This window comes from Streptomyces sp. NPDC049879, assembly GCF_044461265.1.
Taxonomy (GTDB): Bacteria; Actinomycetota; Actinomycetes; order Streptomycetales; family Streptomycetaceae; genus Streptomyces.
Window position 1 is genome coordinate 847,049 of record NZ_JBITKT010000001.1, and the last position, 54,514, is coordinate 901,562.

The 54,514-nt window shown below is 73.7% G+C and carries 58 protein-coding genes, 1 tRNA gene, 1 pseudogene and 1 CRISPR repeat array (1 of these 61 only partly in view); of the genes and pseudogenes, 31 read left to right on the plus strand and 29 right to left on the minus strand.

All coding sequences use genetic code 11. The features are described from left to right. Nucleotides 1-272, minus strand: the 5' portion of a protein-coding gene (locus tag ACIBPC_RS03925; protein ID WP_398841065.1) for a hypothetical protein. The gene continues 721 nt to the left of window position 1, outside the view; 272 of the gene's 993 nt are visible here — the first part of the coding sequence; the start codon lies at nt 270-272; its stop codon lies off the left edge, out of view. A gap of 277 nt (nt 273-549) precedes the next feature. Here ACIBPC_RS03925 and ACIBPC_RS03930 point away from each other — a divergent pair, with 277 nt between their 5' ends. Beyond that, nucleotides 550-762: a hypothetical protein gene (locus ACIBPC_RS03930; RefSeq protein ID WP_398841067.1), complete on the plus strand. Its 213-nt coding sequence runs from the start codon at nt 550-552 to the stop codon at nt 760-762. 439 nt (nt 763-1,201) lie between these two features. Here ACIBPC_RS03930 and ACIBPC_RS03935 read toward each other — a convergent pair whose 3' ends face one another. Then, nucleotides 1,202-1,762: a dihydrofolate reductase family protein gene (locus tag ACIBPC_RS03935; protein ID WP_398841069.1), complete on the minus strand. Its 561-nt coding sequence runs from the start codon at nt 1,760-1,762 to the stop codon at nt 1,202-1,204. A gap of 326 nt (nt 1,763-2,088) precedes the next feature. Then, nucleotides 2,089-2,544: direct repeats of the CRISPR family, unit length 29 nt; unit sequence CTCCTCCCCGCACGCGCGGGGCTGTTCCC. Nucleotides 2,545-2,845: 301 nt separating this feature from the next. On the opposite strand from ACIBPC_RS03935, the gene ACIBPC_RS03940 reads away from it, so the two are divergent. Both ACIBPC_RS03940 and ACIBPC_RS03945 read left to right on the plus strand, forming a co-directional pair. Next, a complete protein-coding gene (locus ACIBPC_RS03940) occupies nt 2,846-3,439 on the plus strand; it encodes a choice-of-anchor C family protein (RefSeq protein WP_398841071.1) in 594 nt (197 codons plus the stop codon). 135 nt (nt 3,440-3,574) lie between these two features. Next, entirely contained in the window at nt 3,575-6,694 is a 3,120-nt protein-coding gene (locus ACIBPC_RS03945; protein WP_398841073.1) for a tetratricopeptide repeat protein, read from the plus strand. Nucleotides 6,695-6,700: 6 nt separating this feature from the next. On the opposite strand, the gene ACIBPC_RS03950 is transcribed toward ACIBPC_RS03945, so the two are convergent. Next, nucleotides 6,701-7,513, minus strand: coding sequence for a serine hydrolase domain-containing protein (locus tag ACIBPC_RS03950; protein ID WP_398841075.1), 813 nt, complete (start codon nt 7,511-7,513; stop codon nt 6,701-6,703). 70 nt (nt 7,514-7,583) lie between these two features. Here ACIBPC_RS03950 and ACIBPC_RS03955 point away from each other — a divergent pair, with 70 nt between their 5' ends. Beyond that, a complete protein-coding gene (locus ACIBPC_RS03955) occupies nt 7,584-8,060 on the plus strand; it encodes a MerR family transcriptional regulator (protein ID WP_398841077.1) in 477 nt (158 codons plus the stop codon). Nucleotides 8,061-8,068: 8 nt separating this feature from the next. After that, nucleotides 8,069-9,088 (plus strand): aldo/keto reductase, encoded by a 1,020-nt coding sequence (locus ACIBPC_RS03960; RefSeq protein ID WP_398841078.1) that lies wholly within the window; start codon nt 8,069-8,071, stop codon nt 9,086-9,088. Between the two features lie 57 nt (nt 9,089-9,145). On the opposite strand, the gene ACIBPC_RS03965 is transcribed toward ACIBPC_RS03960, so the two are convergent. From ACIBPC_RS03965 to aceE, 3 genes are all read right to left on the minus strand, one after another. Next, nucleotides 9,146-10,087, minus strand: coding sequence for a DUF4429 domain-containing protein (locus ACIBPC_RS03965; RefSeq protein ID WP_398841080.1), 942 nt, complete (start codon nt 10,085-10,087; stop codon nt 9,146-9,148). A 60-nt stretch (nt 10,088-10,147) separates the two neighbouring features. After that, nucleotides 10,148-11,395, minus strand: a complete 1,248-nt coding sequence (locus ACIBPC_RS03970) for an alpha/beta hydrolase (protein WP_398841082.1) — start codon at nt 11,393-11,395, stop codon at nt 10,148-10,150. A 186-nt stretch (nt 11,396-11,581) separates the two neighbouring features. Beyond that, a complete protein-coding gene (gene aceE / locus ACIBPC_RS03975) occupies nt 11,582-14,320 on the minus strand; it encodes a pyruvate dehydrogenase (acetyl-transferring), homodimeric type (RefSeq protein WP_398841083.1) in 2,739 nt (912 codons plus the stop codon). Between the two features lie 553 nt (nt 14,321-14,873). On the opposite strand from aceE, the gene ACIBPC_RS03980 reads away from it, so the two are divergent. The 5 genes from ACIBPC_RS03980 (at nt 14,874) to ACIBPC_RS04000 (ending at nt 19,394) form a co-directional block, all read left to right on the plus strand. Continuing rightward, nucleotides 14,874-15,308 carry a DUF3052 domain-containing protein gene (locus ACIBPC_RS03980; protein WP_362956403.1) on the plus strand — a complete coding sequence of 145 codons (435 nt, stop codon included), beginning with the start codon at nt 14,874-14,876 and terminating at the stop codon, nt 15,306-15,308. A 147-nt stretch (nt 15,309-15,455) separates the two neighbouring features. Continuing rightward, nucleotides 15,456-15,914, plus strand: coding sequence for a peroxiredoxin (locus ACIBPC_RS03985; protein WP_362956406.1), 459 nt, complete (start codon nt 15,456-15,458; stop codon nt 15,912-15,914). A gap of 128 nt (nt 15,915-16,042) precedes the next feature. Continuing rightward, nucleotides 16,043-17,164, plus strand: coding sequence for a DUF475 domain-containing protein (locus ACIBPC_RS03990; RefSeq protein ID WP_398841085.1), 1,122 nt, complete (start codon nt 16,043-16,045; stop codon nt 17,162-17,164). A gap of 171 nt (nt 17,165-17,335) precedes the next feature. After that, nucleotides 17,336-18,088, plus strand: a complete 753-nt coding sequence (locus ACIBPC_RS03995) for a Tellurium resistance (RefSeq protein ID WP_362956502.1) — start codon at nt 17,336-17,338, stop codon at nt 18,086-18,088. 184 nt (nt 18,089-18,272) lie between these two features. After that, nucleotides 18,273-19,394 carry an NAD(P)-dependent alcohol dehydrogenase gene (locus ACIBPC_RS04000; protein ID WP_398841087.1) on the plus strand — a complete coding sequence of 374 codons (1,122 nt, stop codon included), beginning with the start codon at nt 18,273-18,275 and terminating at the stop codon, nt 19,392-19,394. A gap of 21 nt (nt 19,395-19,415) precedes the next feature. Here ACIBPC_RS04000 and ACIBPC_RS04005 read toward each other — a convergent pair whose 3' ends face one another. Next, a complete protein-coding gene (locus ACIBPC_RS04005) occupies nt 19,416-20,165 on the minus strand; it encodes a TerD family protein (protein WP_398841089.1) in 750 nt (249 codons plus the stop codon). 117 nt (nt 20,166-20,282) lie between these two features. On the opposite strand from ACIBPC_RS04005, the gene ACIBPC_RS04010 reads away from it, so the two are divergent. Genes ACIBPC_RS04010 through ACIBPC_RS04020 form a run of 3 tightly spaced genes read left to right on the plus strand, consistent with a single transcriptional unit; the run spans nt 20,283 to nt 24,756 of the window. Continuing rightward, nucleotides 20,283-21,458 (plus strand): HpcH/HpaI aldolase/citrate lyase family protein, encoded by a 1,176-nt coding sequence (locus tag ACIBPC_RS04010; RefSeq protein ID WP_398841090.1) that lies wholly within the window; start codon nt 20,283-20,285, stop codon nt 21,456-21,458. After that, on the plus strand, nt 21,455-23,863 hold the full coding sequence (locus tag ACIBPC_RS04015) for a phosphoribosyltransferase (protein WP_398841091.1): 2,409 nt from the start codon (nt 21,455-21,457) through the stop codon (nt 23,861-23,863). The genes ACIBPC_RS04010 and ACIBPC_RS04015 overlap by 4 nt, the downstream gene beginning before the upstream one ends. After that, the gene (locus ACIBPC_RS04020; RefSeq protein WP_398841092.1) at nt 23,860-24,756 is read left to right on the plus strand and encodes an HAD family hydrolase; all 897 of its coding nucleotides are present in this window, start codon (nt 23,860-23,862) and stop codon (nt 24,754-24,756) included. Before ACIBPC_RS04015 ends, ACIBPC_RS04020 begins: the two co-directional genes overlap by 4 nt. A 178-nt stretch (nt 24,757-24,934) precedes the next feature. Here the strand turns inward: ACIBPC_RS04020 and ACIBPC_RS04025 are convergent. Both ACIBPC_RS04025 and ACIBPC_RS04030 read right to left on the minus strand, forming a co-directional pair. Next, nucleotides 24,935-25,345 (minus strand): annotated as a pseudogene (locus ACIBPC_RS04025) (DUF4383 domain-containing protein); the annotation flags it as partial. 55 nt (nt 25,346-25,400) lie between these two features. Further along, a complete protein-coding gene (locus tag ACIBPC_RS04030) occupies nt 25,401-26,753 on the minus strand; it encodes a hypothetical protein (RefSeq protein WP_398841093.1) in 1,353 nt (450 codons plus the stop codon). Nucleotides 26,754-26,863: 110 nt separating this feature from the next. On the opposite strand from ACIBPC_RS04030, the gene ACIBPC_RS04035 reads away from it, so the two are divergent. Then, a tRNA-Val gene (locus ACIBPC_RS04035) sits at nt 26,864-26,935 on the plus strand. Between the two features lie 145 nt (nt 26,936-27,080). Next, entirely contained in the window at nt 27,081-27,239 is a 159-nt protein-coding gene (locus ACIBPC_RS04040; protein ID WP_362956426.1) for a hypothetical protein, read from the plus strand. Between the two features lie 127 nt (nt 27,240-27,366). On the opposite strand, the gene ACIBPC_RS04045 is transcribed toward ACIBPC_RS04040, so the two are convergent. Together ACIBPC_RS04045 and ACIBPC_RS04050 are read right to left on the minus strand one after the other, a co-directional pair. Then, nucleotides 27,367-27,624: a hypothetical protein gene (locus ACIBPC_RS04045; protein ID WP_398841095.1), complete on the minus strand. Its 258-nt coding sequence runs from the start codon at nt 27,622-27,624 to the stop codon at nt 27,367-27,369. A 134-nt stretch (nt 27,625-27,758) separates the two neighbouring features. Continuing rightward, entirely contained in the window at nt 27,759-27,908 is a 150-nt protein-coding gene (locus ACIBPC_RS04050) for a hypothetical protein (protein ID WP_398841096.1), read from the minus strand. Nucleotides 27,909-28,048: 140 nt separating this feature from the next. Here ACIBPC_RS04050 and ACIBPC_RS04055 point away from each other — a divergent pair, with 140 nt between their 5' ends. Beyond that, nucleotides 28,049-29,365 carry a hypothetical protein gene (locus ACIBPC_RS04055; RefSeq protein WP_398841098.1) on the plus strand — a complete coding sequence of 439 codons (1,317 nt, stop codon included), beginning with the start codon at nt 28,049-28,051 and terminating at the stop codon, nt 29,363-29,365. A gap of 254 nt (nt 29,366-29,619) precedes the next feature. Here ACIBPC_RS04055 and ACIBPC_RS04060 read toward each other — a convergent pair whose 3' ends face one another. From ACIBPC_RS04060 to ACIBPC_RS04070, 3 genes are all read right to left on the minus strand, one after another. Then, nucleotides 29,620-30,165, minus strand: a complete 546-nt coding sequence (locus ACIBPC_RS04060) for a DUF6879 family protein (protein ID WP_398841100.1) — start codon at nt 30,163-30,165, stop codon at nt 29,620-29,622. Nucleotides 30,166-30,249: 84 nt separating this feature from the next. After that, nucleotides 30,250-31,050, minus strand: coding sequence for a hypothetical protein (locus ACIBPC_RS04065; RefSeq protein WP_398841101.1), 801 nt, complete (start codon nt 31,048-31,050; stop codon nt 30,250-30,252). A gap of 83 nt (nt 31,051-31,133) precedes the next feature. Continuing rightward, a complete protein-coding gene (locus ACIBPC_RS04070; RefSeq protein WP_398841102.1) occupies nt 31,134-31,739 on the minus strand; it encodes a hypothetical protein in 606 nt (201 codons plus the stop codon). 123 nt (nt 31,740-31,862) lie between these two features. Between ACIBPC_RS04070 and ACIBPC_RS04075 the strand changes: the two genes are divergently transcribed. From ACIBPC_RS04075 to ACIBPC_RS04085, 3 genes are all read left to right on the plus strand, one after another. Continuing rightward, complete coding sequence (locus tag ACIBPC_RS04075; protein WP_398841104.1) at nt 31,863-32,738, plus strand: NAD(P)H-binding protein; 876 nt, start codon at nt 31,863-31,865, stop codon at nt 32,736-32,738. A gap of 177 nt (nt 32,739-32,915) precedes the next feature. After that, on the plus strand, nt 32,916-34,151 hold the full coding sequence (locus ACIBPC_RS04080; protein ID WP_398841106.1) for a PP2C family protein-serine/threonine phosphatase: 1,236 nt from the start codon (nt 32,916-32,918) through the stop codon (nt 34,149-34,151). A gap of 113 nt (nt 34,152-34,264) precedes the next feature. Further along, nucleotides 34,265-34,669 carry a hypothetical protein gene (locus ACIBPC_RS04085; protein WP_398841107.1) on the plus strand — a complete coding sequence of 135 codons (405 nt, stop codon included), beginning with the start codon at nt 34,265-34,267 and terminating at the stop codon, nt 34,667-34,669. 68 nt (nt 34,670-34,737) lie between these two features. On the opposite strand, the gene ACIBPC_RS04090 is transcribed toward ACIBPC_RS04085, so the two are convergent. The 4 genes from ACIBPC_RS04090 to ACIBPC_RS04105 form a co-directional block, all read right to left on the minus strand. Then, nucleotides 34,738-34,902, minus strand: a complete 165-nt coding sequence (locus tag ACIBPC_RS04090) for a hypothetical protein (RefSeq protein ID WP_362962536.1) — start codon at nt 34,900-34,902, stop codon at nt 34,738-34,740. A gap of 221 nt (nt 34,903-35,123) precedes the next feature. Next, nucleotides 35,124-35,999 (minus strand): helix-turn-helix transcriptional regulator, encoded by an 876-nt coding sequence (locus tag ACIBPC_RS04095; RefSeq protein ID WP_362962538.1) that lies wholly within the window; start codon nt 35,997-35,999, stop codon nt 35,124-35,126. Between the two features lie 21 nt (nt 36,000-36,020). Beyond that, nucleotides 36,021-36,545, minus strand: a complete 525-nt coding sequence (locus tag ACIBPC_RS04100; protein WP_362962540.1) for a DUF6879 family protein — start codon at nt 36,543-36,545, stop codon at nt 36,021-36,023. Continuing rightward, a complete protein-coding gene (locus ACIBPC_RS04105; RefSeq protein ID WP_398841109.1) occupies nt 36,505-36,759 on the minus strand; it encodes a hypothetical protein in 255 nt (84 codons plus the stop codon). Before ACIBPC_RS04105 ends, ACIBPC_RS04100 begins: the two co-directional genes overlap by 41 nt. Before the next feature lie 270 nt (nt 36,760-37,029). Here ACIBPC_RS04105 and ACIBPC_RS04110 point away from each other — a divergent pair, with 270 nt between their 5' ends. From ACIBPC_RS04110 to ACIBPC_RS04130, 5 genes are read left to right on the plus strand one after another with little or no spacing between them, the layout of a single operon-like run. Continuing rightward, nucleotides 37,030-37,554, plus strand: a complete 525-nt coding sequence (locus ACIBPC_RS04110; protein ID WP_398841110.1) for a DUF2243 domain-containing protein — start codon at nt 37,030-37,032, stop codon at nt 37,552-37,554. Then, the gene (locus ACIBPC_RS04115) at nt 37,554-38,393 is read left to right on the plus strand and encodes a cytochrome c oxidase assembly protein (RefSeq protein WP_398841111.1); all 840 of its coding nucleotides are present in this window, start codon (nt 37,554-37,556) and stop codon (nt 38,391-38,393) included. The genes ACIBPC_RS04110 and ACIBPC_RS04115 overlap by 1 nt, the downstream gene beginning before the upstream one ends. Nucleotides 38,394-38,446: 53 nt before the next feature. After that, nucleotides 38,447-39,613, plus strand: coding sequence for a pyridoxal-phosphate dependent enzyme (locus tag ACIBPC_RS04120; RefSeq protein ID WP_398841112.1), 1,167 nt, complete (start codon nt 38,447-38,449; stop codon nt 39,611-39,613). After that, nucleotides 39,610-40,260, plus strand: a complete 651-nt coding sequence (locus ACIBPC_RS04125; RefSeq protein ID WP_398841114.1) for a transcriptional regulator — start codon at nt 39,610-39,612, stop codon at nt 40,258-40,260. The genes ACIBPC_RS04120 and ACIBPC_RS04125 overlap by 4 nt, the downstream gene beginning before the upstream one ends. Before the next feature lie 18 nt (nt 40,261-40,278). Next, complete coding sequence (locus ACIBPC_RS04130) at nt 40,279-40,668, plus strand: RidA family protein (RefSeq protein ID WP_398841115.1); 390 nt, start codon at nt 40,279-40,281, stop codon at nt 40,666-40,668. Between the two features lie 27 nt (nt 40,669-40,695). Here ACIBPC_RS04130 and ACIBPC_RS04135 read toward each other — a convergent pair whose 3' ends face one another. Next, the gene (locus tag ACIBPC_RS04135; RefSeq protein ID WP_398841117.1) at nt 40,696-41,694 is read right to left on the minus strand and encodes a DUF5937 family protein; all 999 of its coding nucleotides are present in this window, start codon (nt 41,692-41,694) and stop codon (nt 40,696-40,698) included. Between the two features lie 88 nt (nt 41,695-41,782). On the opposite strand from ACIBPC_RS04135, the gene ACIBPC_RS04140 reads away from it, so the two are divergent. Further along, nucleotides 41,783-42,691, plus strand: coding sequence for an oxidoreductase (locus ACIBPC_RS04140; RefSeq protein WP_362962556.1), 909 nt, complete (start codon nt 41,783-41,785; stop codon nt 42,689-42,691). Here ACIBPC_RS04140 and ACIBPC_RS04145 read toward each other — a convergent pair. Then, a complete protein-coding gene (locus tag ACIBPC_RS04145; protein ID WP_398841118.1) occupies nt 42,639-43,250 on the minus strand; it encodes a TetR/AcrR family transcriptional regulator in 612 nt (203 codons plus the stop codon). The genes ACIBPC_RS04140 and ACIBPC_RS04145 overlap by 53 nt on opposite strands. Further along, nucleotides 43,247-44,446 carry an MFS transporter gene (locus ACIBPC_RS04150; RefSeq protein ID WP_398841120.1) on the minus strand — a complete coding sequence of 400 codons (1,200 nt, stop codon included), beginning with the start codon at nt 44,444-44,446 and terminating at the stop codon, nt 43,247-43,249. Before ACIBPC_RS04150 ends, ACIBPC_RS04145 begins: the two co-directional genes overlap by 4 nt. Nucleotides 44,447-44,559: 113 nt before the next feature. Here ACIBPC_RS04150 and ACIBPC_RS04155 point away from each other — a divergent pair, with 113 nt between their 5' ends. Beyond that, nucleotides 44,560-45,342, plus strand: a complete 783-nt coding sequence (locus ACIBPC_RS04155; protein WP_398841122.1) for an aminotransferase class IV family protein — start codon at nt 44,560-44,562, stop codon at nt 45,340-45,342. Between the two features lies 1 nt (nt 45,343). Here the strand turns inward: ACIBPC_RS04155 and ACIBPC_RS04160 are convergent, their stop codons facing one another. The 5 genes from ACIBPC_RS04160 to ACIBPC_RS04180 form a co-directional block, all read right to left on the minus strand. Continuing rightward, entirely contained in the window at nt 45,344-46,099 is a 756-nt protein-coding gene (locus ACIBPC_RS04160) for a phosphotransferase (protein WP_398841124.1), read from the minus strand. A gap of 63 nt (nt 46,100-46,162) precedes the next feature. Then, nucleotides 46,163-47,668, minus strand: a complete 1,506-nt coding sequence (locus ACIBPC_RS04165; protein ID WP_398841125.1) for a PH domain-containing protein — start codon at nt 47,666-47,668, stop codon at nt 46,163-46,165. A 94-nt stretch (nt 47,669-47,762) separates the two neighbouring features. Next, nucleotides 47,763-48,095 (minus strand): glyoxalase superfamily protein, encoded by a 333-nt coding sequence (locus tag ACIBPC_RS04170; RefSeq protein WP_398841127.1) that lies wholly within the window; start codon nt 48,093-48,095, stop codon nt 47,763-47,765. Beyond that, nucleotides 48,088-48,507 carry a hypothetical protein gene (locus tag ACIBPC_RS04175; protein ID WP_398841129.1) on the minus strand — a complete coding sequence of 140 codons (420 nt, stop codon included), beginning with the start codon at nt 48,505-48,507 and terminating at the stop codon, nt 48,088-48,090. The genes ACIBPC_RS04170 and ACIBPC_RS04175 overlap by 8 nt, the downstream gene beginning before the upstream one ends. A gap of 89 nt (nt 48,508-48,596) precedes the next feature. Then, a complete protein-coding gene (locus tag ACIBPC_RS04180; RefSeq protein WP_398841130.1) occupies nt 48,597-49,211 on the minus strand; it encodes an HD domain-containing protein in 615 nt (204 codons plus the stop codon). A 246-nt stretch (nt 49,212-49,457) separates the two neighbouring features. Here ACIBPC_RS04180 and ACIBPC_RS04185 point away from each other — a divergent pair, with 246 nt between their 5' ends. Both ACIBPC_RS04185 and ACIBPC_RS04190 read left to right on the plus strand, forming a co-directional pair. Next, on the plus strand, nt 49,458-49,772 hold the full coding sequence (locus ACIBPC_RS04185) for an STAS domain-containing protein (RefSeq protein WP_362962575.1): 315 nt from the start codon (nt 49,458-49,460) through the stop codon (nt 49,770-49,772). 59 nt (nt 49,773-49,831) lie between these two features. Beyond that, nucleotides 49,832-50,266 carry a hypothetical protein gene (locus tag ACIBPC_RS04190; protein ID WP_398841131.1) on the plus strand — a complete coding sequence of 145 codons (435 nt, stop codon included), beginning with the start codon at nt 49,832-49,834 and terminating at the stop codon, nt 50,264-50,266. On the opposite strand, the gene ACIBPC_RS04195 is transcribed toward ACIBPC_RS04190, so the two are convergent. Further along, the gene (locus tag ACIBPC_RS04195) at nt 50,223-50,486 is read right to left on the minus strand and encodes a hypothetical protein (protein ID WP_362962579.1); all 264 of its coding nucleotides are present in this window, start codon (nt 50,484-50,486) and stop codon (nt 50,223-50,225) included. The genes ACIBPC_RS04190 and ACIBPC_RS04195 overlap by 44 nt on opposite strands. A gap of 169 nt (nt 50,487-50,655) precedes the next feature. Here ACIBPC_RS04195 and ACIBPC_RS04200 point away from each other — a divergent pair, with 169 nt between their 5' ends. Next, complete coding sequence (locus ACIBPC_RS04200) at nt 50,656-51,561, plus strand: pyridoxal-phosphate dependent enzyme (protein WP_362962581.1); 906 nt, start codon at nt 50,656-50,658, stop codon at nt 51,559-51,561. Here ACIBPC_RS04200 and ACIBPC_RS04205 read toward each other — a convergent pair. After that, nucleotides 51,542-51,946: a hypothetical protein gene (locus ACIBPC_RS04205; RefSeq protein ID WP_362962583.1), complete on the minus strand. Its 405-nt coding sequence runs from the start codon at nt 51,944-51,946 to the stop codon at nt 51,542-51,544. The two genes, ACIBPC_RS04200 and ACIBPC_RS04205, sit on opposite strands and share 20 nt — an antisense overlap. Before the next feature lie 167 nt (nt 51,947-52,113). On the opposite strand from ACIBPC_RS04205, the gene ACIBPC_RS04210 reads away from it, so the two are divergent. After that, nucleotides 52,114-52,941: an SAM-dependent methyltransferase gene (locus ACIBPC_RS04210; RefSeq protein WP_398841134.1), complete on the plus strand. Its 828-nt coding sequence runs from the start codon at nt 52,114-52,116 to the stop codon at nt 52,939-52,941. A 12-nt stretch (nt 52,942-52,953) separates the two neighbouring features. Here the strand turns inward: ACIBPC_RS04210 and ACIBPC_RS04215 are convergent, their stop codons facing one another. Next, nucleotides 52,954-53,616, minus strand: coding sequence for a VTT domain-containing protein (locus ACIBPC_RS04215; RefSeq protein WP_362962587.1), 663 nt, complete (start codon nt 53,614-53,616; stop codon nt 52,954-52,956). A gap of 217 nt (nt 53,617-53,833) precedes the next feature. On the opposite strand from ACIBPC_RS04215, the gene ACIBPC_RS04220 reads away from it, so the two are divergent. Further along, nucleotides 53,834-54,403 carry a superoxide dismutase family protein gene (locus ACIBPC_RS04220; RefSeq protein ID WP_398841136.1) on the plus strand — a complete coding sequence of 190 codons (570 nt, stop codon included), beginning with the start codon at nt 53,834-53,836 and terminating at the stop codon, nt 54,401-54,403. Nucleotides 54,404-54,514: the final 111 nt, after the last annotated feature.

Below are 54,514 nucleotides of genomic sequence, written 5' to 3' on the forward strand. Positions count from 1 at the left end.
AGGTCGGGCGAGTGGATGAAGTGTCCGTGGTCGATGTCGGGCAGTTGCAACTCGGCGATTGAGGAGTAGAAGGTGACCAAGGCAGCGGGGACGGCAGCGTCTTCCATCCGCGCGGCCGCCGCTCGGCTTTGGTCGTCGGCCACGAGGACGTCGTTGTCGCCCGGTGGGTAGCTGTGGGCGGTCTTGAAGTGGGTGAGGGTCTGCTCAACCATGGCGGTGATCTCGTGTCGCCAGGTGGTGAGCCAGTCGGCCGAGAGGTCCGAGGCGGTCATCGGGTGCCCTGTTGTGTGTCGTGAGCGAAGGGGTTGGTGAGCGGGGCTGAGCGGCGGCTGACCTCGGCGGCGTAGGCGCCTCAGTCTCCGGTGGCGGCTCGCTGCCACTTGACGGCGACGCTGATGTGGATGCCGAGAGCGCGGTTGAGGATCGTGGAGGGAAGGGCCGACGGCGACGAGGACGCTGCGGACATGTTCGACGACCTTGCTGTCGGGGAGTTCGTCGAGGGCTTCGTGAATCAAGGGACGCCGGCCGGAGGCCAAGTCGGGCAGGCCAGTGGAGACGACCTCTTTCGACAGCCAGCTCATGGACGTCGCCGTCCGCTGGGTCCCGGCCAAGGCGTCGTGGAGGGCCTGCAGCTTCGGCGGGACGGCGGCGGTGTCGAGCAGCCGGTACGGCGGCGATGGATCGCCGGTCTCCTCGACCCGGCCGACCCTCGGCACCGTGAGCGCCGTGAAGTCCCCCAACCGCATGCCCTCTTACACCTGACCCTCCACGAGCTGCTGTGGTCTCCAACAGCTTGTGATGACAGCACATCAGGACGGTGGTGTGGCACGGCTTCCGAGGCAAGCTGATCGGCCCGGTGCTTGGTCCCGTCACCGTGGGTCGATCTCCGGGGGCTCGTCGGCTCACGCCCCGGTAGTTCGGTCAACAGGTCCTTCTGGCCCTCGCGGTAGGCCTGGCGGATCTGGCCCCGGCCGCCGTGGCGGATGTTGTGCGAGCCAGGCGGTGGCGGCACTCGCGCACGGTGAGCTGCCGGTTCATCAGCCGCCAGCAGGTACCGTCGACCGGATCGACAGGGGCGATCAGGCAAAGAACCGCTGTCCTGATCGCCGTCGATCGTGTCGGCCGCGCCCACTGGTCCGCCCAAGCCCTTGTCCACCGGTGCGTCTTGCCCGGCGACGGAAGCCGAGGTCCCGGACGTGGGCTAACGCGCTACGCGGTAGCAGAGGTAGATGACCCCCGAGTCGAAGGTGCGGGTCTCGACGAGTCCGAGATTCACGTGGCGTTCTGCCTGGGGCAGGAACGGGATACCGCCGCCGACCAGCACGGGGTAGACCCGGGCCCGGTACTCGTCGATCAGGTCCAGGGCGGCCGCCTGGGCGGCCAGGTTCGCGCCGCCGATCGCGATGTTGCCCTCGCCCGGCTCGGCCCGCAGCCGCTCGATCTCCTCGGCCAGGCCGCCGGACGCCAGGCGGGCGTGGCCCTGGACCTCGGACAGCGTGGTGGAGAACACCACCTTCGGAAGCGGGTTCCACAGCTCGGTCCACTCGCGCTCGGCGTCGTCGAGCGAGTCCTGGTCGACGGTCTCCCAGTACAGCATCGCCTCGTACAGCCGCCTCCCCAACAGGTGGACGCCGACTTCCCGGGTCTCCTCGATCCAGGAGCGGAAGACATTGCCGTCGGGCGCCGTCCAGTCAATGCCACCGTCCGGCCCGACGATGTAACCGTCGAGCGAGACGTTCATCGAATAGGTCACCTTGCGCATCAGACGTCCTCCTAGAGAGCGGGCTCGACCGTATGACCACGCGAGTCCGCAGAACTCATCGCTGAGCGCGCTGCTTTCTGCACCGGGCCCCTGGAGAACGAGCCACCGGGCGGCCCTTTCACGGAAAGGTGGGCACAGGCTTCGGCTTCCCCCGCCGAGGAACACGAGCCGGAGCTAAGGTGCGGACGAGGAGAGGAGCAATCACTGTGCGACGACAACCGGGGCACATGCGCGGCACTACAGCTCCACCGGGGCCGCCGGAGGGGACAAAGGTAAAGTTAAGCAAAATCACCCGCACCCTCCGATAAACCCGCAGGTCATTCACTCTCCTCCCCGCACGCGCGGGGCTGTTCCCTTACGTCAATGCCCGCTGACGGGAGAGCAGTCCTCCTCCCCGCACGCGCGGGGCTGTTCCCTGGGTCGGCGGCGGGCCGGGCCAGAACACGAGCTCCTCCCCGCACGCGCGGGGCTGTTCCCGCGGCGGGCGCGACGGGCCGGGTGACGGCGGCCTCCTCCCCGCACGCGCGGGGCTGTTCCCGGCCAGGGGAACGTCGGCCGCGACCTCGGCTACTCCTCCCCGCACGCGCGGGGCTGTTCCCGGCCAGGGGAACGTCGGCCGCGACCTCGGCTACTCCTCCCCGCACGCGCGGGGCTGTTCCCGCCTCACCGATCCGGCGGGCCTGCTCCCGGGCCTCCTCCCCGCACGCGCGGGGCTGTTCCCACCTCGACCTCCGCATCAAGCAGCTGTACTCGCTCCTCCCCGCACGCGCGGGGCTGTTCGTTGCTGGCCTCGTCGTCTGCCCGGCTGGCGTCCTTTTCCTGGCGTTCGCCGGGCTCTTTTTGTTGGCAGTGATTGCGTGAGTGATGGGTTTTCGGGGCTTTGGATGTGGTTGTGGTCAGGGGGCTTGGATTGTGTTTTGGGGCGCGTGAGGGGGAGTGTGCGCTGGTGTGTGGGTCTGCACCACCGGTGAGTGACTCCGTGCTCTGGCTGGGTGTCATGGTCAACCCAGTGGCCTGCCGGGAGAGTGGAGGAGCCCTGGCCTGTGGGTCACTGGCTGGGGATCGTTCATCGAGGAGGTAGATGTGGCAGTCAAGCGTGTCCTGATCACCGCAGTGGCTCTTGTCGGGATATGCGCCGTCGGGGCCGGTACGGCGCTGGCGGAGAATGGTGTGCTCGTCAGCCGGTTCGACGACGGCAGTTTCGAGTATCCGGTCGCCCGTGCGAACGCGTTCGACACGTATCAGGCGGGTCAGTCCATCGGGCCCTGGAGGGTGACCAGCGGGGCCGTGGATCTCGTGGACGACGGGCTCTGGCAGGCCGCCGAGGGCAACCAGTCGCTCGACCTCAACGCCACCGTCCCCGGCGCCGTGGCGCAGACGTTCACCACCACCCCGGGGCAGACGTACACCGTCACCTACTCGCTGGCCGCCAACACCGCGGGCGGCCCGACCGTGAAGACCGGCCGCGTCCTCGTGGACGGCCAGAACGTCCAGGACTTCTCCTTCGACATCACCGGCAAGTCGCACGGCAACATGGGCTACGTCAGGCGGCAGGTCACCTTCGTCGCCACCGCCGCGACCACGACCCTCGGCTTCGCCAGCACCACGGCCAACAGCGCGTACGGTCCGGTCGTGGACGACGTGCTGGTGACCGCCTGTCCCCCCTGCCCCTGCTGATCCCGGCATCGAGAAGGCCCGGTCCCGAGCCGCTGACGCCCGGGGCCGGGCCGCCGTCGCGCTTGCCCGGAGAGTCGGTGATGCAGCACGCTGGGCCGGGAGTCCGGCACGGCGGGGAGCTGCGAGGGGGCGGGGTTGGCTGAGCGGCGGCTGACGCGGCAGGAGTTGAACCGGCTGAAGAAGCGCGGCGGCTTCATCGGGCGGCAGGGGGAGCTGGACGCGTTCCGCGCCAACCTCCGGCGGGACCCGCAGTCCACCGACTTCCAGTTCCAGTACCTCTTCCACGTCCACGGCAACGGCGGTGTCGGGAAGACATCGCTGATCCGGCAGTGGGAGCAGCAGGCCAGGGAACGCGGCGCGCTCACCGTGACGGTCGGCGACGAGGTCCACGGCCCCGTCGAGGCGATGGAGACGATCGCCGAGCGGCTTCGGCGCGAGGGCACGCCGCTGAAGGCGTTCGAGAACAAGCTGAAGGACTATCGCAAGGGCCTTGAGGAGGCGGAACGCGCCCGCGCCGCCGGGGTCGCCGAGGCCGGGGGAGGGGCGTCCGTGTCGCCCGCGGGGATGGCCGTGGCGCAGGTCGCGCTGGCCGGCGCGACCGCCGTCCCGCTGCTGGGCGCCGTCGCCGGGGCGATGGACCCGGCGGCGCTGGGGGCCGGGGTGGACCGCTGGCGGACCCGTGTCGCGGGACGGTCCAGGATGCAGGAGACCGTCCCGTTCCTGTCGCCCGTGAAGCTGCTGACGCCCGTGTTCCTGGACGATCTGGCGGCTGTCGCGCGGCAACGCGTGCTGCTCGTGCTGTTCTTCGACGTCTACGAGCGGACCGGCCCGGTCCTCGACGCGTGGCTGCGCGACATGATCTGCACGGACGCCCACGGGTCGCTGGAGGCGAACGTCGTGGTCGTCCTGTCCGGGCAGGGGCGCCTGGACGATCGGTACTGGGCCGACTGGCACGCGGACATCGCCGACGTGCCGCTCGACGTGTTCACCGAGCAGGAGGCCCGCGACCTGCTGCGGGCCCGTGGGGTGACGGACCCGGACGTGACCGAGGTGATCCTGCGGCTGTCGGGACGGCTGCCGGTGCTCGTGGACATGCTCGCGCACCCCCGGCCCGCCTCGCCCGGCGAGGTCATCGATCCCGCCGAGACGGCCGTCGAACGGTTCCTGAAGTGGGAGAACGATCCCGACCGGCGCGCCGCCACCCTCGCCTGCGCCCTGCCGCTGCACCTGGACGAGGACGTCTACCGGGCGCTCGCCCCGCGCACGGCGGCCGACCGGTACGACTGGCTGCGGGGCCTGCCGTTCGTCGGCCGCCACGACGGGCGCGCCCACTACCACGACACGGTCCGCGCACTCATGGTCCGCCACCAGCGCGACCACTTCCCCACCACCTGGACCTCCCAACACGCCACGCTCGCCCACCTCCACCGGACCCGCCGCGAAGCCATCGAGGCCACGCTCACCCCGCACCGCGACCACTCCTACTGGTATGACGCGGCGTGGCGCGAGATCTGTTGCAACGAGACCTACCACCTCCTCTGCGCCAATCCCGGGGCCGCACTTCCCGCGGCGCTCGCCGACACCGTGCACGCCTGCTACCGCGACACGGCCGCGTTCCGGCAGTGGGCCCACCTCCTGGGCCAGGCCGCCACCGACACCGGCGACCCCGACCTGGCCCGGTGGGCGGACCAGTTGGCCGCCGCCGACGAGGCAGGGGACGGGGACGCGGGAGCCGTCATCCAGGCCGTGACCGTCCTGCTGACCGCCCCCACCCTCCCGCCCGCCACCCGCGCCGTCGCCCACATCGCCCGCGGCTACGCCCGCGAACGCCGCGAGGAGTGGGAGCAGGCCCTCACCGACTACGACGGAGCGGTCCTGCTGACCCCGGACAACCCCACGGCCCGCCTGCGGCGCGGCGAGGTCCGCAGGTTCACCGGCCGGTTCGACGACGCCCTCGCCGACCTGGACCGCGCCGTCGAACTGGACCCCGACCGCGCCCGGGCGCACATCAGCCGGGGCCGCGTCCACCGCTCCCTGGAGCGGTACGACGAGGCGACCGCCGACTTCGACCAGGCCATACGCCTGTGCCCCGACAGCGCCGGCGCGTACGCGCACCGCGGCGAGACCCACCGGCGCGTGGGCCGGTACGAGGACGCGCTCGCCGACCTCGGCCGCGCGATTCAACTGGAACCCGACCACCCCTGGGCACACGCCGTCCGCGGAGGCACCCACTCCTCCCTGCACCGGTACGAGGAAGCGCTCGCCGACCTGGACCGCGCGATCCAGCTGGACCCCGACCAGGCGTGGATCTACATCACCCGGGGAAGCTCCTACCGTCTGCTGGAGCGATACGACGAGGCCGTCGCGGATCTCGACCGCGCCATCCGGCTGAGCCCCGACAGCGCGTGGGCGTACGCGCAGCGCGGCGACACGTACCGGCGCGCACGCCGGTACGAGGACGCCCTCGCCGACCTCGACCACGCCGTCCAACTCGGCCCCGAGGACGTCTGGGCCCGGCTCAACCGGGCCGCCGTCCGCTACTACGTGGGCCGGTACAGGGACGCGATCGCCGATCTCGACCATGCCGTCCGGCTGGAACCCGACTACATCTGGGCGTACTTGAGCCGGGGAATCGTCCACCAATCCATGGGCCGGTACGAGGAGGCGGCCGCCGACCTCGAACGCGCCCTTACGATCGGCGTCGATGACGCCGGGACCCACACCAGCCACGGGGACGCCTGCCTCGGGGCGGGCAGGTACGAGGACGCCATCGCCGCGTACGACCAAGCCCTGCGGCCGGAGACGTCCGGGCCGGAGACCACCGGGGCGCTGATCCAGCGCGGGGAGGCCCGCCTGCTCTCGGGTGACACGAAAGCCGCACGCGAGGACCTCACGCTCGCGCTGGAGCGGTCACCCGGCGACGACGGCTGGGCCCATCTGCTGCTCGCGCTCGCGGCACGGCAGTCGGGGCAGGACGAGAACGGGCACTGGGCGCGCGCCGTGGACGCCTTCACCGTGGCGGAGGACGACGTGCCGCCGCACGAACTCTTCCTCCTCCACTGCCTCCGCCCCGATCCGGCCGCCCCGCAGGCGCTCGACGGCCTCCTCGCCCGCAACCCGGCGCAGTGGGTGTACGAGCGAGTGCTCAACATCCTCGACCGGTTCACCCGCGCCGGGTTCGCCGACGGCGCGTTCGCCGGGCCGCTCCGGCAGCGGCTCGAAGCGGCGTACGAGGCGGCCAGAGCGCGGGTGTGAGGAAGCTCAGCCGCGCAGTTCGGACAGCACCGCGTCCGTGAACCGCGGCCACGCCTCCGCCGCCCACGGGCCGAAGAGGCGGTCGGTCAGCGCCACGCACGCCGCCCCCGCGTCCGGGTCCACCCACAGGAACGTCCCCGACTGCCCGAAGTGCCCGAACGTACGCGGCGACGACGTCGCGCCCGTCCAGTGCGGCGACTTGTGGTCGCGCAGCGAGAAGCCAAGACCCCAGTCGTTCGGCCGCTGGTGCCCGAAGCCGGGCAGCACGCCGTCCAGCCCGGGGAAGACCACGGACGTCGCCTCGTCGAGCGTCTCGCGGGCCAGCAGGCGCGGCGCGAGCAGTTCGGCGGCGAAGCGCAGCAGGTCGTCCAGCGTGGACGTGCCGTCCTTGGCGGGGGAGCCGGCGAGTTCGGTGCCGGTCATGCCCAGCGGCTCCAGCACGGCCTGCCGCAGGTACTCGGGGAACGGTATGCCGGTCGCCTCGGCCAGGTGCGCGCCCAGGACCTCGAAGCCCGCGTTCGAGTACAGGCGGCGGGTGCCGGGCGGCGCGGCGACGCGGTCCTCCTCGAAGGCGAGCCCGGACGCGTGCGCCAGCAGGTGCCGTACCGTCGAGCCCTCGGGCCCGGCCGGTCCGTCCAGCTCGACCGCGCCCTCCTCGACGCCGATCAGCACGGCGTACGCCGCCAGCGGCTTGGTCACCGACGCCAGCGCGAACGGCCGGTCCCCGGGCCCCCTGGCGGCGCGCCGCCCGTCCGCCGTGACCACTCCCGCCGCGGCCGTCGTCACCGGCCAGCCGTCGATCAACTCCAGGCTCTGCATACGTGCGAGCCTAACGCGCCACGACAGGGGGGCTTGCCTGGAGTGCACTCCAGCTCTTTAGCGTTCTCACATGACCCTGGCGCAACTGCGGGAACCAGAGCTCGAACGAGTCGACCTGTGCGCGTCCGCCGACCTGCCGCATCCCCGGCCGGACGGCCAGGACCGCTACACCATCAGCGAAGTCGCCGCCCACACCGGCCTGAGCGTCCACACCCTGCGCTGGTACGAACGCATCGGGCTCATGCCGGACGTCGACCGCTCGCACACCGGCCAGCGCCGCTACACCAACGCGGACCTCGGCTGGCTCTCCTTCGTGAACAAGCTGCGGCTCACCGGCATGGCCGTCGCCGACATGGTCCGCTACGCCGACCTCGTCCGGCAGGGCGACCACACCACCGCCGAGCGCCGCGCGCTGCTGAGCACCACCAGGGACGACGTGCTGCGCCGCATCGCCGAACTCACCAGCACCCTCGCCGTCCTCGATTTCAAGATCGACCTGTACACCGAAGCAGAAGACGACACCGCCCGGGTGTCCGAAGGGACGTGACCCCTCACATGACCACCACCACCCCGATCGCCACCGCCCCCCTCGGCACGGGCGGCCCCCTCGTCGGCGTCCAGGGCCTGGGCTGCATGGGCATGAGCTTCGCCTACGGCCCCACCGACGCCACCGAGGCCCGCGCCACCCTGGAACGCGCCCTCGACCTGGGCGTCACCCTCTTCGACACCGCCGACCTGTACGGCATGGGGGAGAACGAGAAGTTCCTCGCGCCGTTCCTCGCGGCCCACCGGGACGAGGTGACGATCGCGACGAAGTTCGGGCTGAGCTTCGACCCCGAGCGCCCCGCCGAGCGGCCGATCCGCAACGACCCGGCGTACATCCGCTCGGCCGTGGAGGCCAGCCTGCGGCGCCTCGGGACCGACGTCATCGACCTGTACTACATGCACCGCTACACCCCCGAGGTGCCGCTGGAGGACAGCGTCGGCACGATGGCCGAACTGGTCACCGAGGGCAAGGTCAGGCACCTCGGCCTGAGCGAGGTGACGGGCGCCGAACTGCGCACCGCGCACGCCATCCACCCCATCGCGGCGCTCCAGTCCGAGTGGTCGCTGTTCTCGCGCGACGTGGAGCGCACCGCCGTCCCGGCCGCCAAGGATCTTGGCGTCGCGTTCGTGCCGTACTCGCCGCTCGGCCGCGGCTTCCTGACCGGCGCCTTCGCGGACGCCTCCACCGACCTCGGCGACGACGACTTCCGGCGCGGCCAGCCCCGCTTCAACGGGGAGAACGCCGCCGCCAACCGCGCCCTGCTCGACCCGATCCGCGAGGTGGCGCGGGCCCACGACGCCACGCTCGGACAGATCGCGCTCGCCTGGGTCCAGCAGCAGGCGCGGCGGCGCGACATGACCGTCATCCCGATCCCCGGCACGCGCCGCCGCACCCGGATCGAGGAGAACACCGCCGCGACCCGCATCACGCTCGGTGACGACGAGCTGGCGGCGCTCGACGCGATCGGCCCCCGCGTCGCGGGCGACCGCTACCCCGACATGAATTTCTCCCAGGCCGGACGGGAATGACCCACGCCGCGCGGCGGGCCGCCGGGCCCGTCGCGCGCCCCGGCGCCCGCGCCGGGCTCACAGCTCGGCGAGCAGCTCCGTCTTCTTCGCCGTGAACTCCTGGTCGGTCAGCAGACCGGCGGTGTGCAGGTCCCCGAGGTGCCGGATGCGGTCGGCTATGTCCGCCGGGTCCGCCCGGTGCCCGTTCCTGCCAGGCTGGCCGTGCTGTCCGTGCTGGCCGCGCCGGTCGTGCCCGCCGCGCGGGTCGTGGTCGTCCTCGTCCGGCTCGGCCGCCCGTATCGCCTCCAGCACCGCCGCCGCCAGCGGCAGCGACTCGTGCACGGGCCCGTAGCCGCGCCCCAGTACTACCGACGCCGGGTCCTGGTCCGCGGTCTCCTCGCCCCCGCCGCCCTCCCCGTGACCGTGCCCGTCCCCCGCGCCGTCGCGCAGCAGCCGCAGGTGCCCCACCGACACCTCGGGCGAACGCCACTCGACGCCCGCCAGCTCGCTCACCCGGAACGCCTGGTCCCCCGCCTTCCACTTCGCCGACGACGCGGCCGTCCAGAACCAGCGGAAGGACACCTCCTTGCCGTCGAACGCGACCTTCCCGTCGTACGCCTTGAACGCGGGCGGCGCGGGCGGCGCCGCCACCAGGTACGCCGCCGCCTCCTCGCCCGCCGGCGGCCCGAGCGCGCTGCGCAGCTCGGTCGCGTAGTACCCGGCGAGGTTCTCCCGCTCCGCCGGGAGGACGAGCCGGTACGGGTCCGCCGCCTCGCGCAGCTGCCCCCCGGCGGCGTCGAACAGCGGATCGGCCCCCCGCCGCGGCACGGCGTGCAGCACCACGGTCCCCTTGCGTCTCCCCGGTGCCAGATCGACCGTGCTCAGCGCCTCGTACGGGATACGGCGCTCCCCCAGCACCTGGAGGAGGCGCGGCGTGCGTATTCCCCGTTCGAAGCGGATGAGCACGGAATCGGTGTCGAACTCCCACGTGGAGTGGATTCCGGCCAGCACATCACCCATGCGGGTCATCGTAAGCGCCTGCACTGACGAAAAGGGGTCGCCCCGACTGCTGTGTTCCTGTCACAATCCGCCGACCGCCGCGCAGGGGGCGGACGCGGCGCATCCACGCACGTCCGGGGCGCACGCCGTGTCGTCCACGCGCCCCGCGCCGATCGTCGCCATCGAGGCCAGGCCCACCCCGCCCGGCTCGAAGTACGCGCTGTGCCCCTCGGCCGCGCCCGCGTCCAACAGCCGCGCGCCGAACGACGGATCGAGCGGGTCGGTCCCGAACCCGAGCGGCCCCAGCTCCATGTGCGGCACGTCCTCGATCCAGTCGCCGCGCGCCCGCATCGCCCACACCCGCGCGTCCGTGCCCAGCTCGGAGACGTGCGACGCCCGCATGCCGGGGCTCCCGGCGACGGTGATGTCGGTGACCCGCGACGGCAGTTCCTCCGCCGCGACGCCGCACACCACCGACCCGTACGAGTGGCAGAACAGCGCGACCCCGCCGTCCCCCGGCAGCGCAGCCACCGCGTCCACCAGCCGCTCCGCGCCCGCCTCGGCACGGCCCGTGGTGGCCGCCGACATGGCCATCCCGGCGGGCGCGTCGTAGTCCGCCCACGCCACGACGGCCGTCGAGCCGCCCGCGGGCAGCCGCTCCAGCTCCGCCGCGTACAGCGCCTGCGCCATTCCCGCGGGCGCCGTCCACCGGCCCTGCGTGCGCTCGTACGTCAGCAGCTCCGTGTCCACACCGGGGACGACGACGGACACCCGGTCCGCCGTCTCCAGGTCGCCGAAGACCTCGGCGACCCGGCCACGCCCGGTCGGGTCGAACGCGAGGATCTGCCGGCCCGGCCGCAGCAGCGACTCGAAGCGGTGCATCCGCCGCCCCGCCTCGTGCTGCCCGGCCTCCGACAGGCGCGGGTCGGCCATCCTGGCGCGCTCGACGTCGCGCGCGTCCACCAGCGCCTCGCGGTTGGCGCGGAAGCGCAGCCGTACGGGGGCGCCCGCCATGTTGCCGACGACGAGGGGGTAGCGCTCGGCGAGGCGCCGCCGCTGGGCGGGGGTCAGGCCGGCGAAGAACCGCGCGGTGCGCTCGGGCGGGGCGTCCGCGCCGGGCAGCGGCTCGCCCGCCACCGTGCCGCGCTCCCAGGCGGTCAGCTCGGCGTCGTACGCGTCGGGCCGCGGGGTGTCGGCGCCGGCGATCCAGCCCGCCGTGGCCAGCACGGCGAACACCACGGCGAGCGGCAGCAGTACGCGGCGCAGCGTCGCGGCGGGCGAGGGGCGATGCGGGAGGAATCGCGGGGGAAAGAGGTGAATGTTCAGCACTGCCGCGTCATCATACGGGGCTCGAACGGCCCCCCGCGCCGCTGCCCCCGGGCGCCGGGACCGCCCGCCCGCACGCCCCTGACCGGCCGTTCAGCCCCGCGCACGCCGAACGGCCGCCGTATCCGCGGGGGATACGGCGGCCGTCGTCACACCGCGCCGGGGCGCGGGCTCAGCGTGTGGCGCGCGTCACGCGTCGCCGCCCGCCGAGCCCGGGTCGGCCGCGGCCACGTCGAGCAGCTGGTACCGGTCGATGGCCTGCTTGAGCACGGAGCGGTCGATCCGGCCCTCCTTGGCCAGCTCGGTCAGCACGCCCAGCACGATCGACTGCGCGTCGATGTGGAAGAACCGCCGCGCCGCGCCGCGGGTGTCGGCGAAGCCGAACCCGTCGCCGCCGAGCGACTGGTACGTGCCGGGCACCCAGCGCGAGATCTGGTCGGGCACGGCCCGCATCCAGTCGGACACGGCCACGAACGGTCCCTCGGAACCCTGGAGTTTCGTCGTGACGTACGGCACGCGCTGCTCCTCCTCCGGGTGGAGGAGGTTGTGCTCCTCGGCGGCCACCGCGTCGCGGCGCAGTTCGTTCCACGACGTGACGGACCACACGTCCGCCTTCACGTTCCACTCGTCGGCGAGCAGCCGCTGCGCTTCGAGAGCCCACGGGACGCCGACGCCGGACGCCATGATCTGCGCCGGTACGGAGCCCGAGGCGCCCTCGGAGAGCTTGTACACGCCGCGCACGATGCCCTCGGCGTCCACGTTCTCCGGCTCGGCGGGCTGGACGATCGGCTCGTTGTACACCGTGAGGTAGTAGAAGACGTCCTCGGCGTCCTCGCCGTACATACGGCGCAGGCCGTCCTTGACGATGTACGCGATCTCGTACCCGTAGGCCGGGTCGTAGGCCACGCACGCCGGGTTGGTCGAGGCGAGCAGGTGCGAGTGCCCGTCGGCGTGCTGGGTGCCCTCACCGGTCAGGGTCGTGCGCCCGGCGGTCGCGCCCAGGACGAAACCGCGCGACAGCTGGTCGGCCATCTGCCAGAACTGGTCACCGGTCCGCTGGAAACCGAACATCGAATAGAAGATGTAGATCGGGATCAGCGGCTCGCCGTGCGTCGCGTACGCGGAGCCCGCGGCGATCAGCGACGCCGTACAGCCCGCCTCGGTGATGCCGTCGTGCAGCATCTGCCCGGTCGGCGACTCCTTGTACGCGAGCAGCAGCTCACGGTCCACCGACTCGTACTTCTGCCCGAGCGGGTTGTAGATCTTCGCGGACGGGAACATCGCGTCCATGCCGAACGTGCGGTACTCGTCCGGCGCGATCGGCACGAAGCGCTTGCCGATCTCCTTGTCGCGCATCAGCTCCTTCAGCAGCCGGGCGAACGCCATCGTCGTGGCGACCGCCTGCTTGCCCGAGCCCTTCTTCACGCCCGCGTACGCCTTGTCGCCGGGCAGCTCCAGCGCCTTGGCGCGCACCACGCGCTGCGGCACGAAGCCGTCGAGCGCCTGGCGCCGCTCCTTCATGTAGCGGATCTCCGGCGAGTCCGGGCCCGGGTGGTAGTACGGCGGTACGCCGCCCTCCAGGGCGCTGTCCGGGATCGGCAGTCCGAGACGGTCGCGCAGGCCCTTGGCGTCCGCGACGGTCAGCTTCTTCATCTGGTGCGTGGCGTTGCGGCCCTCGAAGGCCGGGCCGAGCTTCCAGCCCTTGACCGTCTGCGCGAGCACGACGCTCGGCTGGCCGTCGTGGGCCAGCGCGGCGCTGTACGCCGCGTACACCTTGCGGGCGTCGTGGCCGCCGCGGCCGGTCGCCAGGCGGACCAGGTCCTCGTCCGACAGGTTCTCGACCATCTTCGCCAGGCGCGGGTCCGAGCCGAAGAAGTGCTCCCGCATGTACGCGCCGGACTCGGTCGCGTACGTCTGGAACTGCCCGTCGGGCGTGCTGTTCAGCCGCGCCACGAGCACGCCGTCGGTGTCCTGCGCGAGCAGGGCGTCCCAGGAGCTGTCCCAGGCGAGCTTGATCACGTTCCAGCCCGCGCCGCGGAACTGGCCCTCCAGCTCCTGCATGATCTTGCCGTTGCCCCGCACCGGGCCGTCGAGGCGCTGGAGGTTGCAGTTGACGACGAAGGTCAGGTTGTCCAGGCCCTCACGGGCCGCGAGCGACAGCTGGCCGAGCGACTCGGGCTCGTCCATCTCGCCGTCGCCGAGGAACGCCCACACGTGCGACTTCGACGTGTCGGCGATGTCCCGTGCCTGCATGTAGCGGTTCATGCGCGCCTGGTAGATGGCGCTGATCGGGCCGAGGCCCATGGAGACGGTCGGGAACTCCCAGAAGTCCGGCATCATCCGCGGGTGCGGATAGCTGGACAGGCCGCGGGGGGCCTTGGACTTCTCCTGGCGGAACGCGTCGAGGTTCTCCTCGGACAGCAGTCCGTGCAGGTAGGCGCGGGCGTACATGCCGGGCGACGCGTGACCCTGGAAGTACACCTGGTCACCGCCGTCCCCGGCGTCCTTGCCGCGGAAGAAGTGGTTCCAGGCGACGTCGTAGAGCACGGCGGACGAGCCGAAGGTGGCGATGTGACCGCCGACCCCGATGCCGGGCCGCTGGGCGCGCGTGACCATCACGGCCGCGTTCCAGCGGGTCGCGTTGATGATCCTGCGTTCGAGTTCCTCGTCACCGGGGTACTCGGGTTCGTCCTTGGTCGCGATGGAGTTGAGATGGTCCGTGACACGTGCCTGGGGCACGGCCACCTGCTTCTCACGGGCGCGCTCGATCAGGCGGAGCATGAGATAGCGGGCCCGTTCCCGGCCTCGCTCGTCGACGGCCGCGTCGAGCGAGTCGAGCCATTCCTGAGTCTCCTCAGGATCGAGATCCGGGACCTGGCTGGGAAGGCCGCCCATGACGATCGGGTTGCGATCTGATCCGGAAGCCACGCTGTTCCTTCACTGTGAGTTGTCTGCTCTGCATGTGTCGCGCCGCCTCCATCGTGGACCCACGACGGCGAAACGTCATCTCTACCGGACGGTAATCAGGTGGCCACGGCGTGCGGGCCGCTCCCCGTCCGGCCCGCGACCGGCCCGGCCCGGGTCCCCGGGCCGCCGGTGCCCGCTCCGCGCCGGGGACGCGGCTCCCCGGTGGCTCGGGCCGACCGGCTCACCCTACGCCCCCGCCCTCCGACCACCGCGAACGCCTGTTCACCGCGTCCGCCGCGTGAGCGAACGCGCCGCGCCGCCGTGCCACGCCCGGACGCCGCGCGGAACACGGCCGATGCGTCAACGTTTGGGCGGGCTCGGCCGCCGGGTACTTGCGCGATCCGCCCCGCGCGTGTGGACTACGCCCCAAGCCGCGCGCGCACGCGCGGCATGCCCGTACCCTTTTTCCAGGGTACTTCCCCGTAAGTTTCACCAGCAGTTCTCCACCAGCACTACCCGCAGCGCGGCGGTCCCCACCGACGACGAGCTGCCCGACACAGGACAGGAGCAATCCGTGAGCGCGACCGCGGACCACGCGGAGGAGCGGACCAACCCCGCCGCGAGGCTGGGATTCCAGGCCGGACAGGTGGTCCAGGAGCTCGGCTACGACGACGACGCCGAGCAGGAACTCCGCGAGGGGATCGAGGCCATCACGGGCCAGGATCTCGTCGACGAGAGCTATGACGACGTGGCCGACGCGGTGGTGCTGTGGTTCCGCGAGGACGACGGCGATCTGACCGACGCGCTGGTGGATGCCACCACCATGATCGACCCCGGGGCCCCCGTCTGGCTGCTGACGCCGAAGACGGGCCGTGACGGCTACGTCGAGCCCAGCGAGATCGGCGAGGCCGCCCAGACCGCGGGCCTCGCCCAGACCAGCACGGTCAACGCGGGCCGGGACTGGTCGGGCAGCCGGCTGGTGACGCCGAAGGCGGCCGGGAAGAAGTAACCGCGGCGGATCCGGCCGGGAGCCCCGCGGGAAACAGGCGCACCGCGCGCGTACGCCGGTCCCTGGGGGCACCAGTCAGCCCACCAGGGGCCGCGTCGTACGCTGGGCGGTGACTTTACCTCCCGCTGAGAAACGGATGACGCGCTCATGGCCATCGAGCCGGGCACCAAGGCCCCTGACTTCACGCTCAAGAACCAGCACGGCCAGACGGTCTCGCTCGGTGACTACCGGGGCGAGAAGAACGTCGTCCTGCTCTTCTACCCGTTCGCCTTCTCCGGGACCTGCACCGGCGAGCTGTGCGCGCTGCGCGACCAGCTGCCGGCCTTCGTCAACGACGACGTGCAGCTCCTCGCGGTCTCCGCCGACTCGTTCTTCTCGCTGCGCGTCTTCGCCGAGCAGGAGGGCCTGGAGTACCCGCTGCTGTCCGACTTCTGGCCGCACGGCAACGTTTCCCGCGCCTACGGCGTTTTCGACGAGGAGAAGGGCTGCGCGGTGCGCGGCACCTTCATCATCGACAAGGAAGGCGTGGTGCGGTGGACGGTCGTCAACGGGCTGCCGGACGCGCGCGACCTCGACGATTACGTCGCCGCGCTCCAGGCGCTCTGACCCGTACGCGCCGCACACGCGCCGACCGCACCTGATCCGGCCGCCGGACCCGGGACGACGGATCGGCCCCCGGGCGCCCCACGGCAACCGCCCGCACCCTGCTCGTCCCGCGGAAGACTGGACAACACGTGGTACTGAAAACCTTCGGCTGGTCCTTCGGGTTCACCGTCATCGGACTCGCCGCCGCCTTCTTCTTCTGGGGCTGGGCGGGCTTCGCCGTCGTGGCGATCCTGGTCGTCCTGGAAGTCTCGCTCTCCTTCGACAACGCCGTCGTCAACGCCGGTGTGCTGAAGCGGATGAACGAGTTCTGGCAGAAGATCTTCCTCACCGTCGGCATCCTGATCGCCGTCTTCGGCATGCGGCTGGTGTTCCCGGTCGCCATCGTGTCGCTGACGGCGCGCGTCGGGCCGATCGAGGCCGTGCAGCTCGCGCTGGACGACCCCGACCAGTACTCCGAGATGGTCACGGACGCCCACCCGGCGATCGCGGCGTTCGGCGGCATGTTCCTGCTGATGATCTTCCTGGAGTTCATCTTCGACTCCCGCGAACACCACTGGATCGGCTGGCTGGAGCGCCCGCTGTCCAAGCTCGGCCGCATCGACGCCGTCTCGGTCGGCATCGCGCTGCTCGCCCTGCTCATCACCGCGAACACGATCGCCACGGAGGCGTACCAGCACGGCGGCGGGCACGCGGACAAGTCGCAGACGGTGCTGCTCGCCGGTATCGCGGGCCTCCTCACGTATCTGGTGGTCGGCGGCCTGTCCGGCTACTTCGAGGACCGCCTGGAGGACGACGAGGAGCGCGTGGACGAGGGGCAGGAGGCCCAGCAGCGGGCCGCGGGCGGCCCCACGGCGGTCGGCCTGGCGGGCCGGGCGGCGTTCTTCCTCTTCCTGTACCTGGAGGTGCTGGACGCGTCGTTCTCCTTCGACGGCGTGATCGGCGCGTTCGCCATCACCAACGAGATCTTCGAGATGGCGCTCGGCCTCGGCATCGGCGCCCTGTACGTCAGGTCGCTGACGATCTACCTCGTCCGGCAGGGCACGCTCGACAACTACCGCTACCTGGAGCACGGCGCGCACTACGCGATCGGCGCCCTGGCCGTGATGCTGCTGGTCAGCATCCGCTGGCACCTGCCCGAGGTCGTCACCGGCCTCGTGGGCGTCGCGTTCATCGGCGCCTCCTTCTGGTCGTCGGTCCGGGCCAACCGGCTCGATCCGGAGCACGCCAAGGTGACGGCCGGGGCGGGCTGACCGTACGCCGCCGCCCGTCGTGTCCGTCCTCCGTACCGGGGGATTGAACAGACGGGCGGCATGGGAAGTCTTCACACAACGGGGCGGTCGGTGACCGCCCCGTCGTGCGGACGGCCGCGCGCACCGGTGACGGACGGTGGCGGCGGCACGACGGAAGAGGGGTGGGCGGCGATGGCGTCCCTGTGGTCGTACGTGCGGGGTGGCGGCTCGGCCCGGCAGAAGTTCGACACCGTGGGCGGCATGTCCAGCTACGCGGTGGAGCTGACGCGGCGCTCGCCCACGGCGCCGCTGACCGCCGCGGGCGCCGACAGCGGCACGTTACGCATCGAGCTGTCCTGGCGCATGCGCAGCAACTCCGACTTCGACCCCGCCGCCCGGCGCGTGTGGCGGCAGCCGTGGAAGATCTTCAAACCGGCGGAGATCCAGGGGCACTCGCAGGGCGTCGCCAGCCTCGACTTCGACCTGGCCTGCCTGTACGAGCTGGCGGACGGCAGCCGCGGCGTCGTCCAGTCGGTCGGCGGGCTGCTCGGCGACTTCAACGACCCGCCGTACATCAAGCTCAGCGGCGACGACCGCTTCGGCACCGCGTCCGGCGAGCACCTCTACGTCAACCTGGACCACAAGGACGACTTCAAGCGCCTGCTGGTCTTCGTCTACATCTACGACGGCGTCCCCGCGTTCGACCGCGCCGACGCCGTGGTGACCGTCTCGGCCGCCGACGGCAAGAACATAGAGATCGGCCTCCAGGACGCGCCCCCGCACGCCAGGTCCTGCGCGGTCGCGCTGATCGAGCACCACAAGGGCCGCCTGGTGGTGCGGCGCGAGGTGAAGTACGTCTACGGCTTCCAGGCGGAGATCGACCGCCTGTACGGGTGGGGCATGTCCTGGGGGTACGGGAGCAAGCCGAGCCGTTCGCGCGCCTGACCGGGCGTGCCCCACGTCCGTGGGTATTCCGGACAAAGGTGGGGAAAGTCGCCTCGGTGCCGCTCCGGCGCTCCTACCATGCGGGCAAGCGGGATTCGCGGTCCGCAGGCGCTCGCCGGCCCGGCGGGCGCGGAGCATGAACAGCCCCGGCGCGGTGTCGTGTCCGGGACCGAGGAGTGCCAGCATGACCACCACCACAACCGCCGCCCTCGCCATACCGGGCGAGGAGAAGTACACGCTGCGGGACATCGTCGTGGACGATCCGCGGCCGCACGAGGTCCTGGTCCGCGTGGTCGCGGCCGGGCTGTGCCACACGGACGCGACGTACAAGGAGGCGTGGGCCGACCCGTCGCTGCCGCCGCTGGTGCTGGGGCACGAGGGGGCGGGGGTTGTGGAGGCGGTGGGGGAGCGGGTCACCGGGGTGCGGCCGGGCGACCGGGTGCTGCTGACGTTCAACTCGTGCGGGGAGTGCGCGGCCTGCCGCACCGGGCACCCGGCGTACTGCGCGCGGTTCACCGACCTCAACACCAGTCCGACCGGCAGCGTCCGCGCGGACGGGTCCTCGGGACTGACGGGTGTGGACGGCAGTCCGATCGCCGGGGCGTTCTTCGGGCAGTCGTCGCTGTCGGGTCACGCCCTCGCGCAGGAGCGCAACGTGGTGCCGATCGGCGCGGCGGACGACGAGGAGCTGGCCCTCCTGGCGCCGCTCGGCTGCGGCATCCAGACGGGCGCGGGCGCGGTGCTGAACGAGCTGCGGCCCGAGCCGGGCAGCACCGTCGCCGTGTTCGGCACCGGCGCGGTCGGCCTCGGCGCGCTGATGGCGGCCCGGCTCACCGGCGCCTCGCGCATCGTGGCCGTGGACATCGTGCCGTCCCGGCTCGACCTGGCGCGTGAACTGGGCGCGACCGATGTGATCAACAGCGCGGCGGCCGATCCCGTGGCCAGGCTGCGGGAGATCGGGGACGGCGCGGGCGTCCAGGCGGCCGTGGAGACGAGCGGTGTGCCGCAGGTGCAGGCGCAGGCGCTGGAGTCGCTGGCGCCGCGCGGGGTGCTGGGGCTGATCGGGGTGCGGCTGGGCGCGGAGTTCAGCGTTCCGGCGCTGTCGCTGCTGAGCGGGCGCCGGGTGCACGGGATCGTGGAGGGGGACAGCGACATCGTGACGTTCCTGCCCGCGCTGGTCGGGCTCGTGCGGTCGGGGCGGATGCCGCTGGGGCGGCTGATCAGGCAGTACCCGCTGGAGCGGATCAACGACGCGGCGCGGGACGCCCACAGCGGGGTGACGGTCAAGCCGGTCGTGCGCTTCTGACCGCGGGGCCGCCTGGGCGGGTCAGCCGGCCGGGTGGTCCTGGGGCAGGAACTGCGGTCCCTGGGGCGGGAGCGTGAACCCCGGGTCGGGCTGCGGGTGGTCGGAGTGGGGGTAGCCGTACGCGGGGGCCTGGTGGGGAACGGGCGCGACCTGCGGCGTGGCGGGCGGCGTGGCGGGCGGAGCGGGCGGCGTGGCGGGCGCCGCCGGGGCGGGGGCCGCCTGCTGCGGCGGCCGGGCCGCGTTGACGCCGAACTCGCGGGCCAGCGCGATCAGTCCGCCCCGCACGCCGCGTCCCAGCGCGCGGAACTCCCAGCCGTCCCCCGCCCTGGCCAGCTCGCCGCCCACCACCGCGGTCTCCGCAGGTCCGGGCGCCAGCGGGAACGCGGCCAGCACCGCCGCGCCCGCCGCCTCCTGGACGAGCAGCCGCGGCGCGCTGTCGGGCGCCTGGAAGCCCGCGTCGGCCGACGCCGCGAGCACCACCCGCGTCACCCCGGCGTCGAGCTGCCCGAGGTCCATCTCGACCGTCTCCCGCAGCCCCGCCGCGTCGCGGCGCCTGGGCAGGCGGCGGACCAGGCCGCTGGGGTGGCGCGGCTGGTTGTAGAAGACGAAGTCGCCCTCCGAGCGCACGCGCCCGCCGGTGCCGAGCAGCAGGGCCGACAGGTCGATGTCCGGGACCCCGGGCCCGGCTGCGGTGGGTGTCCACCGCAACACGGCGCGTACCACCGTGACGGGAAGGTGAATTGCTGCCCCTTTGTCCAACGGGTGCGTCATGGGGGGAATCCTGCCTGTCGCCATACTTCCGAAACATTGGCGCGATTACGATTGTCGAAAGGGTGTCCGGGTCAGCCAGTGGGGCGACCGGCGCCGCCGGGGAGAGTGGGGTACACCATGCGGCATTACGGGCATCTTCCGCCTGCGCGCCGTCGCGCGCTGTTCCACCAGGAGCCCGCCGAGTTCGGCCCGTCCTCACCCGTCGGGACCCTGGGGGTCGCTCTCGGGGCGACACTCTACAGTCCGGCGACCCGCCCCCGGCTCGACGCCGACATCCGCAGGCAGGCCGCCGCGGGTGTCATGTCCATGGTCCTCTGTCTGGAGGATTCCATCAGCGACGCCGAGGTGCCGGGCGCCGAGGAGAACCTCGTCCGGCAGTTCCAGCGGATGCTGCGCGACGCCGCCCCGCCGGAGGAGCCCGCCGACGCGCCCCTGCTGTTCATACGCGTCCGCGCGCCCGAGCAGATCACCGGCCTCGTCACGCGCCTCGGCCCCGCCGTGCGGCTGCTCACCGGCTTCGTCGTCCCGAAGTTCACCGCCGTCACCGGCCCGCCGTTCCTGGAGGCGCTGCTCGGCGCCGAGGCGGTCTGCGGGCGGCGGCTGCTGGCGATGCCCGTCCTCGAATCGCCCGAGCTGCTGCACATGGAGACCCGCGCCGAGGGCCTGCGCGCCGTCGCCCGCGTCCTCGACAAGCACCGCGACCGCATCCCCGCCGTACGCCTCGGCGTCACCGACTTCTGCTCCGCCTACGGCCTGCGCCGCACCCCCGACATGACCGCCTACGACGTGCACGTCGTCGCGTCCGTGATCGCCGACGTGGTCAACGTCCTGGGGCGCGCGGACGGTTCTGGCTTCACCATCTCGGGCCCGGTCTGGGAGTACTTCCGCCCGCAGGAGCGCATGTTCAAGCCGCAGCTGCGCAACAGCCCGTTCACCGGCCGCGCCGAGGGGCTCCGCACCCGGCTGATCGAGCACGACATGGACGGCCTCCTCCAGGAGATCGAGCTGGACCGCGCCAACGGCCTCCAGGGCAAGACCTGCATCCACCCCTCCCATGTCGCCCCCGTGCACGCGCTGTCCGTCGTGACGCACGAGGAGTTCAGCGACGCCGTCGACATCGTCGGCACGGGCCCGGACGGCGGCGGCGTCCTGCGGTCCGCGTACACCAACAAGATGAACGAAGTGAAGCCCCACCGCGCCTGGGCCGAACGCACCCTGCTGCGCGCCGAGGTCTTCGGCGTGGCCCGCGAGGGCGTGGACTTCGTCGACCTCCTCGCGGCGGGAATCGCATGAACGACACGGCACACGCCCAGCACGCGCCCGTCTGGCCGGGGGAGTGGGTCGCCCGCCGCCTCGGCGTCGCGCTGCACGGGCCCGGCACCCGCGACCTCCTCGGCCTCGCGCTGCGCCACAACCCGAGACGGGCCCACCTGCTCGTCTCCGGCGTCCTCGGCAAGCACGTCCCCCAGGACCCGCACACCGTCCACGGCACCGGACTGCGCCTCGGGGGACGGGTCCGCGACCTGCTCGGCCCCGACGCCGCCCGCGCCGTCGTCCTCGGCTACGCGGAGACCGCCACCGGCCTCGGCCACTGCGTCGCCGAGGCCATCGGCGCTCCCTGCCTGCACTCCACGCGCCGCCCGGTGCGCGGGCAGGCCCCCGCCGGGGGCTTCGAGGAGGAGCACAGTCACCACACCTCCCACCTGCTGCTCCCGGCGGACCCCGCGCTGCTGTCCGGCGACGGGCCGCTCGTGCTGGTGGACGACGAGCTGAGCACGGGCCGCACCGTCCGCAACACCCTCGCCGCCCTGCACCGCGCCCATCCCCGCGCGCGCTACGTCGTCGCGACCCTGGTGGACATGCGCACCGACGCCGACCGCGCCGAACTCGCCAAGTGCGCGGCCGAACTGGGCGCCACCGTCCAGGTCGCCGCCCTGGCACGCGGGCGGGTCGAGCTACCCGACGACATCCTCGAACGGGCCGCCGCCGTCGTCGCCGAGGTGGAGGCCCGCATCCCCGCCCAGCGGCACCCCGCACAGACGGCCCCCGCCGTACGGGTCGAACTGCCCTGGCCCGCCCGCGTCCCCGATGGCGGACGCCACGGCTTCACCCCCACCCACGCGGACCGCCTCGCCACCGCGCTCCCCGCCCTGGCCCGTACCCTCGCCGACGCCCTGCCCGCCGGCGCACGCGACGTCCTGGTCCTCGGCACCGAGGAACTGATCTACACGCCCCTGCGCCTCGCCCGCGCACTCGCCGACGCCACCCCCGACACCCGCGTCCGCTTCTCCACCACCACCCGCAGCCCCGTCCTCCCCGTGGACGACCCCGGCTACGCGATACGCACCCGCCTCACCTTCCCCGCCCACGACGACCCGGCGGACGGCCCGGGCCCCCGCTACGCGTACAACGTCGCGGGCCACCCATGGGACGCGATCCTCGTCGTCACCGACACCCCCGGCGACACCCCCGCCCTCCACGCCCCCGGCGGCCTCCTCCACCAGCTGACCGCCCACACCCCGCACGTCCTGCTGGCCGTCGTCCCCGACCGCAGACTGCCCGAACCGCTGCGCGGCCCCGCGTTCTCCTCGTACGCGCCCGACGAAGTGGGCTGGCTCCTCCAGGACCTCTCCGACGTCACCCTCGAAGCCCCCGCCGAGGAACGCGAGGAGGCCATCCAGTCCGGCGGCGCCCACTACGCCGAGTCCCTGCCCGTCGAGTACCAGCCGAGCGCCGAATACCAGGCGCTCTACCACTCCGCCCTGGCCGCCTCCGCCGGACGCGTCGCCCGCGCCGTCGGCACGGTCACCGAGGCCGTCCTCGCCGAACGGCCCGGCCGCCGCCCCGTCCTCGTATCCCTCGCCCGCGCCGGGACACCCGTCGGCGTCCTCATGCGCCGCTGGGCCCAGCACGCCCACGGCGCCGACCTGCCGCACTACGCCGTCTCCATCGTGCGCGGCCAGGGCATCGACACCACCGCGCTGCGCTGGCTCGCCGCCCACCACGACCCGGCCGACGTCGTGTTCGTCGACGGCTGGACGGGCAAGGGCGCCATCACCCGCGAACTCGCCGACGCCCTCGCCCCGTTCCCCGGCTTCGACCCGTCCCTCGCCGTCCTCGCCGACCCCGGCGGCTGCGTCACCACCTACGGCACGCGCGACGACTTCCTCATCCCGTCCGCCTGCCTCAACTCCACCGTCTCCGGGCTGATCTCCCGCACCGTCCTGCGCGCCGACCTCGTCGGGCCCGACGACTTCCACGGCGGCAAGCACTACCGCGACCTCGCCGCGGCCGACGTGTCCGGCGCGTTCCTCGACGCCGTCGCCGCCCACTTCACCGACCCCGGCACCGCCGCCGGGATCGCCGCCGACACCGCCGCGCTCCTCGCCGCCGACCGCACCCCCACCTGGGACGGCTGGCGCGCCGTCGAGCGCATCAGCGAGGAGTACGGCATCGGCGACGTCAACCTCGTGAAACCCGGCGTCGGCGAGACCACCCGCGTCCTGCTGCGCCGCGTACCCTGGCGCGTCCTCGCACGCCGGGGCGCCGGAGCCGACCTGGACCACATCCGGCTGCTCGCCGCCCAGCGCGGCGTGCCCGTCGAGGAGACCGACGACCTCCCCTACAGTTGCGTCGGGCTGATCCACCCCCGGTACACCAAGGGCGCCACCGGCGCCGACGGAAAGGCCGCCACGTGACATCCCCGATCGACACAGCCCCGCCGACCGCACCGCCGACAGTGATCGCCAGCGATCTCGACCGCACCCTCATCTACTCGCCCGCCGCGCTGGCCCTGCCCATGCCCGACGCGGACGCGCCCCGGCTGCTGAGCGTCGAAGTCCACCAGGGACGGCCCCAGTCGTTCATGACGGAGACCGCCGGAGACCTCTTCGCCGCACTCACCGAAGACCCGCGCGCCGTCCTGGTCCCCACGACCACGCGCACCCGCAAGCAGTACCTGCGCATCAACTTCCCGGGCCGCGCCCCCCAGTACGCGATCTGCGCCAACGGGGGCCACCTGCTGATCAACGGCGTCACCGACTACGACTGGCACGTCTCCGTACGCCGCGCCCTCGCCGCCGACTGCGCCACCCAGGCCGAGGTCGCCGACCACCTGCGCACCACCGCCGACCCCGCCTGGCTGCTCAAGGACCGCGACGCCGAAGGCCTGTTCCGCTACCTCGTCGTCGAACGGGCCCTGCTGCCCGACGCCTGGGTCAAGGACCTCACCGACTGGGCCGAGCCCCGCGGCTGGACCGTCTCCCTCCAAGGCCGCAAGCTGTACGCCGTCCCCGCGCCGCTCACCAAGTCGGCCGCCGTCGCCGAGGTCGCGCGCCGCACCGGCGGCGGCACGGTCCTCGCCGCCGGCGACTCACTCCTCGACGGCGACCTGCTGCTCGCCGCCGACCACGGCTGGCGCCCGGGACACGGCGAACTCGCGGCGGACGGCTGGACCGCCCCGCACGTCACCGCTCTGCGTTCGCACGGCGTCCTGAGCGGCGAGGAGATCCTGCGGGCGTTCCGGGCGCACCTCGATCGTCACGGCCCTGCGGACCGCTCCGCCCGTCCCGACCGCCTCGCACCTGCTTGATCGCGCGGCCCCGCGTCTCGTTCAGCCGGCGCCGCCGCAGCTCGTCGCGCAGCGCGTCGGGGTGCCGCGCGCGCCAGTAGGGGTTGTCGTGCGGCAGGTTGCCGGAGATCCGCCCGTACATGCCGATCGTCAGCAGCACCACGCCGATCGCGAAGCTGAAGATGACGTTCTGCATGCGGAAGTCGAGGAAGTTCACGGAAGTCCGCAGCACGGCGAGGTTGAAGAACCCGCTCAGCACGAACAGCACGCCGAGGACGAGGATCAGGTTCGACGCGAAGTTGCCGCCGATCACCACACCCACCGCGAGCAGCGCGCCGACGACGATGGACAGCGCGCTCAGCGCGCCGTTGCTGTTCAGCCCCCACACGGTGTTGTTGCCCGTGTCGAAGAAGCCGATGGTGTCGAACAGGCCGAAGATCCCGAACACCACGAAGCCGAGCCCCATCAGCCCGGCGCCGAGCCGGTAGACCATGCTCAGCCGGTGGTCGGGGCGCGCCGACTCGTCCAGCCTCGCCTGCGTGAACAGCGAGCGCGGCCCGACGGGCAGCCGGGGCAGGGCGCGCGGGTCCGTACCCGGGGGTGCGGTCATGGGGGCCTCCTCACATCGTGTCCGAGGCCGCGTACCCGTTCCGGGAACGGACAAATCAGGCGCGCCCGGCGCGGATCTCCTCCACGACGGCGGCGGCCGTGGCCCGTACGCCCTCCGTCTCGCTCAGGAACCGCCAGTAGTCGGGGTGCCGCCCCCCGTGCTCCAGATCCGCCACCGCCCGCTCAAGCCGCGCCACCGCCGCGTCCAGCGGCCCGGCGTGGCGCGGATCGGGCACCGAGCGGCCCGCCATCGCGAGGCGCTGCGCGTCCCGCACGGCGAACTGCGTCCGCTCGATCTCGCGCGACGGGTCGGACGACACCTCGTTCAGCAGCCGCAGCCGCTCGCGCGCGGCCCCGACCGCCTCGTCCGTCCTGCCCAGCAGCGCGTGCACCGTCGTCAGGCCCTCGGTCGCCTCGCCGAACCGCTGCTCGTCCCGCGCACGCCCGGCGCGCCCCAGCAGCTCCCGCGCCTCCGCCACGGACGCGGCGGCCTGCTCCGGCACATGCTGCAGGTCCTGCCAGCAGGGGGCCGTGAAACGCCTCCGCAGCTCGCTCAGCACCGGCTCGACCTGCTCCGCGCGGTTCGCGATGGCGTCGGCCCGCGTCCGCAGCGACGACAGGCGCCGGTCGATCTCCGCCGCGCGCTCCGGCAGCCGCGCCACGTCGGCCGCCAGCGCCGTCGCCCGGCGGCTGACGTCCTCGGCGCGCCGGATCGTCGCCTGCACGCCGTGCCGGCCCGCGCCCTCGCCCAGCAGCCGCAGCTCGGGGCCGAGCGCGGCCAGCGCGGCGGCCGGCTCGTCCGCCCGCGTCCCGGCGGCGCGGGCGGCGTCCAGGGCCTCGGTGGCGGCCCGCAGCGCCTGCCTGGCCCGCTCGACGGCGGGCGCGACCTGCGCGAGCTGCGACTCGGCGCGTTCCTGGAGGGGCGCGAGGCGCTGCGCGAAGCGGGCCAGCTCGCCCTTGACGGTCCCCAGCTCGGTGCGGGCGGCGGTGAGGGCCTGGCGGGCGCGGTTCGCGCCGTCCGCGTCGAGCTGGGCGCTGTCGATGTCGTGCGCGTCGACGACGGTGATGTAGTGCGCGCTCACGTTGTCCACGCGGTCACTGAGCGTGGCGAAGTCCGCCGCCGCGCGCGCCGCCTGCGGGGAGCTGTCGGCGGCGGCGATCGTCTCCAGCGTGATCCGCAGCTCGCGCTGCGCGGTGTCCACCTCGTAGAACGCGGCGGCGGCGCCGTCCTTCGCCTCCTGCGCCGACGCCCGCAGGTCCTCGACGCGCCCGCGCCGCCACGGCCGCGTCCCGCCGCCGGTGAACACCCCGGGCAGCACGGAGACGGCGAGGACGGCCACGGAGAGCGATGAGACCAGTACGGATGAGGCGTACGAGACGTAACCCTTCGCGAAGCGCGGTGCGAGCACGCGTCCCTCTCCCCACGGACGATCCGGTCGGTACGAGTCCGTCCATTCTCCCACCGCCCCCGAGTTTGCGGGGGCGGGCGGGAGGCCATGTAGGCTTTGGCCTCACTTCCGGGTGCATAGCTCAGCGGTAGAGCGCCGCCCTTACAAGGCGGATGTCGGCGGTTCGAACCCGTCTGCACCCACCCTTCGCCCGACCGGACGAACTCCCCACCCCTGCCGGGCAGTCGGCATCTCGTCACGTCCCTCGCGCACCGAATGGCCCGAATCGCACCCCAGCCGGGGGCGGGGGAAGTACCGTGCCCGGAACCGGCGAGAGAGGCGGACGAGATGAGCACCGAGCCTGGCGAGGACGGGTCCGAGGGGCTCCGCGAGTGGACCGACCCGCGCTACGCGGACCTGGTGGAGGCATACGACAGGACGAGGCGGAACGGGCGCCCGACGCGGTTCTTCCTGTACGAGCTGCCTGACCCCCCGTCCCCCGAGTAGCCGCCACGACCAAGGCCCCGCCTCGCCGCGATTGGCGGGCGGGGCTTGGGTGTTGTGGTTCAGGTGGTGGGGGGTGTGGTGGCCCAGAGGCAGAGGCAGAGGCCGTCGGGGGTGTGTGGGTGGCGGCTCATGGCTGGTGGTCCGGGACGGCGGCCCACAGGGCGGCGACGGCCGCCTCGGCCTCGGACGCGGCGGCGCCCCGTTCCCGTTCGTCCACGGTCCTGGACGCCGCGACGGCGACGGCGGGGAACAGCCGGTCGGACACGGCCTTCAACTGCGGCGCCTCACCCAGCCCGGCCAGCAGCACGACGAGTTCGCGCGGCACGACGTCCGGCCAGTAGTGCATCCCACCCCACGAGTCGGACGGGTGCGCGACCAGCGGCACGAGCCGCTCCGAGACACGGCAGTCACCACACGCGTGATACGCCCACCCGGGCCCGGACCCCGTGGCCACAGCCGCCACCGCGACCAACCCGCCATCCGTCGCCTCGCAGTACATACAGAACGGCCCCACCAGACTCACGCCCCCTCCTCCCCGGCGTCCGAACGCAGCGGACGCGGCGTGTATCCGGGCACCGGTCCTTCCAGCCCGGTGATCACGGTGATCCGGGGGTTCTCCTCGCGCACGGGCGCGGGCGTGCACGTGTGCAGGTGGCCGGGGTCGGGCATCACTGCGCCACTTCCTCTCATGGGCACGAGATCACCGTCTGCGGTGGTCTCTCACACGAGAGGTAACCAACCGCCGCCCGGCGCGGGTACCGTGAAAGGCGCAGACGACCGTGAAAGCCATGAAAGGTCCGGGGAGGAACATGGCACGGGAGCCGAACGCAGCCCTGGGCAGGCTCATCGAGCAGGCGGGCTGGTCGCGGACGCAGATGGCCCGCGCGGTGAACAGGATGGGGGCGGAGGTCGGCGTGGAGCTGAGGTACGACCAGTCCGCCGTCTCGCACTGGCTTTCCGGAACCGTTCCCCGCGTAGTGGTGCGGCCCCTCGTCTGTGAGGCGTTGGCCCGCCGTCTGGGCAGGCCGGTCACGCAGCAGGACGCCGGGTTCGCGGCGGGTACGACCGCTCGCCGACCCGGGGACCTGGCCGAGCAACTCGTCGACATAGGGACAGGAGACATGGACCCATCACGTCGGAACGTTCTCCAGGCCGGGCTGTACTCCGCCGCGCTGGCCGTACCCGCCTTCGGCTCCGTCGGGCCGCCCGCTGTCAGCGACCGGCGGCGCGTCGGCCCCGGGGAGGTGAGCACCGTCGAGACGATGACGCGCAGGATCGCCGACATCCTGGACGAGTTGGGCGCCGGGCACGCCCGCCCGATGGCGGCGGCGTTCCTCGTTCACTCGATCGGGCCGTACCTGCGCGCGCCCGCCCGCCATGACGTGCGGAAGAGCATGCTGTCCGCAGCCGCCGATCTCGTGTATCTGCTGGGCTGGATGGCCATGTACGAGAAGGATCACGGCGCGGGCCAGCAGTACTACGCCAAGGCGCTCGAACTCGCGAGTGCCGCCGATGACCGGGCGACGTACTCGCGCACGCTGCGCGGGATGAGCCTCCAGGCCACCAGCCTGCGGCACGGCAACCAGGCCCTCCAGCTCGCCGATTCGGCCGCCGAGGCGGCGCCGGCCGCCGGTCCGAGGCTGCGGGCGTTCCTGTCGGGACAGCAGGCGGCGGCTGCCGCGATGACCAAGGACAGGCGGCAGGCGTTCAGCCGGCTGCGCGAGGCGGAGACGGCCCTCGGCCGGGCGGACGCGCGGCGGGAGGCGATCGGCGGGTACGACGAGTGCGCCTACCGGTTCCACGTCTCCACGGTGCTGTACGAAACCGGTGACCTGGCCGGGTCGGTGGACGCGCTCAGGCAGTCGATCCGCGTCCAGCCGCAGCAGGAGCGGCAGAGCCGCATGCACGCGTACGCCGTGCTGGGGCGCCGCGAGTGGGAACGCGGCCACGTGGACGCGGCGTGCGACAGCTGGGGTCATTTCCTGGACGGGTACCGGCACGTCCACACGGCCCGGGGCGACGCGCACCTGGCCGCCATCCGCCGCCGAGTACGCCCGTACCAGCGGACCCGCTCAGTACGGACCCTCCTGGCCAAAGCCCACGAAGTGGCCACGCAGAAGGTGTGAGATGCCGGGTCCGCTCGTAGCGGGGCAGCACCTCTTCCTGCGCGCGGCGCATCATGCGCGGATGTCGCTATCTGACGGCGGCGTCTTGGCGTGCTCGATCCGGGAGGTCTTGGCGTCGCTCCAGCCGCAGTGCACGGACAGGTCCCGGCCGGTCAGCTCTGCGTCCAGCCATAGGTCACGCAGGCGACCGGTCAGTACCTGTCGTGCTTCCTGAGCGGATGACAAAGCGGTGGAAGGCAACGGTGAGTGCGCGGTCAGATCTTGAACTCGTCGTGTGGGACAGCCCGGTCCCAGACGGCCTCGAACGCCGCACGCACCTGGCTGATCAGGGCTGGCTCGGTGCGCACCTCCCATTGGGGCTGGGACCAGTTGCCCGCACCGTCGAAGTGGTTGAACAGCACGGCGTCGTGGTCGAAGACCCAGAGGTCGTTTCCGGGCAGCAGCAGGTCCGATGCCCGGCGACGCGGCAACCAGCGCACGTCCTCACCGGCCGAGACGTTCACCGGCGTGCCGGCGTGTTCATAGCGGATGTAGTCACTCACCGGCTCGGAGACGACGCGTGCGCGCCGGACGGCGACGCCACGGGACACGGTGTCGCCGATCAGGCGTACCCACGGAGCCCAGTACTCCGACGCGGGGTCGGCGTCGCGTTCGCCGGTGCGCCTCCAGTGCTCGAAGTCGGCGGCCTCGTCACCCACGCCGTAGGTGTCGCGCATCTCCAGGTGCATCGCGTGATGCTGGGCCCGAGCCAGCAGGTCGAGGAAGCTCGGGCTGCTCGTTGACGTCTCGCTCCGCGACATCACACGCCTCTCTCAACTAGGCCACCATGCGGGCCGGTAACGCGGACGGCGGCGGGGTCCCGGTACAGGAGGCCGTCCTGATGACTACTGGATGCGGTGGTGGTCGGCGGAAGTCGGGCGGTGAATGCGCGGGGACGTCGTGTCCGCCCGCTCCGCAGTGGTGGGGGCCAAGCCGTGCTCTGCTGCCCAGGCGCGCAGTGCGGTTTCTGCTTCCTCGCGGGACTGCGGGCCGTGGTCGATGTGGAGTTGCTGGAGGTGGCGGATGGCCGCTCCTACCATCCGGCCCTGAGGTATGCCGAGCAAGGTGAGGATCTCCTTGCCGTCGAGGGGCACCGGGACGCCGGGCAGCCGCTCGTGGACGGCTCGTTCGGCTGCGGCGCGCTCCTCGGACTCTCGCGTCGCCTGCTCCCTCGCGTGCCAATCGTCGTAGTCGGCCGCGTCGTTGGCCTGCAGAGCGGCCCGGCGCCAGTCCTCCTCGTTCCGTCCTTGGCCGAGGCCGACTTCCACGAACAGGTCGCGGTGGTCCGGTGCACCGGGGCCGGCCGGCGCCACACCGAGCCGGGCGAGCGCCGCGTTGATCGGCCACTCCTCCCGCGGACCGCTGTACTCCGAGGTACGCACTGGCCCCCATTCCCGTGCACCAGCCCGCCACAGGACAGCGGTCTGATCCCCGTCGCCGCCCCAGAAGTCCGCTGTCACATGGGCCACCGGGCCACCCTGTGAGAGCTCACGGAGTATGCGCGGCAGGTCACCGCAGAGCGCGGTGGACAGCGGAAGCAGCCCCATGCGCTGCCTGAGCGGGGCGACCACCGCCCCGGGCACTCCCTCGGCCCAGCTGCGCAAGCGGTCGAAATCGCCTACGACAGCATCAAGTCGGTACGACATCCGCGCACAGTAGCCGCGTTGCCGCAGCGTCGGCCACCCGCCGCCGCCACTGCCACGTCACCAAGAGTCGGGTCGGGCAGGGGTCAGAAGACGAAGCCGATGAGGCCGTGCTGCGGGTGTGCGGCGGCGCGGTGCAGCCAGGAGAGGCACTGTTCGGCGGCTTCCGCCGTCTCGGGGTCCAGGGTGGAGGAAGGTGTCCGCCCCGCCGCCTCGTACTGCTCCAGTGCCTTCGCTATCTGTTCGGGCGACCACTCGCCGCAGCCCGGTATCCAGGTGTAGGGCAGGGGTGCGGGCAGGCCGCCGTAACCGAAGGACGCCACGGACACGGCGGTGATGCCGAGGGCCTCCAGGCCGTCGTCCACGACGGACAGCCAGTCGCCCCGGTGCGGCGTGAAGCGGTCGTTGGGCAGGAACGAGCCGGTCAGTTCGCACAGCTGCATGTAGGCGTAGCCGTACTGGGAGGCGGGGGACTCGCCCTCGGAGAACGGGCCGCCGTGGACGACCGCGCGCAGTGCCTCGTACGCCGTGGGCGCCCCCTGCTCGATCTCCCAGCTGTGCGACCGGTCGGCGCGGGCGAGGTCGTCGCCGAAGCGCGTCCTGATCATGTCGAGCAACTGGTCGTCGCGGGACCCGACCAGGGCCCGCGTGGCAGCGGTGTCCAGCAGATAGGCACTCAGCGAGGAACTCATGCGGTGAGCCTAGAGGCGACCACTGACAACGCGGCCGTGTCCCCGACACGCGCCCATCAGGACGGGAACTGGCCTGATGGGTTCCTACCGTGGGGCACCTCAGGAAGACGGGAGAGCGGTGCGATGGAACTGGTGGTCACGACTCCGACCGGGCATGTCGGTTCGCGTGTGGTGCGGCTGTTGCTCCAAGCGGGGGTACGCCCCCGCGTGCTGGTGCGCGATCCGGCGCGCCTCGACGCGGACACGCGGGAACGCGTGGACGTGCGGCGCGGTGATCTGACGGACGCGGCGTTCGTCCGTTCGGCGGTGGAGGGCGCGGACTGCGTCCTGTGGGTCGATCCGACGCCGCACACGGCCGACGGCGCGGTGGAGCTGTCGCGGCGCACGGTCGCCGGGCTCACGGACGCGCTGCGCGCGGGCGAGGCCGGGCGGGCGGTGCTGCTCAGCAGCGGCGGCGCGGAGAAGCGGCACGGCGCGGGCCACATCGACGGCCTCGCCCGCGTCGAGGAGGAACTGGACGCGACGGGCGCGGACGTCCTGCACCTGCGCTGCGGGTACTTCTTCACCAACCTGCTGATGAACGTCGAGGAGTTGGCGCAGGGCGTCCTCACCACGTCCGCCGACCCCGACGGGCCGATGCCCTGGGTGGACCCCCGGGACATCGGCGACGTCGCGGCCGCCCGGATGCTGGCGGGCTCGTGGCGGGGGCGGGAGGTGCAGGGGGTCCACGGCCCCGAGGACCTGACGTGGCGACGCGTCGCCGAGGTGCTGACGGGCGCGCTGGGGCGGCCGGTCGGGCTGCGGGTCGTGGCCGACGACGACGTGCGGGAGGCCCTGCGGGCGGCGGGGCTGTCGGCGGAGGCGGCGGAGAACATCATCGGCATGACGGCCGGGCTGCGGGGCCACACCCTCGAACAGGCGCGTACCCCGGTCACGACGACCCCGACCGCCCTGGCCGGCTGGGCGTACACCCACCTGCGGCCCCTCGTCGCGCGCTGAGCGCCGGTGCGCGGGGCCCGGAGGCACGCTCGGCGCTAAGGTGACGTGCGCGGGCTGATGTCGGATTGATCCCTGTTTGCCCGCCGGGTGGACGGTGCGGGTACCCGGCGGAAGCGCGGGCCGCCGGATCGGCGGCCTGTGGGTCCGCCGGGCCCCGAGTGGAGAGGGAAGGCCGACATGGACGAGCCGGAGCGCATGCTCGACGCACTGACCGGGATCCTCGGCGAGGAACACCTGGTCAGTTTCGGCGATCTGCCGGATCTTGTGGCGCGGTACGCCGGACAGGCCGGGCTGGACGACACCCGCCTGTACCTGGTGGACCTGCGCCAGCAGACCCTGCGGGAGGTGACCGGGCGGGGCCCGGACGGCGCGGAGGGCGGCGACACGTTCCCCGTGGAGGGCACGCTGCCGGGGCGCGTCTGGGCCAGCAACCAGGCGCAGCGCGGCACGGAGGGCGAACGCGAACGCTGGTGGGTGCCCGTGCTGGACGGCACCGAGCGCCTCGGCGTGCTGCGGGCCGACGTCCCGCCGGGCACCGGGTCCGAGCGGGTCGGCGTGATGGCGTCGCTGGTGGGCCTGCTGGTGGTCAGCAAGCGGCCGAGCAGCGACGCCGCCGCCCGCCTGGTGCGCACGGAGACCATGAACGTGGCCGCCGAGATGCAGTGGAACCTGATGCCGCCGCGCTCGTTCGCCAACCGGGACGTGGTGATCGCCGCCGCGATGGAGCCGGCGTACGAGATCGGCGGGGACGCGTTCGACTACGCCGTCGCCGGTGACGAGATCCACCTGGCCGTCTTCGACGCGATGGGGCACGACAGCCGGGCGGGGCTCGTCGCGAACCTGGCCGTCGCCGCCTTCCGCAACCAGCGCAGGCAGGGGGCCGGTCTGGTGGACACCGGGGAGCGCGTCGAACGGGTGCTGCTCGACCACTTCGGCCACACCACGTACATCACCGCCGTGCTCGCCCACCTCGACACGCGGTCCGGGATGTTCAGCTGGATCAACCGCGGCCACCACCTCCCGGTGCTGATCCGCGGCGCCCGCTGGACCACGTCCCTGCGCTGCCCGCCCGCCCACCCCCTCGGCACCGAACTCGGCATGCCCGCCAGGCTGTGCCAGGAGCAGCTGGAGCCGGGCGACCGCGTCCTGCTCTACACCGACGGCGTGATCGAGGCGCGGGACGCGCGCGGCCGCGAGTTCGGCCTGAACCAGTTCACCGACTTCGTCATCCGCCACCACGCCGACGGCCTGCCCGTGCCGGAGACGCTGCGCCGCCTCATGCGGGCCGTGCTGGACCACCACAGCGGCAGGCTGGACGACGACGCGACCGTGCTGTGCATGGAGTGGCACGGCCCGAGCCGCAACACGGAGATGCGCCCCACGGCCCCGACCACGGGCACGCACGACAGGTGAGACGGACGGCGCCGGTGATTCGGCGAAGGCCGAATCTCGTTGCCGGGCCTGCCGCGCCGCCCCGACCATCGACTGCGCGGGTTTCCACCCGCCACGAGGGAGAGGGCGAACGGATGCAGATCAGGAAACGGGTGGCGCTGGCTGCCGCGGCGCTGCTCATCGCGGCGGCCGCCCCGGCGGCGCAGGCCGCGGGCGAGTCGGCGAACGCGCCTGCCGCCGGGCCCTTCTGTTACGACTTGAGTATCTATTTCTGGGGCGAGGCGGGCACCGGGCCGGGTGACAACGCCCACTGGCCCGACAGAGGTAAATGGCGCGAAGTCTGGGGCGACTGCGACGACATCAACGTCTCTCTCGACAGCGGACGCTATGTCAGGGTGTGCACCCGCAACAAGTGCCACGGCTGGGTGTGGGCCCCCGCGCACACATGGACCGTGGTCTTCTACAACTCGCGCGAGGGTGCCGACTACTACTTGCAGTTCCAGGGGACAGCGGCTGTGAACGGGTATCTCGCCGACTGACATCCCCCCGCCGGCTGCCGTCGCTCCCGTCCTGAGCGACGGCAGACGCATCCTGGTCGGGCCCGGCGTCACTCGGCGTCGGCGCAGGGTGGGTCGTCCTGTGGGGGTTCGGGGGGCATGCGCCAGATCGGGCGGGGGAGGGGGCCTTCCAGGCCCGTGATGACGGTGATCTCCGGGTTCGGGTCGCGGACCGGCGCCGGTTCCGGGGGCCAGTAGCGGGATGGGTCAGGCACGGCCGCCGCCCCCGGGACGCGGCCCTGGCGGCTCCCCGTCTAAGTCACGCCGAACGGTGCCCGAGGTGGTCTTGCACGCCATGGCGACGTCCTTCCTGCCGGCCTTCCCCGCGTGCGGTCCGCGACGTCGCCCCAGGCGTCCCTCGCGGACCAAGGTCGTTCACAGACGGTAGGTAGAACGGCGGACCGCTGGCCATGACATTGCGAGAAGTTGCGCGCGGTCAGTCCCACATGTCGTGCGCGTCCTGCGTGTCGAGGGCGTCGAGCGCGGCCGTGATGAGGCGGCGCGCCCGGTCGCCGTGGACCGCGAGGTTCAGCAGCCGCGCGTGCGCCCGCACGTAGAGGTCCACCTCGCCCGGCGCCGTCACGGTCACCTGCGCCGCGAGCAGTTCGACGTGCACCCGGTGGTCGTCGAACATCGTGAACGCCTCCAGCGTCCACTGGTCGCGCGCCCGCGCCGCGAACGGCACGATCCCCACCGACACGGCGGGCAGCGCCATCACCGCCAGCAGGTGCCCGAGCTGGCCGGCCATCACCGCCGGGTCGCCTATCTGGTAGCGGAGAACCGATTCCTCGATCAGCATCACGAACCGCGCCCGCCCCTGCCTGACGACCGCCGAACGCGCCATCCGCGCCTCCACGGCCGCCGCCACGTCGTCCGGGGTGCCCCGGAAGTCCGTTATCGCGTGCAGCAGCGCCCCGGCGTACTCGGGCGTCTGGAGGAGGCCGGGCACGACGTGCGAGGAGTACGTGCGGAACAGGCGCGTCCGCTCGTACAGCGGCACGCGGGACTCCTGGAGGCGGCGCAGCCCGCCGCGCTGGAGGCGCCGCCACTCGATGTACATCGAGTCCGCGTCGCGCGAGGCGCTGACGAGGTCGCCGACCTCGTCCTCCGCGCCGCACGCGGCGCACCACGCGCGGATGTCGGCGTCCGACGGGGCGGCCTGGGCCCGTTCGAGGCGGGTGGTCTTGGCGGGGTGCCAGCCGCACCGGGCAGCCACCTCACGCCCGGTCAGCCCCGCGTCGAGGCGGAGTTCACGCAGGCGCTGGGCGACGGCCCGGCGCGCTGCCTGGGCGCTGGATGACGGCTCTGTCATGGGCGGCTGCTCGGCAACTGGTCAGATCCTGAACTCGGTGTGCGGTAATGCCCGTTCCCACACCGTTTCGAACGCGGTCGCGCACAGGGCGACAACAGCGGGGGAGTCCGTCACCTCGGGCCCCCCGCTCGCGCCGTCACCGGTGAAGTGGTTGAAACGGACGACAGTCCCATCGAACAGCCAGAAGTCGTTCCCTGGCAAGGCGATGGCGGAGGCGCGGCGGCGCGGAAGCCACCGGACGTCCTCACCCGCCTCGATGTTGAGCTGTGTGCCCGCGTGTTCGAAGCGTATGTACGCGGACACCGGCACGGAGACGATACGCGCCCGCCGGAAGACGACGCCCCGGCCGGTGGCCGCGCGCACCGTGTCGAGCCATTCCTTGCGCCGCCCGCCGGGGTCGAGGCGGCTGACGTCCTCGCCCGCGCGCCAGGCGGCGAACTCCTCCGCCTCCGCCGCTATGGCGTAGGCGTCCCGCATCTCCAGGTGGACCGCCGATCTTCGGCAGTCAGCCAACTGCTCTGTGAAGCTGGGCTGCATCGGCTGCATCGGCTGCCATCCTCAGAATCGACGCCATGCGGGCGGGGATGCGGACAACGGCCTCGCTGTCCGGGATCCTGCCCGTCTCCAGGCACTCGTTCTCGGTAGCCGCGTCGGCCTTCCAGCCCTGTACGACGATGTCGGCGGTCTCCTCGTCCACCCAGACCGTCGGGCATTCGTCCCCGTCCGTGCTGGGGTCGATGCCCATGAACCGTAGAGCCATCCTTCGATCTCCTGTCGAGTAGCTTGGGCGCTTTGGGGGACTTTCACCCTTCGCGGACTCTCACCCTGAGCGGACATGCTGTCAAGTACGCATCACCGAGGGTCACATCGCGCCCGCGCCTCCCCCGCCGGGCCGGGGTAGCCCAGGCGTGGGAAACCCGCGTGTCGCCGCGCGGCCGCGCCCGTCCCGGCGGGCCGGCCCCCACACGCTGAGAACCCCGCACACGCCGGGAGACCCGCATCCGACGGAGCCGACGGGACGGAGACAGCCATGGCCACCACCGGGGCCGACGTACGGGCGGGCGCGGAGCCCGTCAGCCTCCGGCTGCCGGGGATCGTGCTGGGGGTGGGGCTCGGCGGTTTCGTCGACGGCATCCTGCTGCACCAGCTGCTCCAGTGGCACCACATGCTCAGCAGCACGGACACCGACCACATCGGCGTGAAGTACTACGACCCGGACACCGTCTCCGGCCTGGAGATGAACACCGTGTGGGACGGCTTCTTCCACACGGTCTGCTGGCTCGCCGTGCTGCTCGGACTGGCGGTCCTGTACTCCCGCGTCACCCGGGAACGGCGGCGGGTGTGGACCTCGCGCGTGCTGTGGGGGTGGGTCCTGGTGGGGTGGGGGCTGTTCAACCTGGTCGAGGGCGTCCTGGACCACCACATCCTCGGCATCCACCACGTCTACGCCGGTGACGGCCAGGTCTGGTGGGACATCGGCTTCCTCGTCCTCGGCGCCCTGCTGGTCGCGGGCGGCTACCTGCTCCAGCGCGGCGGCCGGGCGCGGACCGCCTGATGGACCGCGACCCGCACCACCCCGCCCCGGGGCACGCGGCGTACGGCGACCTGCTCGCCCCCGTGCTGACCGCCCTGGTCCTGCTGCTGTGCCTCGCCTGCTTCCTCCGTCTCGCCCAGCGCGCCAGGCGCCGCAACCCCGCCCTCGGCTGGAGCGGCCGGCGCACGGCGAGCTTCACTGCGGGCGTCGCCCTGCTGGGCGCCGCACTGCTGCCGCCGCTCGCGCCGTTCGCCCACGCCGACTTCCGCGGCCACATGCTCCAGCACCTGCTGATCGGCATGTACGCACCGCTGGCCCTGGTGCTCGGCGCCCCCGTCACCCTGCTGCTGCGCACCCTGCCCGCCCCGCGCGCCAGGAAGCTGACGGCCGCGCTGCACAGCCGCCCCGCCCGGGGGCTCGCGCACCCGGCGACGGCCTGGCTGCTGTCCACCGGCACCCTTGTGCCGCTGTACTTCACGCCGCTGTACGACACCCTCGCGTCCCGGCCGCCGGGGCACTGGCTGCTGCACCTCCATTTCCTCGCCGCCGGATGCCTGTTCGCGTACGTCATCGCCGGGCCGGACCCCGCCCCGGCGCGGCCGGGTGTCCGTGCGCGCCTGGTCTGGCTCGGCTGCGCCATCGCGCTGCACGCCGTGGTGTCCCAGCTGATGTACGGCGGCTACTGGACGCGCGTCCACGCGCCCGTCGCCGAGGTGCGGGGCGGCGCCGAGCTCATGTACTACGGCGGCGACATCGCCGAACTGCTGCTGGCCGCCGCCCTCGTGGCCACCTGGCGCCCCGCGCGCCGTCCCCGGCCCGCCGGGCGCCCCTCGTTTTACAGTCTGTCCAAGACTGGATAAAGTGTCCGACGGCCGGTGGGCGACCCACGCCACCGGCGGGAGGAGTGTGTGCCATGGGAGTCCAGGAGCCGTCCGGCGCGCCGGACACGGGGGCGGTCCGCCTCCTCGACCAGCGGTCCGGGCGGACGTACCCGCTCGACGCGCTGCGGTGGCGGGGCGACGACGGCGCGCCGCTGACCGTTCCCCCGCTGCCCGCGCCCGCGCCGGAGCGCATCGACAGCGGCACGCGCTCCCTGTGGCGCTACCGCGCCGCCCTGCCGCTGCCCGCCGGGACGGCGCCGGTCAGCCTGGGGGAGGGCGTCACGCCGCTGGTGGCGCGGGAGTGGGCGGGGGTGCCCGTCCGGTTCAAGCTGGAGTGGTTCAACCCCACCGGCAGCTTCAAGGACCGGGGCGCCAGTGTGATGATCTCCGCGCTGGCCGCGCACGGCGTGACCGAGGTCGTGGAGGACAGCTCGGGCAACGGCGGCTCGGCCGTCGCCGCCTACTGCGCCGCCGCCGGGATAGCCGCCGAGATCCTGGTGCCCGAGGGCACCTCGGCGGCCAAGGTCCTCCAGACCAGGGCGTTCGGCGCGCGCATCACGGCCGTGCCCGGCGCCAGGGACGCCACGGCGGCCGAGGCCCTGCGCCGCTCGGAACGCGTCCCGTACGCCGGCCACAACTGGCACCCCTACTTCCTCCAGGGCACCAAGACCCTCGCGTACGAGCTGTGGGAGGACCTCGGCTTCACCGCCCCCGACGCCGTGGTCACCCCGGCCGGGGCGGGCAGCATCGTCCTCGGCCTCGACCTCGGCTTCTCCGAACTCCTCGCCGCCGGGCTGATCCCGCGCCTGCCCCGGCTGCTCGTCGCCCAGCCCGCCGCCTGCGCGCCGCTCGACGCGGCCGTACGGGGCGTGCCCGTCCCGCCGTTCGGGCCGACGATCGCCGAGGGCACGGCCATCCGCGAGCCCGTGCGGCTGCCGGAGGTGGTCGCCGCCGTCCGCCGCTCCGGCGGCGCCACCGCCGCGATCCCCGAGGCGGACATCGCCGCCGCCCTGCGCGGCCTGGCGGCGGCCGGGCTCTATGCCGAGCCGACGAGCGCCACCGCCGCCGCGGCCGTGCGCGTCTTCGCGGAACGCGGCGACCTCCGCGCCGGGGAGACGACGGCCGTCGTCCTGACCGGCTCGGGGCTCAAGGCGGCGGGCACGATGGCTGGGCTGTTCACCGAGGACGCCGCCGCGTGACGGGCACCGGCGGCGGCGCGGACACCGGCGCCGAGGACGCCCTGCTGCTGCGCGAGGCGGAGAAGATCGTCACGGCGCTCGGCCGCACGTTCCCCGGCCTGTGCGAGGTGGTCCTCCACGACCTGCGCGACCCCGAGCACGCCGTCCGCGCCATCGAGAACAACCTCTCGGGACGGGCCGTCGGCGACCCGGCCACCGAACTCGGCCTCGCCCGCATCGAGGACCCCGGCTATCCGGACGTCCTCCAGAACTACCCCAACCGCTTCCCGGACGGCCGCCCCGCCAAGAGCACCTCCATCGGCATCCGCAACAGCGCGGGCGTCTACATCGCCGCCATCTGCCTCAACCTGGACGTCTCGCTCTTCGCCACCGTCTCGCGGAGCCTGGCCCGCCTCGTCGCCACCGAGGACGCCGGGATGCCCGTCGAGGAGACGCTGAGCAGCCGCACCGCCGGTGAACTGCGCGCGCTGGTCGAGGAGTTCGCTGCGGCACGCGGGACCACGCCGCGCGGGCTCGACGCCGCGGCGCGGCAGGCGCTCGTCCGCTCCCTCAAGGAGCGCGGCCACCTCCAGGTCAAGCACGCCGTCCCGACCCTCACCGACCTCCTGGGCGTCTCCCGGGCGACCGTCTACAACTACCTGCGCTGAGAAGGGGATCCACCTCCCATGACGACCGACCACCCGGCGGGCCTCAACCGCCCCGGGGGCCACTACCGGCACACCGTCACCGTCCCGGCCGGTGCCAGGACCGTCCACATCTCCGGCCAGTTGCCCGTCACCCCGGACGGACAGCCGCTCGCCGACCGGCCGTTCGCCGAGCAGGTGGGCCGCGTGCTCGCCAACCTCGACGCCTGCCTCGCCGCGGCGGGCGCGAACCGCGAGCACCTCACCAAGGTCCGCGTCTACGTCACCGACATCGGCGACTGGCCCGCGTTCGACCGCGTCTACACCGACTGGCTCGGCCCCTGCCCGCCCCCGGCCCGCGCGGTCGTCGGCGTCGCCTCGCTGCACCACGGCGTACGCGTCGAGATCGAGGCGGAGGCGGCGATCCCCTGACCCCCGACCCCCGACCCGGGGGGGGCGTCAGCGCGCGGACGCGGCCGCCAGCAGCGCCTCGGCGGCCGCCGTCCGCGCGTACAGCACGCTGCGGCCCGCCCGGTGCGCGCTGACGAGCCCCGCGTCGCGCAGCGCCGTCAGGCACTGCGACACCCGGGCGGCGGACAGGCCCGTCCTGCGGGCGAGTCCGGTGGTGGACGCGGGGGAGTCGAGCCCGGTCAGCAGCGCCGTCCGCGTACGCCCCAGGACGCCCGCGAGGGCCGCCGCCCCGGTCACGGGCCGCGCCTCCCACAGCGTCCCCGTGCCCCGGGCGGGGTACGTGAGCTGCGGCGGCTCCGGCGGCGTCACGCGCGTGAACGGTCCAGGCCCCGTGAAGACCGACGGCACGAGCAGCAGCCCCGGGCCCGCCGTGCTCCGCGACAGCGCCGCGCGCCGGCTGGCCAGCCGCAGCACGCTGTTGTCCCACGTCACCGACGCGTGGAGGTCGCCCAGGAGGTGACCCGCGCCGTGCTCGGTCACCTGCCGGGCGCGGTGCAGCACGTCGGCGTCGAGCACCGCCCGGATGCGCGCCCAGTAGGGCGCGAGTGCCAGCTCCCAGTACGCCTCGATCTCGTCGGTGACGGACGGCAGGCAGGCGGCCGGGTCCGCGTGGAGGGCGCGCAGCCGGGGCCCCGGGCGCCCCTGTTCGCCGGCCATCCGGTCGAGTTCCGCCCGGACGCGGGCCGCCGGGGTGGCGCGGATACGGGCCAGCTCCCCGGCCAGCGCGGGGTGCGGCCCGTCGGGGGCGGGGTTCAGGAAGTCCGGCACGTACCCCGCCGCCGGGACCAGCCCGGCCAGCCACCCCCGGTCGAGCCCGGCGGCGGCCAGCCGGGGCCGTACCTGCTCGGTCCACGGCCGGTGCACGGGGTGCGCGCGGCGCGACGCGAGGAGCCGCAGGCTCGGCCCGACCTCCCACATCGGCGACACGGCGAAGCGCACGCGCGCCAGGTCGTCCGCCGAGAACGCCAGCTCGGCCCGCGCGGCCATCCCGTCACCCCCACCCCGTCGCCCCGATGGATTCACCCATACCTTAACGAGTGGGCCACGGGGCCGGGCGGGACGGATGATCCCCGCCATGACCCAGCACACCCTCACCGCCGACGCCGCCGGGACCTGGCGGCTCGGCGACCGCACCGTCAACCGCCTCGGGTTCGGCGCCATGCGCCTGCCGCAGACGGGGCCCGCGCTCGTGCCCGACGCGGTGCCCCGCGACCGTTCCCAGGCCGTCGCCGTCCTGCGCCGCGCACGTGACCTCGGCGTCAACCACATCGACACCGCCGCGTTCTACTTCTCCCCGCTGCGCTCCGCGAACGAGCTGATCAACACCGCCCTCGCCCCCTACCCCGACGACCTGGTGATCACCACCAAGGTCGGCCCCGCGCGCGGCCCGGCGGGCGACTGGACCGCCCACGCGGGCCCCGCCGAGCTGCGCGGCCAGGTCGAGGAGAACCTCCGCCAGCTCGGCCGCGACCACCTCGACGTCGTCAACCTGCGTGTCAACGGCACCGGTTCGGTCGCCGAACGCTTCGGCGCGCTCGCCGACCTGCGGCAGGCGGGGCTGATCCGGCACCTCGGCCTGTCGAACGTCCACCCCCACCAGCTCGCCGAGGCCCAGGCCGTCGCGCCCGTCGTCTGCGTGCAGAACCGGTACGGCATCGGCATACGGCCCGACCACGACGACTTCGTGCGCGCCTGCGGCGAACAGGGCATCGCGTACGTGCCGTTCTACTCGATCGCGGCCACCGGCGGGCAGTACGGGCGCGGCGGCGCGGAGGACCCGGCGCTGGCCGCCGTCGCGCGGGCGCACGGCGTCGGCACGGCGGAGCTGCGCCTCGCGTGGACGCTGCACCGCGGCCCGCACGTCCTCGCCATCCCCGGCACCGGCGACCTCGCCCACCTGGCGGCCAACGTCGCGGCGGCGTCGCTGCGGCTCAGCGCGGAGGAACTGGCCGCGCTGGAGGCCGTCCACCGGGCGGGGGAGTGACGGCGGCCCCCGCCAGCAGCCCGAGCGCGCCCGTCACCGCCTGCGCGAACGGCTCGGCCGAGCCCTCGGCGCGCGCGATGACGTAGCCGCCCTGCAGGACCGCGACGAGCGCGGCGGCCGTGGCCCGCACGTCAAGCGCCGGGTCCAGCTCACCGCGTGCCCGCCCCTCCTCCAGGACCTCGGCCAGCCGCCCGCGCAGCCAGCCGAGGGTCTCCTCGACGGGCGCGCGCAGCGACGCGTCCGCCATCACGTCCGGGTCCTGCGTCAGGCGCCCGATCGGGCAGCCGCGCAGGACGTCGCGCTCACGCCGCAGGTACGCCGTGACGCGCTCGACGGCCGTGCCGGGCGCGGCGAACTGCGCCTCGGCCGCCGCGCGCATCTCGGCCGCGGTGCGCTCGATCGCGGCGCGCGCGAGGTCGGGCTTGCCGGTGAAGTGGTGGTACATGCTGCCCTGCCCGGCCCCGGCGCGCTGCTGGATGGCCTTGGGGCTGGTGCCGGTGTAGCCGCGTTCCCACAGGAGTTCGCGGGTGCTCTCGACGAGACGGTCTGCGGTGCTCACCCGGCCATCGTACGTACGCGTCGGTACAGGCCGTGGTGCGCCCGTACGACGAGCAGCGCCAGGACGGCCGTCACGCCGCCCAGGACCATCACCGCCGACGGGGACCACCGGTCCACGGCCACCCCGCCCGCCAGGGCGGCGCAGGCCATGGTGCCCTGGAACGAGGCGGTGAACACGACCGACGACGCCTCCACCGCGTGCGGCGCCGCCCGCGCGAACCACGTCTGCGAGCACACCGGCACGGCCCCGTACGCCGCCCCCCACACCACCAGCAGCACCACCGCCCCCACCGGCCACCGCCCGACGAGCGGCAGCAGCAGCGCCGCCGCAGCGACCACCCCCGCCGCCGCGCCCATGGCCGCGTGCGGACGCCTCGCGGCGAGCGCACCGCCCGCGAACGGGCCCGCGATCCCCGCCGCGCCGTACAGGAACAGCGCCGCCGTGACCTGGCCGCCGCCCATCCCGGCGACCTCCTCGAGGAACGGCGCGACGTACGTGTACGCGCCGAAGTGCGCCAGCACGACCAGGAACGTCACGAGCAGCGCGTACCGCGTCCCGCTCGTCCGCAGCAACCCGGCGAGCACCCGCAGGTCCGTCGCCCGCTCAGGCGGCAGCGGCGGCAGCGCCGCGCACAGCGCCGCCAGCACCCCGGCGGACAGGCACCCCATGACGGCGAACGCGGTCCGCCACCCGGCCGCGTCCCCGATCAGCGTGCCGAGCGGCACGCCCAGCACGGACCCCAGCGGCACGGCCGCGAACACCACCGCCGTCGCCCGCCCGGCGGACGCGGCCGGTACGAGGCGGCGCGCCAGTCCCGCGCCGACCGACCAGAAGCCGCCGATGGTGACGCCCACCAGGACGCGCGCGACGAGGACCGTCCCGAAGCCGGGCGCCACCGCCGTGAGGAAGTCGGCCGCCGCCAGCAGCAGCGCGAACGCGCACAGCGGCACGCGGCGGTCGGTCCGGGCCGTCGCCACCGTGACCAGCGGCGCGGAGACGGCGGCGAGGAGGCCGGGCATCGTCATCATCAGGCCCGCCGTGCCGTCCGAGACGCCGAGGTCGGCGCCGATCGCCGTCAGCAGGCCGATGGGCAGGATCTCGGACGTGACGAGGGCGAAGATCCCCGCCGTCACGGCCCCGACCGCCGCCCAGCCGGCGAACGGGGAACGGGGCGGCGTCAGTTGTGCGGTGTGCATGGTGTCGTCCTGGGTCGGGGGGCATGTGCGCGCACCAGCTCACCAAGGCGCCGGGGGCGGGCGCTGGCGGAATCCGGACGGCAACGGCCCGGCGCGTGCGGCAGACTGCCGGGATGGTCCTCCTCGACGGCCGCCCTGCCGCGCCGGAAGAACTGGCGGCGCTCGGGCTCACCAACTACGGGCACTACACGAGCATGTACGTGACGGACGGCCGGGTGCGCGGGCTCGCGCTCCACCTGGAGCGGCTCGTACGGGACTGCCGCGCGGTCTTCGGCGCGGACCTCGACCCGGAGCGCGTACGGGAGTTCGCGGGCGCGGCGGTGCGCGGCGCGGGCGGCGGCGCGTACGTGCTGCGCGTCACCGTCTACGACCCGGCGCTGGACCTCGGCAGCACGCACCGGCGGGCGGAGCCGCACCTCCTGGTGACCACCAGGCCCGCCGGGGACGGCGCGGCGGGCCCGCTGCGGGTGCGGACGGCGCGGTTCCAGCGGGACGTGCCCGAGGTGAAGCACACCGGTCTTTTCGGGCAGCTGCACGAGCGGCGGGCGGCGCGCCTCGCGGGCTGGGACGACGCGCTGTTCGTGGACGGCGCGGGGAACGTCTCGGAGGGCACGACGTGGAACGCCGGGTTCTTCGACGGGCGCGGCGTCGTCTGGCCGCGCGCCGGGGTCCTGCCCGGCGTGACGATGACGCTGCTCCAGCGCGCGTACCCGCACACCGTCAGGCCGGTCCCGGCGGCGGAACTGGCCGGGATGGAGGCGGCGTTCGCGACGAACAGCTCGTTCGGCGTGCGGCCGGTCGGCGGCGTGGACGGCCGGGACTTCCCGGCGGACCACCCGGTCCTCGATGCGCTGCGCGCCGCGTACCTGGCGATCCCGGCCGACCCGCTCGCCTGACTCACATCCGGGCCCTCAGCACGTCCACCTCGCAGCCGGGCGCGAACGGGTCGAAGCCGTGCGCGGCCAGCCAGCGGACGTTCAGCAGGCTCCGCAGCGACCACCACCCGCGGACCGCGTCGGGGTCCACCCCCGGCCCGTAGCCCGCGGCGACGTCGTCCAGGCGCGCCTCGTGGCCGAGCGTGAGGGTGGCCAGGTCGAACTGGGCGTCCCCCGGGCCCGCTTCGGACCAGTCGATGATGCCGGTGACGGCGTCGTCCTCGGTGAAGACGTGGGTGAGCTGGAGGTCGCCGTGGGTGAACACCGGGGTCCGCGGGCGGAACACGGCCTCGGCGACCTGGCGGTTGCGGGCGACCAGGCCGTCGGGCAGCACGCCGTCCGACACCAACGCCGCGCACTCCGCGTCCAGTCGGGCGGCCAGCGCGCCGGTATCCCGGCCGCCCCACCCACCCCGCCCCTGCCACGGCGGCAACGGCGCCTCGTGCAGCCTCCGTACGGCCGCGCCCGCCGCCGCCCACGCCGCCGGGGACGCGGGCGACGGCTCGCCGAGGCGGCCGAGCGCCGTCCCGGTGACCGCCGCGATCGCGAGGACGGGCGGCCTGCGCCACAGGACCTCGGGCGTCGGGACGGGCGCCAGGGCCATCGCCTCGACCTCGGTGGCGGTGCGCGCCTGGTCGGCGTCCACCTTCAGGAACACGTCGCCGACGCGCAGGGTGGCGCGCTCCGAGTGGGCGACGACGACTTCGACCTCATCCATGGGCGGCCAGTATTCCCGCGACGGCCGCCCCCGTCGCCGGAATATCGCCCGGACCGTCAGCCGTCAGCCGCCCGCCCGCTCCAGCGCGCGGACGATGCGAACCAGGTCGTCCGGCGCGGCGGCGAGGCGTACGGGCCGCCCGGCGTCGTCGAGTTCGGCGACGTGCCAGCCACTCGGCACGGGGTCCCCGCCCCGGGCGCGCCGCACCGCCGTCACCGTCAGCCGCTCGACGGGTATCCGCTTCGCCGCGAACATGCCGGGCCCGTGGTGCGGCGTCACGGCGGGGCCGCCGACGCCCAGGAAGACATGGGTGCCGAAGTGGTGCGGGTTGTAGTCGGTGTGCTCAAGGAAGCGGGCGGCCAGGAAGACCGGCCCGCCCTCCGGCGCGTCAGCCGCGACCGCCCCCGGCGTCCTGACGCGCGACGCGCGCCAGGCCCAGGCGGACAGCGCCGCCGTCACCGCCACGCCCCCCGCCGCCCAGGCGGCCGTCCCCGGCGAGCCGAACGCGTCGAGCGGGTGCAGGTAGCCGAGCGGCAGCAGCCACACCGCCGTGCCGCCGAGCGCGATCCACAGCGGGTACGGCGACGGGATCAAGTCGTCGGCCGGCAGGCCGCGCGCCCTGCGCCGCTGCACCACCACGCCGCCGGGCAGGCCCGCCCCCAGGGCGAGCACGATCGCGACGGCCGCGACGTCCCCGCCGCCCGGCGTGTGGTCGCGCCACACGTACCCCTCCCGGGCGATCTCCTTCACCTGGCCGCGCCAGACGGTCAGTTCGACGCGCTGACCGGCCGAGAAATGCCCGGCGGCCTCGTGCGACACGGTGACGCGCCCCCACGTGTCCCCGAGGTGCAGCGCGCCGCCGCTGCGCGACGAGCCCTCGTCCACCTCCTCGACCACGGCGTCCTCCACCGACACGCAGTCGCCGAACTCCCCGGCGGCGCACGGGACGGCCGCCCGCCACGCCTCCCGCCCCGCCTCGGCGTCCGGCACGAACCACGCCGCCGTCACGGCCGCCGCCAGCAGCAGCGCGCACGTACCCGCCGCCAGGGCCGAGCCGCGCCCGGCCGTGGCGTAGGAGACGACCGGCACGTGGTCCGCCGCCTCCGGCGCGCCGTGGCGGCGGTGGAGCGCCCGGAGCGCGTCCACCGTGGCCAGGAAGCCGGCGCGGTCCCTGCCGCCGCCGTCGTGCGGCAGCGGCAGGCGCACGCGGCGCCCGCCGCGCAGCAGGACGACGGTGCTGCGGTACGTCTCGCCGTGCCGTCCTTCGTGCACGTAGACGCCGATGTCGGCGACATCGCGCCACAGGACGCGGCGGCGGCGCAGCGGTGTGCGGACGCTCAGGCCCTCCGCGTCCGCGTCGACGCGCGCCACGGCGACGTACGCGCACATGAAGGCGGCCAGCAGGGCGACCGCACTCGTGAACGCCCACGCGAGGCCGAAGTCGCTGCCGACGCCACTGCGCACCGCGCCCACCGCCGCCAGGACGGCCACGGCGGCGCCGACCGCCGCCCAGGCCCACAGGGCACGGGAACGCCGGGAGCGACAGATCACCTGCCGGGTCATGTCCATGAAGCCCATCCTCTTCCGTGCGGCCCTGCCGGTTCATGTGGTGTTTCCGGCAAGGAAAACGCGCGGATCGCTGCCGGTCGGACGGCACCGCGCGTCACTCCGTCGGCGTGCCGATCCTGAGCCGGTTGCCGTCGGGATCGGTCAGCTCGAACTCCCGCGCCCAGGGCGCCTCCTCCACCCGCGCCCCGAACTCGGCGGCCACGGCGTCGACATCCCGCACACGGAGGTGGACCAGCGTGCCGGGACGGGCGTCGCCCTCGTGCTCCGACAGGAACAACCGGACCTCGCCCCTGGCGACTTCGGCGAACGCCGGGAACCCCGGCCCGAAGCGGTGCCGCCACTGCTCGGCGAACCCCAGCCGCCCGTACCACGCGACCGCCACCGAGGCGTCCGCGACACGGAGGACCGGAATGACCTGCTCATCCATCCCCGCATCCTCCCAGGCGGACCGCGTAGCCCTCGGACGGCCCTCGGAACGTGACGGTGGCCGGGAGCGGCGGGAAGCCGAAGTGCCCGGCCGCCCAGCCCGTGAGGGCGAGGGCCGCCGCCTCCGGCTGGTAGTCGGTGAGGGGGTAGGCGATCCGCTCGACCGTCACCGTCACGGCGCGCCCCCCGACCGCTTCCCGGATGTGGGGCGCGGCGTACCGCAGGCCGTGCGCGAGCTGCTCCCTGTCCTCGGCCGTGGCGTCGGGGTCGCGGACGTCGAGGCGTACGCCGGGCGCGACCGCCTCGCCCGCGGCCCCGCCGTCCGCCGCCGCCGCTTCGGAACTGGTGGCGGTCAGATCGACGCGCAGGCCCCAGGGACCCGAGATGTGCCGGAACCGGTAGGGGGTGGTCATGCGGGGCCTCCGTGCGTTCCCTCGGACCGGACGTCGAATCTGTCGCGGACCTTCTCCGGCCGGAGGAATCCGCTCCCGTGCCGCCAGGATCAAGGACGGGGGACGGGGACGTCCACGGGGTGGGCGTGGCGGGCCGCCAGGGCGGAGATGTCCGGTGTGCCGAACTCGGCCCGCAGCGACGCGAACCCCGCCACCTTCCCCTCCCCGAAGCGCCGCACCCGCGACGCGTACTCGTCGGCCGTCAGGAACGAGGGCGGGTCCGACTTCGTGTGGAACTTGTCGGCGTACATCACCAGCCGCTCCTCCGCCGTCTCCGCCAGGAAGTCGCGCGGCGGCAGCGGCAGGGCCCGGCCGACGACCTCCTCACGCGTGATCCCGACCCCCGTGTGGTGCGACGCGATCCGGCACAGCTCCTCCGGATACCCCTCGGCGCGCAGCAGCTCCTCGCCCAGCAGCCCGTGGCGGACATACCGGGCGTGGTCGAGCGTCCCGTCGGGGGCGTAGAGGCGGTACACGCCGATGTCGTGCAGCAGACAGCCGGCGCGCACCAGGGCCGTGTCCACCGGGGCCGCGCGCCGCTCCAGGAGGTCGTCGGCGACGGCGAGGACGAGCACGCAGTGCCCGTGGACCAGCGCGAACGCCTCCCGCGACGGCGCGTGCCGCTCGTGCAGCGCGCGGATCTCGTCGGCGTCGGGAACGATCATGCGCGCACCCTAGCGGAGGCCGGTCCGCGTCCTCCATGGTTGATACGCCCGGCCGTCCCGTGGGACGCTGGGCAGCTGATGTAGCTCAGTCCGGGCCGCGACGGCCCCGGTACGCGGCCACGGTGTCAGGGTGGCCGCCCGCCGGGACGGGAGCGCCGGACCGTGCGCGGTGCCGAACCGCGTGCTGTAACTGCGGGCCGCGGGTCCGCGTTTCTGGGCCGCCCCTCATGGAAGGGGGAAAGCGGCATGCACGACTTCACGTTCACCATGACGGCGACCGACGACAGCGTCGTCCTGGCGCCTCGCGGCGAACTCGACTTCGACACCCTGCCCGACATCGAGGAAGCCCTCACCCGGCTCCCGGACTCCACGGGACCGGTCGTACTGGACATGGCCGGAGTCCCGTTCATGGACCTCGCCGGGCTGCGCCTGGCGTGCAGGCTGGAGACCGGGGACCTGCTCCGCGGCCGGGTCGTCCTCGCCCGGGGCTGGCGGCCCCAGCCGGAGAAGCTGCTGCGGCTGGCCGAACTCCCGGTGACACCCGGGCGGATCGCCCTCTGACGGCGCGCGGACGGGAAACGGGGGACCGTCCGCCCGCGCGGCGCGGGAGAATCCGTGCCGTGGAAGAGGAACTGGACGAGGAACTGGCCGCCGTCCTGCGGGACATCGACGCGCAGTGCGCCGTACGGCCTGTGGTCCGCCGCGAGGCTTCCTGGCTGACGCTGTACGCGCCGGACGGCAGCGGCGCCGGGCTGAACGAGCCGTGCGGCACGCGGCCCGGCGAACGGCTCGCCGACCTGGCGGACCAGGTGCAGGAGTGGGCCGTCGAGGCCCTGTGGGGCGCCGGGCTCCCGGCCGTCTGGCCGGTCTGCCCGGCGCACCCGGACACCCACCCGCTCGCCGCCGCCGTGCGGGACGGCGAGGCCGTCTGGTCGTGCCCCCGGACGGGCGCGGCCGTGGCCCGCGTCGGGGAACTGCCCGGCGCGGCGGAGGGGGAGGGGCCCGCGGGGGTCAGACGCCGCGGGCGGCGCTCGCGCTGTTCCGGTCGCCGGTGACGCGGGCGGCGAGGCCCTTCACCAGGGACCCGGCCGCCGCGATCCCGGCGGCGCCGACCGTTTCCCAGAAACTGGCCGAGAACATGTCGGCGGGCCCGGCCGCGACGGCCACGCCGCCCGCGGCGACGACGAAGGTCGCGAGGACGCGTTCGACGAGGTCGGTCGCGTAGGTCTTCGCCGTGCGGACGATGTCGGAGGGTGCGGGGAGATCGGACTTCATGGCTGGCTCCACTCTGCTGGAAGCGCTTTCCCTCAGGGTTTCCCGCTCTGTAGTCGCTCAGTGACGAACGGTCGCGCAGTGCGGCTTACGAGGGACGTCTCGCACGGATGACTGAACGGGCGCGGGCCCGCCGTCGCCGCCCGCCCCGCGCGTTCCTAGAGTGGCCCCGATGCTGACCGTCCCGGCGCTCGCGCCGTCGCTGCCGTCGCCCCTGACGCCGCTGTCCGACCCGGCGCTGTCCCGGGCGGGCGTCGAGCTGCGCCTCAAGCGTGACGACCTGATCAGCGACCGCGTGCCGGGCAACAAGTGGCGCAAGCTGATGCCCAACCTGCGGGCCGCCGCCGAGGCCGGGCACAGCCGCGTTCTCACGTTCGGCGGCGCGTACTCGCACCACATCGCCGCCGTCGCCGCGGCCGTGGGGCCCGCCTCCGTCGGCGTCATACGGGGCGACGAGCTGGCCGCCCGCCCGCGCAACCCGTCGCTCGCGGCGGCCGAGGCGCACGGGATGCGGCTCGCGTTCGTCTCCCGCGCCGACTACCGGCGCCTGCGGGACGGGCTGGACGACCCCGCCGTGCGGGACGAGCTGCGGCGCGCCCACGGCCGCTGCTGGGTCGTCCCCGAGGGCGGCTCCAACGCCCTGGCGGCGCGGGGCGCGGCGGAGACGGCGGCGGAGCTGACCGGCCTCGGGCCGCGGGACGTCGTGTGCTGCGCCGTGGGCACGGGCGGCACGCTCGCCGGGATAGCGGCCGGGCTGCCGCCCGGCGCCCGCGCGCTGGGCGTGGCGGCCCTGCGCGGCGCCGGATACCTGGAGGGCGAGGTGGCGCGCCTCCAGACGGCGGCCTGGGGCCGTACGTCGGGGAACTGGGCGATCGACCACGGCCACCACGGCGGGGGTTACGGGCGGGTGCCGCCCGAGCTGGAACGATTCGCCGCCGCCTTCGAGGCGCGGCACGGGCTGCGCGTGGAGCGGCGGTACGTCGCCAAGGCCCTGTTCGCGGTGCACCGGCTGGCGGGCGGGCCGCTGCTGCCGCCCGGCACGCGGGTCACGGTCGTCGTCACGGGCCCGCCGGACTGACCGGCCGGCGGGCGCCGGCCAGCCAGCGCCAGCGCGGGAGTTCCAGCACGGCCGTCGCGGCGGCCAGCGCGCTCACCGCCACCGCCACCGCGGGCGGCCACGCGGCCCAGGCCGCGACGACGGCGGCCGCCAGGTGCAGCACCACCAGCGCGACGGTCACCGGCCCCGGCGCCGGGACGAGCACGTTCGGCTTGTCGCCCGGCGTCGCGAAGACGGTGGGCAGGGCGACGAGGACCACGACCGCCGCGGCGGCCAGGACGGGGGACCGTCCGGCGAGGGCCCAGGCCGTCGCCGTCCAGGCGGTCAGCTCGGTCAGGAAGCGCAGGACGGACGGTATCCGCCCCGCCGGGGTGAGGTTGGGCGAGACGGGAGCGCGTACGTTCACGCGCGCAGGCTCTCACGCGGCGCGGACGCCCCGGCGGTGGGCGCGTGGCCGTCCACCGCGCGCCCGGTAGCCGGGGGCGCCCTGACATGCGCTTTCAACACACATTAGTCTGCGGCCAGTTGACTTGTGCGGCCCGCAGGGGGCCGAAGTGACGGACGGAGACGCCTGTGAGCGACGACACCACCGGGGAGTACTTCAACGACTCGCCCATCGACCTGCGGACCGACCAGCCGCACTCCGCCCGCATGTACGACTACCTGCTCGGCGGGAAGGACCACTACTCGGTGGACGGCGAGGCCGCCGAGAAGGCCCTCGGCGCCTTCCCGATGCTGCGCACGGCCGCGCGCGAGAACCGCAAGTTCCTCGGCCGCGCCGTGCGGCACCTGGTGCGCGAGACGGGCATCCGGCAGTTCCTCGACCTCGGCTCCGGGCTGCCCACGGCGGAGAACGTCCACCAGGTCGCGCAGGCCGTCGAGCCCGAGTCCCGCGTCGTGTACGTGGACAACGACCCGATCGTCCTCGTCTACGGCGGCGCGATGCTCGCCATGGACGAGCGCACCGCCGTCATCCAGGGCGACATCCGCGACCCGCACGCCATCCTGGACAACCCGGTGACGACCTCGCTGATCGACTTCTCGCAGCCGGTCGCCGTCCTCGCCGTCGCGGTACTGCACTTCGTCGCCGACGAGGAGGACCCGGCCGGGATCGTGCGGACGCTGCGCGAGGCGGTCGTGCCGGGCAGCCACTTCATCCTGTCGCACGCCACCGCCGACATCGCGCCGGAGGAGGCGATGGGCGTGCAGCGCTCGTACCGCGCGCAGGGCGTGCCGCTGACGTTGCGGACGAAGGAGCGGTTCACCACGTTCTTCGACGGGCTCGACCTCGTGGAGCCGGGCGTGCAGGTCGTCTCCGACTGGCGCAGCACCGTGCCCGAGGCGGAGCGGCCCGACCCGGCGAACGTGTCCTGGTACGGCGGTATCGGCCGCGTTGCGTAGCGCGGGCGGGGATCAGGCGAGGGGCGCCGGGGGAGAGGACTCCGGCGCCTGGACGGCCGGGACGGGGCGCAGCAGCCGCAGCGCGACGATCCCCGCCACCACCAGCGCCAGCACGGAGAGGCCGGTGCTGATCCAGCTGGCGCCGAGCAACTGTCCGCCGAGGTAGCCGATCCCCACGCTGTAGACGGTCCAGACGACGGCCGCCAGCGCCGACCACGGCAGGAAGTCCCGCTTGCGGCGGCCCGACACCCCGGCGCCGAGGCTCACCACGGCACGCCCCGCGGGCGCGAAGCGCGCCAGCACGACGAGGAAGCCGCCGCCGCGCTTGAGCGCGGACTCCAGGCGCTGCTGCGCGGTGGACAGGCGCCGCGAACGGGAGATGGCGCCGTCGAAGCGCCGCCCGCCGTGCAGCGCGGCGACGTACGCGAGCAGGTCACCCGCGATGGAAGCGGTCGTGGCGCACACGCCCAGCAGGAACAGTTGCGGGAGATGGGTGTTCGCGCCGGGTCCGGGAAGTCCCGCGACGTCCGCCGCGGTACCGGCGGCGACGGTGGCGGCGGCCACCACCAGGGCGCCACTGGGCAGGACGGGGACGAACACGTCCAGCAGGATGGACAGCGCCACGACGACGTAGATCCAGGGTGCGTAGAGCAGTATCCCCAAGGTGTCCTGCACAGCGTTCCCCGTCTTTCCGCTTCCGCCCCTGTCTCCCGGCTTTCGCCGGGGTGGGCCGCGTGTCCCTGTAGGACGCGCGATCGAACGTGATGGTTCCGCCGTAAAGCGTACGCCCGCGTCCCCCACCCGGTGCACATGGGTGCGTGTGGCGGGGATCTCATGGCGGGGCTGGGCAGTGTGGTGGCGGACGACAGTCCGACGAGCACGAGGAGCAGCGGTGAAGGCACTGGTCACGAGCGGTGTGGTGGCGACGGCGGCGATGCTCGCCCTGGGCGGGGCCGCGGCGCCCGCCGGGGCGGCGGGGGGCGGCGGCGCCGGGGAGGCGGAGCACTGGCTGCGCGCCAAGGGGGAGTTCGGGCCGGTCGGCGGCGGGGGCGAGGTCCCGGCGGCGGTGACGTACGACGAGGCGCTCGTCCCGGCGGGGTCGCACATCCGTGTCGGGCAGCGGATCACCGGCGACCGGATGGTGATCGACCTGTTCGTGGGCGGCGTGGTGCCCGGCAGGACGTACGGCGCCCACGTCCACACCGAGCCGTGCGGGGCCGACCCGGCGTCGTCGGGGCCCCACTACCAGAACGTGCCGGGGGCCGCCACCGAGGAGAACGAGGTGTGGCTCGACTTCACGGCGGGCGGGGAGGGCTCCGGCAGCGCGGTGGCGCCGAAGAACTGGGTCTTCCGCGAGGGCGGCGCGGCCTCGGTCGTGCTGCACGAGCACGCGACCGGCCACGGCGGCGCGGCGGGCGACCGCCTGGCGTGCTTCACCGTCCCCTTCGCGGGCGCGGAGTAGGCCGCCACCCCGTGGTCCGCGCCCCCGCGCGGACCACGGGCCCGGCGGGCGGCGCCGGTGCGGGATTCGAACCCGCAACCCGTCGCCACCGGCTCCGGGCCGGGTCGGGCC

Coding starts and splice junctions, on each gene's coding strand:
- ACIBPC_RS03935 (WP_398841069.1), bottom strand. CDS start 1,762: ATGCGCAAGGTGACCTATTCGATGAACGTCTCGCTCGACGGTTACATC.
- ACIBPC_RS03950 (WP_398841075.1), bottom strand. CDS start 7,513: ATGCAGAGCCTGGAGTTGATCGACGGCTGGCCGGTGACGACGGCCGCG.
- ACIBPC_RS03955 (WP_398841077.1), top strand. CDS start 7,584: ATGACCCTGGCGCAACTGCGGGAACCAGAGCTCGAACGAGTCGACCTG.
- ACIBPC_RS03960 (WP_398841078.1), top strand. CDS start 8,069: ATGACCACCACCACCCCGATCGCCACCGCCCCCCTCGGCACGGGCGGC.
- ACIBPC_RS03965 (WP_398841080.1), bottom strand. CDS start 10,087: ATGGGTGATGTGCTGGCCGGAATCCACTCCACGTGGGAGTTCGACACC.
- ACIBPC_RS03985 (WP_362956406.1), top strand. CDS start 15,456: ATGGCCATCGAGCCGGGCACCAAGGCCCCTGACTTCACGCTCAAGAAC.
- ACIBPC_RS03995 (WP_362956502.1), top strand. CDS start 17,336: ATGGCGTCCCTGTGGTCGTACGTGCGGGGTGGCGGCTCGGCCCGGCAG.
- ACIBPC_RS04000 (WP_398841087.1), top strand. CDS start 18,273: ATGACCACCACCACAACCGCCGCCCTCGCCATACCGGGCGAGGAGAAG.
- ACIBPC_RS04005 (WP_398841089.1), bottom strand. CDS start 20,165: ATGACGCACCCGTTGGACAAAGGGGCAGCAATTCACCTTCCCGTCACG.
- ACIBPC_RS04010 (WP_398841090.1), top strand. CDS start 20,283: ATGCGGCATTACGGGCATCTTCCGCCTGCGCGCCGTCGCGCGCTGTTC.
- ACIBPC_RS04015 (WP_398841091.1), top strand. CDS start 21,455: ATGAACGACACGGCACACGCCCAGCACGCGCCCGTCTGGCCGGGGGAG.
- ACIBPC_RS04040 (WP_362956426.1), top strand. CDS start 27,081: ATGAGCACCGAGCCTGGCGAGGACGGGTCCGAGGGGCTCCGCGAGTGG.
- ACIBPC_RS04050 (WP_398841096.1), bottom strand. CDS start 27,908: ATGCCCGACCCCGGCCACCTGCACACGTGCACGCCCGCGCCCGTGCGC.
- ACIBPC_RS04055 (WP_398841098.1), top strand. CDS start 28,049: ATGGCACGGGAGCCGAACGCAGCCCTGGGCAGGCTCATCGAGCAGGCG.
- ACIBPC_RS04060 (WP_398841100.1), bottom strand. CDS start 30,165: ATGTCGCGGAGCGAGACGTCAACGAGCAGCCCGAGCTTCCTCGACCTG.
- ACIBPC_RS04065 (WP_398841101.1), bottom strand. CDS start 31,050: ATGTCGTACCGACTTGATGCTGTCGTAGGCGATTTCGACCGCTTGCGC.
- ACIBPC_RS04070 (WP_398841102.1), bottom strand. CDS start 31,739: ATGAGTTCCTCGCTGAGTGCCTATCTGCTGGACACCGCTGCCACGCGG.
- ACIBPC_RS04075 (WP_398841104.1), top strand. CDS start 31,863: ATGGAACTGGTGGTCACGACTCCGACCGGGCATGTCGGTTCGCGTGTG.
- ACIBPC_RS04080 (WP_398841106.1), top strand. CDS start 32,916: ATGGACGAGCCGGAGCGCATGCTCGACGCACTGACCGGGATCCTCGGC.
- ACIBPC_RS04085 (WP_398841107.1), top strand. CDS start 34,265: ATGCAGATCAGGAAACGGGTGGCGCTGGCTGCCGCGGCGCTGCTCATC.
- ACIBPC_RS04095 (WP_362962538.1), bottom strand. CDS start 35,999: ATGACAGAGCCGTCATCCAGCGCCCAGGCAGCGCGCCGGGCCGTCGCC.
- ACIBPC_RS04100 (WP_362962540.1), bottom strand. CDS start 36,545: ATGCAGCCGATGCAGCCCAGCTTCACAGAGCAGTTGGCTGACTGCCGA.
- ACIBPC_RS04105 (WP_398841109.1), bottom strand. CDS start 36,759: ATGGCTCTACGGTTCATGGGCATCGACCCCAGCACGGACGGGGACGAA.
- ACIBPC_RS04110 (WP_398841110.1), top strand. CDS start 37,030: ATGGCCACCACCGGGGCCGACGTACGGGCGGGCGCGGAGCCCGTCAGC.
- ACIBPC_RS04115 (WP_398841111.1), top strand. CDS start 37,554: ATGGACCGCGACCCGCACCACCCCGCCCCGGGGCACGCGGCGTACGGC.
- ACIBPC_RS04120 (WP_398841112.1), top strand. CDS start 38,447: ATGGGAGTCCAGGAGCCGTCCGGCGCGCCGGACACGGGGGCGGTCCGC.
- ACIBPC_RS04130 (WP_398841115.1), top strand. CDS start 40,279: ATGACGACCGACCACCCGGCGGGCCTCAACCGCCCCGGGGGCCACTAC.
- ACIBPC_RS04135 (WP_398841117.1), bottom strand. CDS start 41,694: ATGGCCGCGCGGGCCGAGCTGGCGTTCTCGGCGGACGACCTGGCGCGC.
- ACIBPC_RS04140 (WP_362962556.1), top strand. CDS start 41,783: ATGACCCAGCACACCCTCACCGCCGACGCCGCCGGGACCTGGCGGCTC.
- ACIBPC_RS04150 (WP_398841120.1), bottom strand. CDS start 44,446: ATGCACACCGCACAACTGACGCCGCCCCGTTCCCCGTTCGCCGGCTGG.
- ACIBPC_RS04155 (WP_398841122.1), top strand. CDS start 44,560: ATGGTCCTCCTCGACGGCCGCCCTGCCGCGCCGGAAGAACTGGCGGCG.
- ACIBPC_RS04160 (WP_398841124.1), bottom strand. CDS start 46,099: ATGGATGAGGTCGAAGTCGTCGTCGCCCACTCGGAGCGCGCCACCCTG.
- ACIBPC_RS04165 (WP_398841125.1), bottom strand. CDS start 47,668: ATGGACATGACCCGGCAGGTGATCTGTCGCTCCCGGCGTTCCCGTGCC.
- ACIBPC_RS04170 (WP_398841127.1), bottom strand. CDS start 48,095: ATGGATGAGCAGGTCATTCCGGTCCTCCGTGTCGCGGACGCCTCGGTG.
- ACIBPC_RS04175 (WP_398841129.1), bottom strand. CDS start 48,507: ATGACCACCCCCTACCGGTTCCGGCACATCTCGGGTCCCTGGGGCCTG.
- ACIBPC_RS04180 (WP_398841130.1), bottom strand. CDS start 49,211: ATGATCGTTCCCGACGCCGACGAGATCCGCGCGCTGCACGAGCGGCAC.
- ACIBPC_RS04185 (WP_362962575.1), top strand. CDS start 49,458: ATGCACGACTTCACGTTCACCATGACGGCGACCGACGACAGCGTCGTC.
- ACIBPC_RS04195 (WP_362962579.1), bottom strand. CDS start 50,486: ATGAAGTCCGATCTCCCCGCACCCTCCGACATCGTCCGCACGGCGAAG.
- ACIBPC_RS04200 (WP_362962581.1), top strand. CDS start 50,656: ATGCTGACCGTCCCGGCGCTCGCGCCGTCGCTGCCGTCGCCCCTGACG.